Origin of the sequence: Paracoccus sp. P2, assembly GCF_046335115.1 — a bacterium.
Classification (GTDB): Bacteria; Pseudomonadota; Alphaproteobacteria; order Rhodobacterales; family Rhodobacteraceae; genus Paracoccus; species Paracoccus pantotrophus.
Window position 1 is genome coordinate 54,175 of record NZ_JBGOSN010000013.1, and the last position, 56,144, is coordinate 110,318.

The window sequence follows — 56,144 nt, forward strand, 5'->3', positions numbered from 1 at the left end:
TGCGCCGCGAGGCCCGCGGCCCGCAGATCTTCCTGTCGCGCACCGATCCGCAATTCATGGCGGAACTGTTCAAGATGGAAGTGCCGGAGATCTATGACGGCGTCATCGAGATCAAGGCCGTGGCCCGCGACCCGGGCTCGCGCGCCAAGATCGCCGTGATCAGCTATGACAACTCGATCGACCCGGTCGGCGCCTGCGTCGGCATGCGCGGCAGCCGCGTGCAGGCCGTCGTCGGTGAATTGCAGGGCGAAAAGATCGACATCATCCCGTGGTCCGAGGATCAGGCGACCTTCCTCGTGAACGCGCTGCAACCCGCCGAGGTGGCGAAGGTCGTCTTCGACGAGGACGCCACCCGCATCGAGGTGGTGGTGCCGGACGAGCAGCTTTCGCTGGCCATCGGCCGCCGCGGCCAGAACGTGCGGCTGGCCAGCCAGCTGACGGGCCTCGACATCGACATCCTCACCGAAGAAGAGGAATCGAAGCGCCGCCAGGCCGAGTTCAACGCCCGCACCAAGCTGTTCATGGACACGCTGGACCTGGACGAGTTCTTCGCCCAGCTTCTGGTCGCCGAGGGCTTCACCAACCTGGAAGAGGTGGCCTATGTCGACCTGGACGAGCTGCTGTCGATCGAGGGCGTGGACGAAGGCACCGCCGAGGAATTGCAGACCCGCGCCCGCGAGCATCTGGAGGCCGCCAACAAGGCCGCGCTGGAGAACGCCCGCGCCCTTGGCGTCGAGGACAGCCTGATCGAGTTCGAGGGCCTGACCCCGCAGATGGTCGAGGCCCTGGCCAAGGACGGCGTCAAGACGCTGGAGGATTTCGCCACCTGCGCCGACTGGGAACTGGCCGGCGGCTGGACCACGCAGAACGGCCAGCGCGTCAAGGACGACGGCATTCTGGAACCCTTCGGCATCAGCCTGGAAGATGCGCAGACCATGGTGATGACCGCCCGCGTCATGCTGGGCTGGGTCGACCCGACCGAGTTCGAATCGGCCGACGAGGCCGGGGCCGAGGGCGACGAACAGGAGGCCGGGGTGTAACGCCCCGGAAACCGGATGACACGCGGGGGCCGTATCAAGGACCGCGAGACGCCCGAACGGCGCTGCATCGTCACGGGCGAGGTTCAGCCCAAGGCTGGGCTGATCCGCTTTGTCGCGGGCCCCGATGGCGAGGTGGTGCCGGATCTGGCCGAAAAGCTGCCCGGACGCGGCTTCTGGGTCGTGGCCGACCGGCAAGCCTTGGACAAGGCTGCCGCCAAGGGCTTGTTTTCGCGTGGCGCCAAGGCGCGGGTGACCGCCCCGCCCGAACTGCTGGCGATCATCGAATCCGGGCTGGCGCGGCGGGTGACGGACACGCTGTCGCTGGCGCGCAAGGCCGGGCTGGCGGTGGCCGGCTTCGAGAAGGTCAAGGATTGGCTGGCGGCCGGCAAGGCCAAGGTGCTCTTGCAGGCCAGCGACGGGTCCGAACGCGGCAAGGGCAAGCTCTGGACCCCTCCGGGGGGCCGGTGGTTCGGCTGCATGACCGCATCAGAATTGGGTTTGTCCTTTGGGCGCGATCATGTCATACACAGCGCGCTTGCGCCGGGGGGCCTGACCGAAAAATTGATCAGGGACGCGAGCAGACTGACGGGTCTGCGCGGGCATGACGGCGGTGCACCCGCCGGGAAGGAATGAAGATCGGATGAGCGATACTGACGGAAAGAAACCCCTGGGTCTTGGTGGCGGCCGTTCGGGCCATGTGAAGCAAAGCTTCAGCCACGGCCGGACCCATAACGTGGTCGTCGAGACCAAGCGCAAGCGCGTGGTCGTGCCCGGCAAGGCCGGCGGCGCGGCCGGTGGCGGGCGCTCGGGCTCGCCCTCGGCCGTGTCGGGCGACCCGTCGAAGCGTCCCGCCGGCATCTCGGATGCCGAGATGGAACGGCGCCTGGCCGCGCTGAAGGCCGCCAAGGCCCGCGAGGTCGAGGAAGCCGCGCAGCGCGTCGCCGAGGAAAAGGCCCGCGAGGAAGAGCGCGAACGCCGCCGGCTTGAAGCCGAGGCCAAGGAGCGCGAGGAACGCGAACGCGAGGAAGCCCTGCGGCTGAAGGCCGAGGAAGATGCGCGCCGCGCCCGCGAAGCCGAGCTGCGCGAAAAGAAGAAGGCCGAGATCGCCAAGCCCAAGGCCGATGCGCGTCCGGCGACCCCTGCCGACCGCGCCGCCGCCGAGGCGGCCGCCGTGCGCGCCGAGACCAAGGGCGTCAGCGCCGCCGGCCCGCGCAAGACCGACCGCGACCGCGACACCCGCGGCCCCGCCGACGACCGCGACAGCCGCAACAAGGGCCGCGAGGACAGCCGCCGCACCGGCAAGCTGTCGCTGTCGCAGGCGCTGGACGGCGAAGGCGGGCGCCAGCGCAGCCTGGCCGCGATGAAGCGCAAGCAGGAAAAAGCCCGGCAAAAGGCCATGGGCGGCCACCAGCGCGCCGAAAAGCAGGTGCGCGACGTGCAGCTGCCCGAGACCATCGTGGTCTCGGAACTGGCCAACCGCATGGCCGAGCGCACGCCGGACGTCATCAAGTCGCTGATGCGCATGGGCATGATGGTCACGGCGAACCAGTCCATCGACGCCGATACCGCCGAACTGGTGATCGACGAATTCGGCCATCGCGCCGTGCGCGTCTCGGATGCGGATGTCGAGCAGGTGATCGACCAGGTCGAGGACCGGCCCGAAGATCTGAAGCCGCGCCCGCCGGTGATCACCATCATGGGCCATGTGGACCACGGCAAGACCTCGCTTCTGGACGCGATTCGTCATGCCAATGTCGTCTCGGGCGAGGCCGGCGGCATCACCCAGCATATCGGCGCCTATCAGGTGAAGGCGTCGAACGGGGCGCTGCTGACCTTCCTCGACACGCCCGGCCACGCGGCCTTCACCTCGATGCGGGCCCGCGGCGCGCAGGTGACGGATATCGTCGTGCTGGTGGTCGCCGCCGATGACGCGGTCATGCCGCAGACGGTCGAGGCGATCAACCACGCCAAGGCCGCCAATGTGCCGATGATCGTGGCGATCAACAAGGTCGACAAGCCGGATGCGAACCCGCAGAAGGTGCGCACCGACCTGTTGCAGCACGAGGTGGTGGTCGAGGCCATGTCGGGCGAGGTGCAGGACGTCGAGGTCTCTGCCAAGACCGGCCAGGGCCTGGACGAGCTGCTGGAGGCCATCGCGCTGCAGGCCGAGATCCTGGAACTGAAGGCCAATCCCGACCGCCCGGCCCAGGGCGCGGTGATCGAGGCCAAGCTGGACGTGGGCCGCGGTCCGGTCGCGACCGTGCTGGTGCAGAACGGCACGCTGAAGCGCGGCGACATCTTCGTCGTCGGCGAGCAATGGGGCAAGGTCCGCGCGCTGATCAACGACAAGGGCGACCGCATCGACACTGCCGGCCCCTCGGTCCCGGTCGAGGTGCTGGGGCTGAACGGCACGCCCGAGGCCGGCGACGTGCTGAACGTGGTCGAGACCGAGGCGCAGGCGCGCGAGATCGCGGATTACCGCATCCAGGCCGCCAAGGACAAGCGCGCCGCCGCCGGTGCCGCGATCACGCTGGACCAGATGCTCGCCAAGGCCAAGGCGGACGAGAGCGTCGCCGAACTGCCGGTGGTCATCAAGGCCGACGTGCAGGGCTCGGCCGAGGCCATCGTCCAGGCGCTGGAAAAGATCGGCAACGACGAGGTGCGCGTCCGCGTGCTGCATTACGGCGTCGGCGCGATCACCGAATCGGATGTCGGCCTGGCCGAGGCCAGCCAGGCGCCGGTCATCGGCTTCAACGTCCGGGCCAATGCCCCGGCGCGGAACGCCGCCAACCAGAAAGGGGTCGAGATCCGCTATTACTCGATCATCTACGACCTGGTGGATGACATCAAGGCGGCGGCCTCGGGCCTGCTTTCCGCAGAGGTGCGCGAGAACTTCATCGGCTATGCCGAAATCAAGGAAGTCTTCCGCGTCTCGGGCGTCGGCAATGTCGCCGGCTGCCTCGTGACCGAGGGCGTGGCGCGTCGCTCGGCCGGCGTGCGCCTGCTGCGCGACAACGTGGTGATCCACGAAGGCACGCTGAAGACGCTCAAGCGCTTCAAGGACGAGGTCAAGGAAGTGCAATCCGGCCAGGAATGCGGCATGGCCTTCGAGAATTACGACGACATCCGCAAGGGCGATGTCATCGAGATCTTCGAGCGCGAGGAAGTGCAGCGCCAGCTGTGATCCCCGCGGACAGCGGCAAAGGGGGCGGGCCTGCGGGTCCGCCCTTTTTCATGCCCGGACCCCGGCAGGAACGCCCACCTGCCGACATGGCAACGCCGACGCCTTGCGTGCGCCGCCTTCTCCGTTTCCCCAATACCCCCGCCGGAGGCCGGCGACAGGGCAAGCGAAAAACAGAACGGGGCCCGCAAAGGGGCCCCGTTCCGCGATCATGGACACGTTGCTGTCGCCTCAGGTCAGGACGGGCTTGCCCTCATAGGTCTTGCTGCCTACTCGGACCACGATGTTCCCGTTCGCCTGCTGCCGTTCAAAGATCCCCTGGACCGAAATGCAACTGCCGATCGTGATCGTGCGAATCATGTCCGATCTCCTCCTCTACAGGATTTCAGAATTGTCGCAAAATCGTCAAATGTTAACCGGGAATGTCGCAGACTCAGGCAGATGGACGATAAAGCCGGAACCAGCGTGACCGATATGTCTCATATCCAGTCGCGCAGGATCGGAATCAGCGGCAGATCCGCCGGCGGCATGGGATATTTGCTCAATTCTGCGGCACGGGCCCAGGCCAGGTTCTGCCCTTCCTGCGGCACCGGCACGCCTTGCCAGCGCCGGCAGGCGAACAGCGGCATCAGCAGGTGAAACTCCTCATAGGCATGGCTGGCGAAGGTCAGCGGCGCCAGGCACGAGCGCCAGGTCTCGATCCCCAGCTCCTCGTGCAATTCGCGGATCAGCGCGGCCTCGGGCGTCTCGCCCGGCTCGACCTTCCCGCCCGGAAACTCCCACAGGCCCGCGAGGGACTTGCCCTCGGGGCGCTGCGCCAGCAACACGCGGCCGTCTGCGTCGATCAGCGCGACGGCCGCGACAAGCACCGTCTTCATGAGCGGTAATCGGCGTTGATGTCGATGTAGCGATGCGTCAGGTCGCAGGTCCAGACCGTGCGCCGGCCCCTGCCCAGCCCCAGGTCGACGCCGATCACCAGATGGTCGCGCTTCATATAGGCGCTGGCCTGCCCCTCGTCATAGCCGGGCGCGCGCCAGCCGTTCTCGGCCAGCACCATGTCGCCGAAGCGGATGGTCAGCCGGTCGCGGTCGGCCTCGGCCCCGGACTTGCCGACCGCCATGACCACGCGGCCCCAGTTCGCGTCCTCGCCGGCGATGGCGGTCTTGACCAGCGGCGAATTGGCGATGGCCATGGCGACGCGATGCGCGTCGGCATCGCTGGTGGCCCCCGTCACCTGCACCTCGACGAATTTCGTCGCGCCCTCGCCGTCCTTGACCACCTGCTGCGCCAGATCCAGCATCACCTGCGACAACGCCTTGCCGAAGGCCCGCGCCGGGGCCGAGCGCAGGTCAGTGATCGGCGCCGCCTTGGACTTGCCGGTCGCTGCCAGGATCAGCGCATCCGAGGTCGAGGTGTCGCTGTCCACGGTAATGGCGTTGAAGGTCTGGTCCATGCGCGCCGACAGCATGCGCTGCAGCAGCGCCGGCGCGATTTGCGCATCGGTAAAGACATAGACCAACATCGTCGCCATGTCGGGCGCGATCATGCCCGAGCCCTTGGCGATGCCGGTGATGTTGATGGTGCCCCCGTCGCCCTCGAAGCTGGCCGCCGCGCCTTTCGGAAAGGTGTCGGTGGTCATGATGGCGCGTGCCGCGCCGGCCGCGCCGGCCGCATCCAGGTTGGCGGCCAGATCGCCGATCACCGCGGTGATGCGCTCGGCCGGCAGCGGCTCGCCGATCACCCCGGTCGAGGAGGAAAACACCCGCTCGCGCGGCACCCCAAGCGCCTTGGCGACGCCGCCGGTGACGGCATCCACCGCCTCCTGCCCGTTCTTGCCGGTGAAGGCATTGGCATTGCCCGAGTTCACGATGATCGCCGCGCCCTGGGCGGTGTCCTGCTTCAGCGCCAGCTTGGCCTGGCAGTCCAGCACGCTGGCCGCACGGGTCGAGGATTTGGTGAAGGCGCCGGCGATGGCCGTGCCCGGTGCCAGCCGGACCAGCATGACATCGGTACGGCCCTGGTATTTCACCCCCGCCGCGCCCGAGGCGAACTCGGCCCCCTCGATCACCGGCAGGTCGGGAAAGCGCGCCGGCGCCAGCGGCGAGACCGGGTTCTTGGGCTTCACCGCCGCCGCCACCGCCGCCTCGGCCCGTGCCTCGAGGCCGGCAGCGGTTTCCTTCAGCGCCGCCTTCAGCTTTTTCAGCTTCTTCTTCAGCGCCTTCAGCTTTTCGGCATCGGAAAGCCGGGACTTCTTGTCATCCGTCTTGGCCATCGCTCACTCTCCCAGGATGTCGGTCTTGTTCAGCAGGTCGGGGGCGAGCCCTTCGGTCTTTTCGACCTTGGCTTCGGAGACGCGCTTTTCGATCTCGGCCTGCACCTTGTCACGACGGACCTGCACGGCCAGCTGCTCCTTGATCTCGTCGAAGGCGGGGGGCGTGACCTCGCGCGTGTCGTTCAGCTTGATGACATGCCAGCCGAACTGGGTCTCGACCGGTTCCGAGACCTGGCCCTTTTCCAGCGCCTTCACGGCTTCGGCAAAGGGCGCGACCATCTGCTCGGGCTGGAACCAGCCCAGGTCGCCCTTGTTCGGGCCGGAATTGTCGGTCGATTTCTCCTCGGCCAGCACGCCGAAATCGGCGCCCTCGGCCAGTTGCTTGGCGATGGCCTCGGCCTCCTCCCTGGTCTTCACCAGGATATGGGCGGCATTGTATTCGACCCCGGGTTCGGCCTGGCCGCCGAAGGCCTGGTCATAGGCGGCTTTCAGCTCGGCCTCGTCCGGCTCGGCCGCGGCGATCTTTTCCAGCACCGAGCCGGCCAGATAGGCGCGCTTCTCGATCTCCAGCGCCACGGTATCGCGCTTGCTCAGCGGCTCGGCCGCCTGGGCCACGGCGGTCTGGCGGATCATCTGGTCCAGCATCAGATCCCACAGTGCCGTATCCGGCAGGCCCTGGGTCGCCTGCGCGTCCAGCCCCTGCCGCATGGCGACCATCTGGCCCAGCGTGATCGCCTCGCCATTGACGGTGGCGACGACCGTATCGGCATCCTGCGCCAGCACGGGCAGGGCCGAGACGGTCCCCGAAAGCAGCACGGAGACGGCAAGAAGCGGTTTCAGCATAGGTTTCCCCTTCATGGGACGGCGCGTCCACGCAGAGGTGAACGGGCGCAAGCGTTGACAGTGGGCCGGCCGGGGCATACATCCGGCGCAACCGAAAATGCGCGCCCGTCGCCGTTTTTCCGGCCCAAGTGATAGGGCAAGGCGAATGGTGCCGGCAAGTGGGCGGAACGTCCCGCGCACCCCCAGATACGCGATTTTGAAGGTTCATATGCTCGGCATCGGAAACTTGGCGAAACTGGTCTTTGGCACGCCCAACGACCGCAAGGTGAAATCGGTCCGGCCGCTGGTGGCCCAGATCAACGCGCTGGAGGAACAGTTCCGCGCCCTCTCCGATGCGGAACTGATCGGCAAGACCCGCGAATTGCAGGGCCGCGCGCAGGCAGGCGAGGATCTGGACAAGCTTCTGCCCGAGGCCTTTGCCAATTGCCGCGAGGCGGCGCGCCGCGCGCTTGGCCTGCGCGCCTTCGACACGCAGCTGATGGGCGGCGTCTTCCTGCACCAGGGCAATATCGCCGAGATGAAGACCGGCGAGGGCAAGACCCTGGTCGCGACCTTCCCGGCCTATCTGAATGCCTTAGCGGGCAAGGGCGTGCATGTCGTCACCGTCAACGACTACCTGGCGAAACGCGACGCGCATTGGATGGGCAAGGTCTTTGCGCAGCTCGGCATGACCACCGGCGTCGTCTATCCCTTCCAGCCGGACGAGGAAAAGCGCGAGGCCTATCGGGCCGACGTGACCTATGCCACCAATAACGAGCTGGGCTTCGACTACCTGCGCGACAACATGAAGGGCTCGATCGAGCAGATGACCCAGCGCGGGCATTTCTTTGCCATCGTGGACGAGGTCGACTCGATCCTGATCGACGAGGCGCGCACGCCGCTGATCATCTCGGGGCCCAGCCAGGACCGCAGCGCGCTTTACAAGACGCTCGACGCCTTCATGCCCGAACTCGCGCCCGAGCATTACAAGCTGGACGAAAAGACCCGCAACGCCACCTTTACCGAGGAAGGCAACGAATTCCTGGAAAAGCGCCTGCAGGCGGCGGGCGTGCTGCCCGAGGGCCAGACGCTTTACGACCCCGAATCGACCACCATCGTCCACCACGCCAATCAGGCGATGCGGGCGCACAAGCTGTTCATGCGCGACCAGCATTATATCGTGCGCGACGACGAGGTGGTGCTGATCGACGAATTCACCGGCCGGATGATGAAGGGCCGCCGACTGTCGGACGGGTTGCACCAGGCCATCGAGGCCAAGGAAGGCGTCGCCATCCAGCCCGAGAACGTGACGCTGGCTTCCGTCACCTTCCAGAACTATTTCCGGCTCTACGACAAGCTCTCGGGCATGACCGGCACCGCCGCCACCGAGGCCGAGGAATTCGCGGAAATCTACAAGCTCGGCGTGGTCGAGGTGCCGACCAACCGCCCGGTACAGCGCATCGACGAGCATGACCGCGTCTATCGCACCGCGACCGAGAAATACGCCGCCGTGATCGAGGCGATCAAGGAAGCCCATGCCAAGGGCCAGCCGATCCTGGTCGGCACGACGAGCATCGAGAAATCCGAGATGCTGTCGCAGATGCTGAGCAAGGAAGGCATCCAGCACAACGTGCTGAACGCCCGCCAGCACGAGCAGGAGGCCAAGATCGTCGCCGACGCCGGCAAGCTCGGCGCCGTGACCATCGCCACCAACATGGCCGGCCGCGGCACCGACATCCAGCTGGGCGGCAATGTCGAGATGAAGGTGATGGAGGCGCTGGCCGCCGATCCCGAGGCGAACCCCGATGAGGTCCGCGCCCGCATCGAGGCCGAGCACGCCGCCGAGAAGCAGGCGGTGCTGGATGCCGGCGGCCTTTTCGTGCTGGCGACCGAGCGCCACGAAAGCCGCCGCATCGACAACCAGCTGCGCGGCCGCTCGGGCCGCCAGGGCGACCCCGGCCGCTCGCTGTTCTTCCTGTCGCTGGAAGACGACCTGATGCGCATCTTCGGCTCGGAACGGCTGGACAAGGTGCTGTCGACGCTGGGCATGAAGGATGGCGAGGCCATCGTCCACCCCTGGGTCAACAAGTCGCTGGAACGCGCCCAGGCCAAGGTCGAGGGCCGCAACTTCGACATCCGCAAGCAATTGCTGAAATTCGACGACGTGATGAACGACCAGCGCAAGGCGATCTTCAGCCAGCGCCTGGAAATCATGCATACCGACGAGGTCGGGGACATCGCCGCCGACATGCGCGCGCAGGTGATCGACGACCTGGTCGACCGGCATCTGCCACCCCGCGCCTATGCCGAGCAATGGGACGTCCAGGGCCTGCATGACGCGGTGGTCGACAAGCTGAACATGGACCTGCCCGTCGCCGATTGGGCGGCCGAGGACGGCGTGGACCAGGACGGGATCCGCGAACGCATCCAGCAGGCCACCGATGCCTATATGGCGCAGAAGGCCGAGCAATTCGGCTCCGAGAACATGCGCCAGATCGAAAAGCAGGTGCTGCTGCAACAGATCGACAGCAAGTGGCGCGAGCATCTGGTGACGCTGGAGCATCTGCGCTCGGTCGTGGGCTTCCGCGGCTATGCGCAGCGCGACCCGCTATCGGAATACAAGACCGAGGCCTTCCAGCTGTTCGAGACCATGCTGGACGGGCTGCGCTTCGACGTGACCCAGCAACTGGCCCGCATCCGCCCGCTGACCGATGCCGAGCGCGAGCAGATGCTGCGCGAATACCAGCAGCAACAGGCGGCGGTCGAGGCGCAGATGCACCCCGAACACGAGGAAGCCGAGGGCGGCGAGGTCTCGGGCCGGGTCGCCGGCTTCGACGAGACCGATCCCACCACTTGGGGCAACCCGTCGCGCAACGATCCCTGCCCCTGCGGCTCGGGCAAGAAGTTCAAGCACTGCCACGGCGCGCTGGCGTGATTTGGGGGCCTTCGGGCCCCCTTCTTCATCCCGCCGCGAAGATGGCCGGCCCGGCATGGGTATTTGGAAAACGGTGAAGAGCCGGGCGCACCGCTTGGGCTTTCACCGTTTCTCAAATACTCATATCGCAACGGAGCAGCCGACCAGGCGCCGCTAATCCGGCACCAGCATGTAGCCGGTTCCGCGCACGGTCTGCAGGTAGCGCGGCTCCTTGGGATCGGGCTCGATCTTGCGGCGCAGGCGGGTGATCTGCACGTCGATGGCGCGTTCCGAATTCTCGCCCGCCTCCTCCGACGGGCTGCGGCCCAGATCCTCGATCAGCGCGCCGCGGCTGACCGGCTGGCGCGGCGTGTCGGCAAGGCGCCTGAGCAGCGCCTGCTCGGTTCCCGTCAGGCGCAGCGGCGCATCGCCCTGCCACAGTTCGCCCTTGTCGGCATCGTAGCGCAGGGGCCCCAGCGACAGGAACTTCGGCCCCTTGGGTTCGGTCGCCGGGATACGGCGCAGGATGGCGGCGATGCGCAAGAGCAGCTCGCGCGGCTCGAAGGGTTTCGGCAGGTAATCGTCGGCGCCGCTTTCCAGCCCCTCGATGCGGTCGCCCGTCTCGCCCTTGGCGGTCAGCAGCAGGATCGGCGTGGTCATGCGCCGGCGCAGGTCGCGGGTCAGCGAGAACCCGTCCTCGCCCGGCATCATCACGTCGAGCACGATCAGGTCGAAATCCAGCCCGTCAAGCAGGCGCCGGGCATGGGCGGCGTCGCGCGCCGTGGTCACCAGGAAACCGTTGCGCATCAGGAAGCGGCGCAGCAGGCTGCGGATGCGTTCGTCGTCGTCGACGACCAAGATATGGGCGGCGGGCTGCGGATCGGAAGCAGGATCGGGAGCGGTCATGGCGACTCGGGCAGTTCTTTCAGCGCACGATACTGGCGCAGCGTGTCGCGGTCCATCATCGCCTCCAGCACCTGCCGGAAGCCCGCCACCGCCTGCGGTCCGGCGGCGCGATAGGCGGCGCGCATGCGGGCGCGCTGCGCCTCGGACAGACGGCGTTCCAGCGCCGCGCCCTTGTCGGTCAGGTAGAGCTGGCGCTCGCGCCGGTCGCGGCGGCCGATGCGGCTTTCGACCAGCCCGTCCTCGATCAGCGTGCGCAAGACCCGGTTCAGCGATTGCTTGGTCACACCCAGCACGTCCAGCAGCGCCGTCACCGTCAGGCCCGGCTCGCGATGGATGAAATGGATCGCCCGGTGATGGGCGCGGCCGTAATCCAGCTCGGCCAGAATCAGGTCGGGATCGGCGGTAAAGGCGCGATAGGCGAAGAACATCGCCTCGATGCCGCGGCGAAGCTGGTCATCGGTCAGGAACAGCAGGCTTTCCCCGCCTGCCGGCGCGACATTCACCTTGTTCTGCATGGCCTTCCCTTCGCTGCGTGGCCCTTATTACGTCAGGCTTGTTGACTTTCCAACCATGAATGGATAGCCCAGACCTCAAGTTGCGCAATTTTCTTTGCCAGACATGCTCTGACGGCGCAACATTCCGCAAACAGAACCGGCCGGAGGGAAAAATGGCGGGCGCATATGACGATCGTGACGGCAAGATCTGGATGGATGGCAAGCTGGTGGAGTGGCGCGAGGCGAATGTCCACATCCTGACCCATGCGCTGCATTACGCCAGCTCGGTCTTCGAGGGCGAGCGCTGCTACAGCGGCAAGATCTTCAAGGGACACGAGCATTCGCTGCGGCTGATCGAATCGGCCCGGCTTCTGGACATGCAGTCGCCCTATACCGCCGAGGAGATCGACGCGGCGAAAACCGCCGTGCTGGAGGCCAACGGCTTCAAGGACGCCTATGTCCGCGCGGTGATGTGGCGCGGCTCGGGCGAGGACATGGGGGTTTCGGCGCGCCGCAACCCGGTGCGCATGGCCGTCGCCGCCTGGGAATGGGGCAGCTATTACGGCGATGCGAAATGGCAGGGCGCCAAGCTCGACATCGCTAAGTGGAAGCGGCCCAGCCCCGAGACCATCCCCACCGCCGCCAAGGCCGCCGGGCTTTACATGATCTGCACCATGTCCAAGCACGCCGCCGAGGAAAAGGGCTGCTCGGACGCGCTGTTCATGGACTGGGAGGGCTATGTCGCCGAGGCCACCGGCGCCAATATCTTCTTCGTCAAGGACGGCGAGGTGCATACGCCGCTGGCCGACCGCTTCCTGAACGGCATCACCCGGCAGACGGTCATCCAGATGCTCAAGGACAACGGCACCGCCGTGCATGAACGCCGGATCAAGCCCGAGGAGCTGGCGGATTTCCAGGAATGCTTCCTGACCGGCACCGCGGCCGAGGTGACGCCGGTCGGGCAGATCGGCGACTGGCATTTCCAGGTCGGCGGCACCACCCGCAAGATCGCCGAGGATTACGAAAAGCTGGTCCGCAGCTGATCGCTGGACCGAAATGGAAACCCGGCCGGGCGGCAGCGCCCGGCCGGGTTCGCATTGCCGGGGCCGGGATCAGACCCGATGGCCGCGCTCGATCCGGGCAAATTCGGCGGCGCGGCGATTCGCCTCTTCGCTGTTGCGGATACGGGGCCGCATGCGCAGGGCGGCGATGGCCGGGTGAAGGCCGGATTCGCGTTCCTGCCGCGTATAGTATTGCGTGCGGCCGGAACTGCTTTCGTGACTGCGGTCTGCGATATGTCTGGTCATGTCGGTCTTCCTCCCGCGCGGGAGTATAGCGCGGATGCGGCGGCATTTCACCCCTTGCGGACAGGGCTGCGACCCTAGGCCGCCTTGATGCCGGGGGCAGCGGCCAGCATGGCGTGCAGCGCCACCGGATCCTCGTTGGCGCGCAGCTTGGCGCGCAGATCCTGGTCGCGCAGCGTGCGCGAGACCAGCGCCAGAGCCTTGAGGTGATCGACGCCCGAATTCTTGGGCGCCAGCAGCGCAAAGATCAGGTCCACCGGCTGGCGGTCCACCGCGTCGAAATCCAGCGGCTTTTCCAGCCGCAGGAACAGGCCGACCACATGCTCAAGCCCGTGCAGCCGGGCATGGGGCAGCGCGACGCCATGGCCGACCCCGGTGGGGCCCAGGGTCTCGCGCTCTTGCAGCGCGTCCAGCGTCTGCGCGGCGTCCACGCCATAGACGGCCCGCGCCTGTTCGGCAATTTCCTGGAACAACCGTTTCTTGCTGGTGGTCTGGCTCATCGTCCGCACGGCGGCGGGGGAGAGAATGTCGCTGATCTGCATGTCGCCCGAAAATTGTCAAGGCCCGGCCGCGGGCTGCGCGGCCGGGACGTTTGGTTCAACAAGACTGCCCTTCTGTGTCAGTCTAGCCCAGGTTGCGGGGGTCGATCCAGCCCACGTTGCCGTCGTCGCGGCGGTGAACCACGTTCACGCCCCCATGTTTCTCGTTGCGGAAGACCAGCAGCGGGCTGCCGGACAGTTCCATCTGCATCACCGCGTCGCCGACCGACAGGGTGGGCACGCGGGTCTCCATCTCGGCAATGATCATGGGTTGCAGGCCGTCGGCCTGCGTTTCCCATTCGTCCTCATCGGCGGCCAGCACATACATTCCCGCCTGCTCGAATTCAACCGGCTGGGTCCGGTCCTTGTAGTGGTCCTTGAGCCGGCGCTTGTAGCGGCGCAGTTGCTTGTCCATCCGTTCGCGGCATTGCTCGAAGGCCGCATAGATGTCGGTGGCCCCGCCCTTGGCCTGGGCGGTCAGCCCGGTCGAGAGATGCACCACGGCATCGCAGATGAATTCATGCGCGTTGCGGGAAAAGATCACCGTCGCATCCGTCGGGCGTTGCGAATATTTCTCAACGGTGGCACCGAGTTCGGTCTTGACATGAGTCGAAAGCGCATCGCCCACGTCGATCTGTTTTCCGCTGATCTGATAGCGCATGGTGGTCCGTCCTTTCGGTTGCCCGGCCTGGTCGTCACAGCCCTCGCGGCGGCACCGTCCGGGTTTCTTCGGCCCGGCGTCCTGCCCGGCCATATCCTCATTTGGTGATAGCCACGTCCCGGTGTCAACGGCTGCGCGCAAGGGATCGTCACGTCCTCGCGTTCAGTTCATGCGGAAGGTTTCGCCCAGGTAGACGCGGCGGACCTGCGGGTCGGCCACGATCTCGGCCGTGGTGCCGGCTTTCAGCACATGGCCGTCGTGCAGGATATAGGCGCGGTCGACGATTTCCAGCGTCTCGCGGACGTTGTGATCGGTGATCAGCACGCCGATGCCGCGGCTTTTCAGGTCGTGGACCAGGGCGCGGATCTCGCCCACGGCGATGGGATCGACGCCGGCGAATGGTTCGTCCAGAAGCAGATAGGCCGGATCGGCTGCAAGGCAGCGGGCGATCTCGACCCGGCGCCGCTCGCCCCCCGACAATGCCATGGCCGAGGCATTGCGCAGATGGCCGATCGAGAAATCGCCCAGCAGCTCCTCCAGCCGCTCGCGGCGCTGGTGGACATGCGGCTCGACCAGTTCCAGGACGGCCATGATGTTCTGCTCGACCGTGAGGCCGCGAAAGATCGACATCTCCTGCGGCAGGTAGCCGATGCCCATCTGGGCGCGGCGATACATCGGCAGGCGCGTCGCGTCCTGCCCGTCGATCAGCACCTGGCCCGAATCAGGCGCGACCAGCCCGGCCACGCAATAGAAGCAGGTGGTCTTGCCCGAGCCATTGGGCCCCAGCAGCGCCACCACCTCGCCGCGCTCCAGGTCCAGCGCCACGTCGCGGATCACCGGGCGGTTGCGATAGGATTTGCGCAGGCCGCGAACGCGCAGCCCCTGCTTTTCGGCCATGGCGTCAGTTCTCCGGCTGCAGGACGCTGCGCACCCGGCCCGAGGCTTCGGCGGTGCCGCTTTCCAGGTTCACCGTCACCTTGTCACCCGCCAGCAGGTTGCCGCCCTGGCTCAGCAGCACGTCGCCGGTCAGGACGATGGTGCCGGTCTCGACATCGTAATCGGCCGCCTGCGCCTCGGCCGCGTCCTCGCCGCTGGCCAGGGTGACGTTGCCCTGCGCGTGCAAGGCGCTGATGCGGCGCTGGTCGCCCTGGGCATAGGTCACGGTCACGCTGTCCGCCGCAAGCCGCATGGCACCCTGGCCGATCAGCACATTGCCCGAAAACGTGGCCTGGCCGGATTTCTGGTCGACCGTCAGCGAATCGGCCGTGACCTCGACCGGTTCCTTGATATCCTGGGCGCTGCCAAAGCCCCTGGCCTGCCCCAGCGCCGGGCCCGCCGCCAGCATCAGCGACAGGATCACGGGCAAAAGCGGTCCGGGCCGGATCATCGGATTTCCTTTCTGGCGCCCGAAGGCCCCCTATGCGGCCGGCGGCGCCGGGTCATGGCCGGTATATCAAGCGGACTCCGCCGCTCAAATCAAGAACGTGATCGCCGCTGCCCTCCCCCGAGGGGCGAAACTCCATCCGCCCCGCCGTCAGCCGGCCGAAAGGGGCCAGCACATTGACCTCCTCCTCGGAAAGCAGCGTGCCTTCGGTGGTCGAGGCCAACAGTTCCGGTGCGGTCAGCACCCAGCCGTCGGCGGTGGTCATGCGCACCCCCTCGGCCAGCCGGACCTGCTGGTCGCGCATCGAGGCGGCCCCGGCGCTGACATCCGCCGCCCGCCCGTCGCTGGCCCGCAGCGTCAGGCGCACCGCCTGCGCCTGGGTGCCGCTGCTGCGGTCGCCGGGCCGGGCCTCGGCGGCCGCGATGCTCAGCTGCGCGCCATCGCGGGTCACGCCGGCATAGGTCGGGCTGGTCACCGCCTGCCGCTCGGCCAGTTCGCGCGGGTCCACATCGGCATAGGGAATGCTCGCCTCGGGGTCGGGCTTGCGGCCCAGCAGGAACAGCACCGACAGGATCGCCAGCGCCGTCAGCGGCAGGATCACCTGCAGCCAGGCCACGATGCGCGAGCGGGTGCCCACCGTCAGACAAGCCCCGTGCGCAGGAAGTCGTGGATATGGATCAGCCCGGCCGGCATCCCTTCGGGCGTGACTACGAACAGGCAGGTGATGCGGCGGGCCTGCATCTCGGCCAGCGCCGCTTCGGCCAGTTGGTCGGGGCCGATGGTGCGCGGGTTGCGGGTCATCACCTCGGCGGCGCTATGGTCCAGCAGCCCCTGCATGTGCCGCCGCAGGTCGCCGTCGGTGATGATGCCGGTCAGCCGCCCCGCGGCATCCGTCACCCCGGTCACGCCGAAGCTTTTCTGGCTGATGGTCAGCAGCGCCTCGGCCATGGGCGCGGTCTCGGCCACCAGCGGCATGTCGCGGTGCATCAGGTCGGCCACTTTCGACAGTTTCGCGCCCAGCTTGCCGCCGGGATGGAAGGTGCGGAAATGCTCGGGCGTGAACTGGCGATGCTCCATCAGCGCCACGGCCAGCGCATCGCCCAGCGCGATGGTCATGGTGGTCGAGGTGGTGGGCACGATGCCGGTGCCGCAGGCCTCGGGCGCCTGGGGCAGGACCAGCGCCACGTCGGCCTGGCGCAGCAGCGTCGATTGCGCCCGCCCGGCGACGCCGATCAGCGGGATCTGGAAGCGCCGGGTATGGGCGATCAGGTCGGCCAGTTCCGGCGTCTCGCCGGAATTGGACAGCACCAGCGCCACGTCGCCCTGCGTCACCATGCCCAGGTCGCCATGGCTCGCCTCGGCCGGGTGGACGAATTGCGCCGGCGTCCCGGTCGAGGCCAGCGTGGCCGCGATCTTGCGCCCGACATGGCCGGACTTGCCCATGCCGGACACGACCACGCGGCCGCGCGCGGCCAGGATGGTCTCGACCGCGCGGTCGAAGCTGTCGCCAAGGCCGTCGGCCAGCAGGGCCAGCCCCTCGGCCTCGGTGCGGATCACCCGGCGGGCGGTATCGAGATATGCGCTCATGGCCCGCTACCTAGTGATGGAAGATGTCGTTTTCATCCCCCCAGCCCAGCAGGTCCAGATGGGCGCGGGTGGGAAGAAAGTCGAAACAGGCCTGCGCCAGGTCCAGCCGCCCCTCGCGCGCCAGCCGCTTTTCCAGCTCGGCCTTCAGCGCATGCAGATGCAGCACGTCCGAGGCGGCATATTCCAGCTGCGCCTCGGACAGATCCGCCGCGCCCCAGTCGCTGGTCTGCTGCTGCTTGGAGATGTCGACGCCGACCAGTTCCGAAAGCAGGTATTTCAGCCCGTGCCGGTCGGTATAGGTGCGCACCATCTTGCTGGCGATCTTGGTGCACCAGACCGGCTGCGTCACCACGCCGAAGGCCGCCTCCAGCGCGGCGATGTCGAAGCGGCCGAAGTGGAACAGCTTCAGCACCTGGGGATCGGCCAGCATCCGCACCAGGTTCGGCGCCTGCCGCTGGCCCTGGGCGATCTGCACCAGATGCGCATTGCCGTCGCCCGAGGACAGCTGCACCAGGCACAGCCGGTCGCGGCGCGGATCGAGCCCCATCGTCTCGGTGTCGATGGCCACGACCGGACCCAGGTCCAGATCGTCCGGCAGGTCGTTTTGATAAAGGGTGATGGTCATCTGTGGCTTCTCGGGCTGCGGGTTTGGGTTGCTGTAACCCCAATGCCCCCGCCTGCGCCAGCCCCGGCTTCGGATCTCGGTATCCCGCGACCCGTCATTCTGCGAGGAACATCGCGCCCGGCCGGGAAAGTGACGCAGATGCGCAACAATCCCGACTGTTTTACTGAGATAAGGCCGAATTTCCGAGTAAAATACTTGTGTTCATGGCGGGCAGCCCGGTAAATCGCGCCAGTTCCAAACGACTCAAGGCAAATGACCATGAAATTGCGCCGAATTCTTCCGCTGGCCGGGGTGTCCTCTCTGGCGCTGGCGACGGCCCTTTACGCCCAGGACAACCAGAACGCCGAGACCGTGGTCCTCAATCCGATCACCCTGGTCGCCGATGGCCAGGAGAATGTCGAGGCGACCGGCGGCGTTTCCGTCACCCCCGAGGACATCGAGGCGCTGCAGCCCGCCGATGTCTCGGAACTGTTCGCGCGCGAATCCTCCATCACCGTCTCGGGTGGTGGCGGACCGGCGAAGAAGGTCAGTGTCTTCGGCATCGAGCAATCGCTGCTTGCCGTTACCGTGGACGGCGTGCCGCAAGCGCAGACCAGCTGGCACCATACCGGCTCGAACGTGATCGACCCGGCCTTCCTGAAATCGGTCGAAGTCGAAGCCGGCGCAGCAGCAGCCGACTCTGGTTTTGCCGCCGCAGCGGGTGCGCTGCGCTACGAGACGGTGGGCGCGCTCGATCTGCTGGAAGCGGGACAGAACGTCGGCGGCCGTGCAGCACTTTCCTATGGCTCGAATGGTCGCGGCTTCTCGGGCAGCCTGGCCGGCTATGGCCGGAGCGGCGGGTTCGACTGGTTCATCATGGCCCACGGCTCGAACGGCGACAATTACGACAACGGTGACGGCAAGGAAGTACTGGGCACCGAACCTGCGGCGCGCAATGTCTTGGCCAAGCTGGGCTATGAGTTCGAGGGGCACCGGATCGAGCTTGGCCTGGAGCGCAGCCGTGACGAGGCCGATCGTCTGATCAAGGCGAATATGGGCCTTGCCGGCGACGAGGTTCATCCGCTGAAGGTCAGCCGTGACACGGTCAAGCTGACCTATACCTCGACCGAGCCGACCGACATGTGGGATCCCGAGGTTTCGCTTTACTTCAGCCAATACGAATACTGGCGACCGAATTATCTGACACTGCGCAGAGACGAAAATGGTGACCCGACCTATGTTTCTGCGAATAACGGCAACGCAATTTTCGAGGAGGAACAGTTCGGCGGCAAGGTGCAGAACACCTTTACGATCAACACCGGCAAGATCACCGCAGGGGTCGATTTCAACCAACACGACTACGCCACAGACAACTATGGCGCTGGCAACAACAACCGTCGTTACCGCAACTTCTCGACGAGCCAGATCGGCGTCTTCGCCCAGGGTCGGTTCGAGTTCCAGAACGGCTTCAGCCTTTCGACCGGCGCGCGCTACGACGCGCATCGCTTTACCGATTGGAACGGCGAGCGGTTCAGCGATTCCGGCGCCAGCGTGAATGGCACCCTCGCCTATCGCGTCAACGACAGTATCGAGGTTTTCGCGGGTGCTTCGCGCACCTGGCTGGGCTACGTCATCGGCGATTACGGCTATGTCCATGCCCGCAGCAACGCCTTCGTCACCGACCCGAACTTGGACACGGGCACGGCCAAGAACCTCAAGGTCGGAGCGAACTTTAACGGCGACGCCTGGCAGGCCGGCATCACGGTCTTCGACACGAAGATCGACGGACTGCTGAGCTACGAATCCTCGACCCTGCTGACCAACCGCACCGAGGAATATCGCAGCAAGGGCGTCACCCTGCATGGCACCTATGACTTCGGCAATACCCGGATCGGCGCCTCCTTCACCAAGGCGGACGTGACCGGCGATGGTGACGATGTCCTGCCCAACAACGGCGTCTATTTCATGCCGGTGGGCGAAACCGCCACGCTCTGGGTCGATCACGAACTGCCGGCATGGAACACGGTCCTGGGCGCCTCGGTGGAGTGGGCAGGCTCGATCGACGAGCGGGTGACCTCCACGACAACCTACTACAAGCAGCCGTCCTATACCGTGGTCAACGCCTATGCCGAGTGGACGCCCCAGGCATATGAGAACGTGGCAGTCCGGCTCAGCGTCGATAACCTGTTCGACAAGAACTATTACGAGCGTTCGGGTTATGCCGCGAATGATCGCAACGGTGGAATCGAGCCGGTCTGGGCGCCCGGTCGCACGATCACACTGGGCACGACGATGAAGTTCTGATCTCCTGCCCACTCGGACACGAACCGGAAAGGCCCCCTTCGCGGGGGCCTTTTCCTTATATCTCAGAAAGCAAAGATGATATTTGAAATATCATGATAGCCATGCTAGGCATCCATCATAAAGGATTGGAAATCACCGCATGATGACCTCGGCGCAGATGCGTGCGGCACGGGCCCTTCTTGGCATCGACCAGAAGCGGCTGGCCGAACTCTCGGGCCTGTCGGTTCCCACCATCCAGCGCATGGAGGCCAGCGACGGCAATGTGCGCGGCGTGGTCGAAAGCCTGACCCGCGTGGTCGAGGCGCTGGAGGCCGCCGGGATCGAGCTGATCGGCGAAGGCGCCGCCAGCCCCTCGGGCGGGCGCGGCGTGCGGCTGAAATCCGGTCCCAGGACGTAACCGCGACGGCGACCGCCGACGAAAGCCGACGATCCCGCCGCCCCCTTTTGCAAAGGTGCGGCACCAGATGACCCAGCAGGCCAGCGCAAGTCCCGGATTTGCGCCGCTGTTCACCCCGAAACTGATCACCGTCCTGCGCGAGGGCTATGGCGCGGCCGAGCTGCGCGCCGATGCCCTGGCCGGGCTGACCGTCGCCATCGTGGCGCTGCCCCTGTCGATGGCCATTGCCATCGCCTCCGGCGCCTCGCCGGCGCAGGGGCTCTATACCGCCATCATCGGCGGCTTCCTGGTCTCGGCGCTTGGCGGCTCGCGCTACCAGATCGGCGGGCCGGCGGGGGCCTTCATCGTGCTGGTCGCCGGGATCGTGGCGCAGCACGGCATGTCGGGGCTGATCCTGGCGACCTTCATGTCGGGACTGATGCTGGTGGCTATCGGGCTGCTCAGGCTGGGCACCTTCATCAAGTTCATCCCCTTTCCGGTGACGGTCGGCTTCACCGCCGGCATCGCCGTCATCATCTTCACCAGCCAGCTGAAGGAGATCTTCGGGCTGGCGCTGGCCCATGAGCCGGGCGAGCTGGTGGAAAAGATCCCCGCCCTCTGGCAGGCCCGCGCCAGCCTCAGCCCCGCGGCCCTGGGGATCGCGCTGGGAACCGTCGCGGTGATCCTGGGGCTGAAACGCACCCGGCCGCATTGGCCCGGCATGCTGATCGCCGTGGCGCTGGCGGCGGGCTTCACCGCGGCGGCGGGGGCGGATGTCGCGACCATCGGCAGCCGCTTCGGCGGCATTCCGTCCTCCCTGCCCGCCCCCGCTCTGCCGGGGCTGTCGCTGGACAAGGTGCTGGCGCTGCTGCCCGCAGCGGTCTCGCTGACGCTGCTCGGCGCCATCGAATCGCTGCTGTCGGCGGTGGTCGCGGATGGCATGACCGGCCGCCGCCACCGCTCGAATTGCGAGCTGGTGGCGCAGGGCGTGGCCAATATGGGCTCGGCGTTGTTCGGCGGCATCTGCGTCACCGGCACCATCGCGCGGACGGCGACCAATGTGCGCGCGGGCGCGCATGGGCCGGTGGCGGGGATGCTGCATGCGCTGTTCCTGCTGGGCTTCATGCTGCTGGCGGCGCCGCTGGCGTCTTATATCCCGCTGGCGGCGCTGGCCGGCGTGCTGGCGGTGGTGGCCTGGAACATGATCGAGAAACCGGCCATCGCCATCCTGCTGCGCTCGGGCTGGGGCGAGGCGGCGGTGCTGCTGGTCACCTTCGGGCTGACCATCTTCCGCGACCTGACCGAGGCCATCGTGGTCGGGCTGGCGCTCGGCTCGGTGCTGTTCATCCAGCGCATGAGCCAGGCCGTGGGGGTCGAGGCGCTGGTCGGCGCCGATACGGCCGACAGCGCCCAGCCGCGCTCGGACCAGCCGCAGCCGCGCGATGTGGTGGTCTATCGCATCTCGGGGGCGCTGTTTTTCGGCGCCACGGCCTCGATCGGCTCGGTCCTGGATCGCATCCAGGACGGGTTCCGGGTGCTGGTGGTGGATTTCAGCGCCGTGCCCTTCCTGGATTCCACCGGCGCCAACATGATCGAGGGGCTGGCGCACAAGGCGCAGCGCCGCGGCATCGCGCTGTGGCTGACCGGCACCAGCCGCGACATCCGCCGGGTGCTGCTGACCCACGGCCTGCGCCGTCCGCTGGTGCATTACGCCCCCACGGTCGAGGAGGCGCTGCGCCGGCGTCACGGATCCTAGCCTATTCCGCGCGGGCGGCGTCTGTTTCGGCGCCATGCCTCCGGCGGGAGTATTTTTGCAACGGTGAGAGCGGGGGCCGGAAAAGGGCGGCTCGATGGCCGCCCCGCACTCTCAGCCCATGCGCTCGGAGGCGTAGCTTCCCGGCGAAGCGGGGAAGACGACGGTCTTGTTGCCGTTCAGGAACACCCGGCGGTGAATATGGGCGTGGATGGCGCGGGCCAGCACCTGGCTTTCCACGTCGCGGCCCAGGCTGACATAATCCTCGGGCGATTGCGCGTGGGTCACGCGGATGATGTCCTGCTCGATGATCGGGCCCTCGTCCAGGTCGGCGGTGACGTAATGGCTGGTCGCGCCGATCAGCTTCACCCCGCGCTCGAAGGCCTGCTTGTAGGGATTGGCGCCCTTGAAGCTCGGCAGGAAGGAATGGTGGATGTTGATGATCCGCCCCGACATCTTGCGGCAAAGCTCATCCGACAGCACCTGCATGTAGCGCGCCAGCACCACCAGCTCGGCGCCCGAATCCTCGACCACGGCCATCAGCTGCGCCTCGGCCTGCGGCTTGTTCTCCTTGGTGACCTTGATGCAATGGAAGGGGATGTCGTGGTTCACCACCACCTTCTGATAATCCATGTGGTTCGAGATCACCGCCACGATGTCGATCGGCAGCGCGCCGATGCGCCAGCGATACAAGAGGTCGTTCAGGCAATGGCCAAAGCGGCTGACCATGATCACGACCTTCATCTTCTCGGCCTCGTCATGGATGGCGTATTGCATGTCGAAGGGCCTGGCCGGTTCGGCCAGACCTTCGCGCAACTCCTCCAGCCCCGCGCCTTCCTCGGAAACGAAGCTCACCCGCATGAAGAACTTGCCGGTCTCGGTATCGTCGAACTGGCTCGAATCGGTGATGTTGCAGCCGTGCTCGGCCAGAAAGCCGGCCACGGTGGCGACGATGCCGCGGGTCGAGGGGCAGGCGACCGTCAGCGTGTATTTCTTCATCTGGCTCTCCACTGAAAGGGCACGGGCCCTGGTTTCTTCCTTGTGCAAATATCCTCGGGGGGTCCGGGGGGGCGAAGCGCCCCCGGTGCGGCGGCGCGCTCAGGCGGTCAGCCCCTCGGGCTCGGGCCAGCCATTGGCCCGGCAGCAGGCGGTCAGCGTATTGGCCAAAAGGCAGGCGATGGTCATCGGCCCGACGCCGCCCGGCACCGGGGTGATGGCGCCCGCGACCCCTGCTGCACCCTCGAAATCCACGTCGCCGACCAGGCGCGTGCGGCCCTCCTCCTCGATGCGGTTGATGCCCACGTCGATCACCGTGGCGCCCGGCTTGACCCAGTCGCCGCGAATCATCCGCGGCCGGCCCACCGCCGCGACCAGGATGTCGGCGCTGCGGCACAGCCCCGCCAGATCCCGCGTCCGACTGTGCGCGATGGTCACCGTACAGCTTTCGTTCAACAACAGTTGCGCCATCGGCTTGCCGACGATGTTCGAGCGCCCGACCACCACCGCGTTCAGCCCGGCAAGATCGCCGAGGGCGTCGCGCAAGAGCATCAGGCAGCCCAAGGGCGTGCAGGGCACCATCGCCTTCTGCCCGGTGCCGAGCAGGCCCACGTTCAGCACATGGAAGCCGTCCACGTCCTTCCTCGGGTCGATGGCGTTGATCACCGCCTCGGCGTCCATATGCCCGGGCAGCGGCAGCTGCACCAGGATGCCATGGACGGCCGGATCGGCGTTCAGCCGGGCGATCAGCGCCAGCAGTTCCGCCTGCGGGGTCTCGGCCGGCAGCTTGTGCTCAAAGCTCGCCATGCCGGCCTCGCGGGTCTGGACGCCCTTGTTGCGGACATAGACCTGGCTGGCCGGATCCTCGCCCACCAGCACCACCGCCAGGCCGGGCGTGATCCCATGCGCCGCCTTCAGCCGGGCCACAGCCTCTGCAACCCGCCCCCGAACACCAGAAGCAAAACCCTTGCCGTCGATGATCCTTGCCCCCATAGGCCCGTTCTCCTTCGCATTCCGCATCCCTCGCGCAGACCCCGGCCCCTCCGCGCGCGGATAGCGCAGGCGCCGGCATGCGCAAGCCCGATTCATCGCGGGCCTGCCCGTTCCGGTTCGCCTCTATCCCCGTTGACGCCTTTTTCCAACCGGGCGGCGCAACGCTCAGGCCCTATTGCGACAAGGCGCAGTCGGTTTGCGACGCGGCCTCGCGCGGGCTGCGTCAGCCGAACAGGCGATCTGCGACAGTTGCCAGCCCCACGCCCATCAGCGCCAGCGCAACGCAGAGCGCCAGCCAGCGCAACGCCTGCGGCAGGCTGTCGCGCCCGCGCAGCCAGCGCCCGAAGCTGTGGAGCAGGAGCCAGGTCGCGATCGCGACCGCAAGCAGCAGCCAGCCGATCCTGGCAGCCGCCGATCCCAGCCAGGGCGACAGCAGCACCACCAGCAACCCCGCCAGCATGGCCAGGAACAGCATCTTGTCCGCCAGCATCCGCCAGTAGCTGCCGGGCATGGCAAAGCGCGCAAAGCCCGAGATCAGCCCGCCACCGGCCCGCAGCGCCGCCGCCCCGCGGCTGCCCAGCATGCGCAGGATGCCGTCGTCGGGCAGATCGTCGATCATGCGCGACAGGATCGCCATGGCGCGGCTGCTCCAGCCCGCGATCTCGGGCGGGCGCGGTCCGATGGGCTTGAAATCCTTGTAATGCGTGCCGAAACGCCGCAGGTCCAGCTCGGCCGCGTCCTTGACCCCCAGCGCCTGGGCGGCAGTCTCCTCGAAGGCGTCCTCGTCGATGCGGGCATCGCGCAGCTTGGCCTTGAGCAGCGCCAGCCGCCGGGCCTGGCCCGCCACTTCGCCATATTCCTCGCGCAGGATCTGGTTCTGGAACTCCTGTATCCAGGCGTTGCGCTCGGCCTCGGGGCGGTCGGACATCAGCGCCGCGACGATACGCTCGGCCCCGTCGAGCCGGCCCCACAGGATGTCATGCTCGCGCCAGTCCCGGTTCAGGAAGCCGCCGAAGGCACCGACGGCGATGCCCGCCAGCTTGTCGGGCCGCGGGTTCAGCCCGCTGTCGGCGGGGCTGACGCGGAACACCTCGACCTGCGAATGTTCCTGAAGCTCGGACCCCTCCAGGAAGGGATAGGTCATCACGTCATGCCAATGGAAATCGTCATAGACATCCAGAAGCGGCTGCAATTCGGGCTGGGCCAGGTCGGCGCGGATGCGGGCGCTGCTGGCGTCGAAGACCGCGCGCATGTCCCGGCCCAGCCGGGCCAGTGCCTTGTCCACCAGCGCCTTGATTTCCGTGCCGCGATAGATCTCGCGCGCCCTGCGATACCGCTGATCGAGCGTCGCAAGCTTCATCACCGCGCTGTATTCGGCCGAGATCAGCCCGTCCAGCCGAAGGATCTCGGCGCCGGCCAGCAGGGCCTGCGCCCGGCTGCCGTCGGGACTGGCCAGGCGGCGCAGCTCGGCCAGTTCCTCTTCGATCCGGACGCGCAGGGGCGCCAGCAGTTCCGGGGACAGGTGCAGCGCCACGTTCTCGCCCTGGATGCGCTCGCGCCGGTCCAGCGCCTCGTCGATATGGGCGCGCAGATGGATCAGCCGGCGCAGCCGGAAATCCAGGTCATAGCGGGACAGGTAGGCGTTCTCGGTCTCGCGGCCCTCGGCGTGATAGGCGCTGAAGTTCTCGTCGCGCCAGCCACGCAGGATCTGGCGCAGATACAGCGCCACGTCCGAATCCGGCGGGTATCCGGCCAGCCCGGCCACCATCGCCGACAGCCCGTCGGTGGTGCCATAGACCCGCAGGTGGTGATAAAGCGGGTAGTTCTGCGGGTATTGATAGGCGCCGGTCATCAGGTCGGCCAGGTCCATCCGGTCCAGGTCGGCCGGCTTGCGCCTTTGCCGCATCTTGCGCCCGGCCGCCTCGACCCGCCGCTGGTCCTCGCGCCAGCGGGTCTGCAAGGCGCCCAGCCGCTCCAGCCGCCGGTTCATGCGGGCAATGGCGCGGATATCGTCGCGGATCACCTCGTAGCGCGGCAGCCCGGTCAGCGCCAGCTGGGCGTTTTGCAGGAAATCGACCGGCTCGGACGGCTGGCCGGAGGGCGCGGGCGCCTCGGGGAAAGGGTCGATGAACAGAAGCTTGCGCTCGCCCGGCAGGGTGGTCGGGCGCGACGGGATCAGCCCGGTCGCATAGCTGAAGGGCCGGTTGTCCAGATAGCCGCCATCGGCGAACGGCCGGCCGGCATAATCCGGGTCGTGGTCGAAGAAGCGGGCAAAGCCGGCATCCTGCGCCGCGGCCGGCATGTCGGCAAAGCGCATCGGCGGAAAGGCCACCGGAAAGGACGAGGTGCAGCGCGCGGCAAAGGCCAGCATGGCCTCGTTTCCGGGGCCGAAATCGTTGCGGCCCGCCCCGTCATAGGCGAAATGGAACACCTTGCGGTGGACCCTTTCGTCCAGCCGCGCGCCGGTCAGGTGGATCGGCGCCTGCCGGCCGTGCAGGTCGGTGGCGGTGACGAACAGGTCCACCGTCTCGGCCAGCGGCCGGCCGTCGCCGGTCAGCCGGGCCAGCGTGTCGTGCAGCACCCGGAACATATGGCCGCCGTCCAGCAGCGATTCGGTCGGGCGCAGGCGGCCGGCAATGCCCTGGCGGTCGTTGAGCAACTGGCCGATATCGGCTTTTTCCGTCCAGGCCTCGCGCAGGATGTCGATGTCGCGCGCGCCCACAACCAGCGCCTTGGCCAGCGCCACGCCGTTGATCCCGCCCGCCGAGGTGCCCGAGATGATGTCGATCACGAAGCGCTTGCGCCCGCCGCGCGGGCCCGCCAGCGCGCGCGACAGCCGGCGATAGATCAGTTCGCCAGGCGCCAGCGCCTCGTCCGGCAGGTCGGAACTGCCGCGCACCATGCGCAGCAGTTCCTGCGCGATGCCGTTCATGTAGATCGCCAGCGAGACGCCGCCGTACAGGACGACCGCGAAGCGCACCTCACCCGTGGCCCGTTCGACCATTCCGTCCCCCCGATACCGTCTGGCTGACAGGTGACAAGAACCGTTCTGTTTCAGCACGATAAGCGAAATCCGCCAAATTGTCTCGCGGGAAATGCAACCATCAGCCGGGCGAGCGATCACCCAGATCCGGCCCGTTGCAAGACGCGACAGGCGCCAGCGCGCCACGCATCATGCGCGGCGATCAGGCCGCGGCGCGGATCCGGGGCGACCCGCGCCGAAAACCGGCCGACGGCCCCCTCAGCCTGCCTCGCGCAAGACCTCGCACAGCTGCAGCACCGAGGGGACGAAGGGATTGCCCTTCATCGAGGAACTGCCGAGCGAGGCTTCGGCCACCGCCCGGTGCCGGGCCGGGTCCAACCCCTGCGCGCCCAGCCCTGGCAGCCCGGCGGCACGCGCCCAGCAGGAAAGCCCTTGCGGCGCCTCGCCGGCACCACCGCCGAGAACGCCGGCGATCTCGCCGCAGACCTCGTGGATGCGGGTCGGGTCGGGACTGTGGGCGCGGTTCATCGCCAGCACCGGCCCCAGCAACGCGCCGCAGATCGCGCCATGCGCGGCGGGCGTCACGCCGCCGATCACGCCGGCAAGGCCGTGGACCGCGCCCAGCCCGCCATTCGCCAGCGCCATCCCGCCGCAAAGGCTGACCCAGGCCATCACGTCGCGCGCCGCCGCATCCTCGGCCTCGATCAGCCGCTTCAGCGCCCGCAGGCCCGGCAGGATCGCGGGACGCACCAGCGCATCGGTAAAGGGCGTGGCGCGGGCCGAGACATAGGGCTCGATCACCTGCGCCAGCGCATCGAGCCCCGAGGCCAGCGTCACCGCGCGCGGGCAATGGTCGGTCAGGGCCGGATCGACGATGGCCAGGCGCGGCAGCATGCGCTCGTCCCGGATCGAGACCTTGCGGCCATGCTCGGGCAGCCCGATCACCGCGTTGCGCGTCGCCTCGGCGCCGGTGCCGGCGGTGGTCGGCAGGGCGATGAAGGGCAAGGGCGGGGCGGCCAGCGGCAGGCCACGGCCAACCACCTCCAGGTGATCCATGATTCCGCCCGGCGCCGGGATCAACGCCGCCAGCGCCTTGCCCAGGTCCAGCGCCGCGCCGCCGCCCAGCGCCGCGACCCAATCGGCGCCGAAGCCCCTGGCCTGATCCAGCGCCGCCTCCAGCATGGGCAGGGTCGGCTCGGCCCCGCAGGTCACGGCCATGACCTCGGCGCCCTCGGCGCGCAGCGCGTCGAGCAGCCAGGCGGCGCGGGCCGGGTTCGCGCCATGCACCAGCACGCCGCGCGGGCCATGGGCGCGGATCAGCGCCGGCGCCCTCTGCGCCTCGCCGCGGCCAAAGACCACCCGGCCCGGCAGGGCAAAGGAAAACGCGGTCATACCACCCCCATCGTTGCGGCGACGGCGGTTTTCCACCTTGCGTATCGGGCCTCGCGGTCGGCATCGGGCATGGCGGGTTCGAAGCGGCGCTCCAGCGACCAGGCGCGGGCGAAATCCTCGGGCGGCGGGCACAGGCCCGCCTGCAACCCCGCCAGGTAGCCCGCGCCAAGCGCCGTCGTCTCGGTCACCGCCGGGCGATCCACCGGCGCGCCCAGAATGTCGGCCAGGAACTGCATGGTCCAGCCGCTCGCCGCCATGCCGCCATCCACCCGCAGCACGCCCCGCGCCGCAGCCGGCCAATCCGCCCGCATCGCCTCCCACAGGTCGCGGGTCTGGAAACCCACGCTCTCCAGCGCCGCCCGCGCCAGCTCGGCCGGGCCCGAGGCCCGCGTCAACCCGAAGATTGCACCGCGGCAATCCGGCCGCCAATAGGGTGCCCCAAGCCCGGTGAAGGCCGGCACCAGGACCAGATCCTGGCCCGGATCCGCCGCCTCGGCCAGCGCCTGCGTCTCGGATGCCCGACCGATCAGCCCCAGCCCGTCGCGCAGCCATTGCACCACCGCACCGGCGATGAAGATCGACCCCTCCAGCGCATAGGTCGTCCGCCCCCCCAGCCGATAGGCGATGGTGGTCAGCAGGCGGTTCGTCGAGGCCACCATGTCCGCGCCGGTGTTCAGCAGCGCGAAACAGCCGGTGCCATAGGTCGATTTCATCATGCCCGGCGCGAAACAGGCCTGGCCCACCGTCGCCGCCTGCTGATCGCCCGCAACCCCCAGGATCGGGATCTCGCGCCCGAACAGGTCCGCCCGCGTGGTGCCGTAATCGGCGGCGCAATCCCTGACCTCGGGCAGAAGCTGCATGGGAATGTCGAAAAGCGCGCAGATCTCGGCGTCCCAGCGGTTCTCGGCGATGTTGTAGAGCAGCGTGCGCGCAGCGTTGGTGGCGTCGGTGGCATGCACCTTGCCACCGGTCAGGTTCCAGATCAGCCAGCTGTCGACGGTGCCGAAGGCCAGTTCGCCGCGCCGGGCGCGGGCGCGGGCGCCCTCGACATGGTCGAGCAGCCATTTCAGCTTGGAGCCCGAGAAATAGGGATCGAGCAGCAGGCCGGTGCGGGCGGCGATCATCGGCTCGTGCCCCTCGGCGCTCAGCCGGGCGCAAAGATCGGCGGTGCGGCGGTCCTGCCAGACGATGGCGCGGTGCAGCGGCCGGCCGGTCTGCCGGTCCCAGAGCAGCGTGGTCTCGCGCTGGTTGGTGATGCCGATGGCGGCGATGTCGCGGGCATGGATCCCGGCCTTCTCCACCGCCGCGCGCGCCACGCCCGCCACGCTGACCCAAAGGTCCGAAGGGTCATGCTCGACCCAGCCCGAGGAGGGGTAGTGCTGCGCAAACTCGTGCTGCGCCGAGGCGACCGGACGCAGGCCAGCGTCAAAGACGATGGCCCGGGACGAGGTCGTGCCCTGGTCGATGGCAAGGATATGGGTCATCGGCGGCCTGCTGTCATCGGGGTGATGCGCAGGCTGCACCGCGGCATCCGGTCGGTCAAGCGGCTTTCGTTTCCGGGCGGATCGCCGCGATCCGAACATCGGCGCCGGTTCCATGCCCCGCAAGGAACGCTTGCGCGCGAGGCTTGATCGCATAAAGTGATCGCGATCCAGCCGATGGAGAGCCCGGTGGCGCTCAGCATACGCCAGAACGAGATCCTGGAACTCGCCCGCGCCGAAGGCCGGGTGCTGGTCGAGGATCTGGCGCAGCGTTTCGACGTGACCTTGCAGACGATCCGCCGCGACCTGGGCGAGATGGCGGGGGCGGGCCTTCTGGACCGCGTGCATGGCGGGGCGGTGCCGCGCGCCGGCGCGGTCAACCTGGGCTACGAGGCGCGACGGCGCATGAATGCCGAGGCCAAGGCCGCCATCGGCGCGGCCTGCGCGGCGGAGATCCCCGACAATTGCAGCCTGATCCTGAACCTGGGCACCACGACCGAGGCGGTGGCCCGCGCGCTGATCCATCATTCCAACATCACCGTCATCACCAACAACATGAATGTCGCCAATATCCTGCTGGCCAATCCGGGCTGCGAGATCATGGTGACGGGCGGCACGCTGCGCCGCTCGGACGGGGGGTTGGTGGGGGAACTCACCACCCAGTTCTTCGAGCAGTTCAAGGTGGATTACGCGGTCATCGGCACTTCGGCGCTGGACCATGACGGCGACCTGCTGGACTTCGACCTGGCCGAGGTGCGGGTCAGCCGCGCCATCCTGCGCCAGTCGCGCCGCGCCTTCCTGGTCACGGATCATTCCAAGATCGGCCGCCCGGCGCCGGCCCGCATCGCCAGCCTGGCCGAGTTGGACGCCGTCTTCACCGACCAGCCCCTGCCCCAGGATCTGCACCGGCGCTGCACGGAATGGCGCACCGAAGTGCGGCTTTGTCCCCCGGCAAGCCAGAGCGCGGATTGACGAACAACCGGAACCAGCCCGGCACGAACGATCGGCGGATGACCGGGTCGCCGCGCCGGGACGGCCAAAGGCGATCCGGCACCGACAGCCGGCTGACGAAGGGCGCGACCGCCCATCCGACGCGCGGGCTGAAACGGCTCTGCATCGCGCTGAACCGATCCCGCAGCCCTCGGGAAAGCCCCCCAGGCCTGGCTTGCGGCGCGAAGCCGATCGGCAAATGAAACACGACGGGCATCCCTCGCAACCGGCCGGATCGAGACGCATGCTCAGGGCAAGACGAAGCGGAACCCCGTCCCGGACCGGCGCGCGGCGGCCGAAACCCGCTGCCGCGACGCCGGTTCAGTCCTGTTCGCACATCTGCCGCAACGCCAGTTCGATCTCGTGCCGGATCATCTGTTGCAGGTTACGGCTGAGCCGGTTGCCGATCTCGCCCTGAAGCTCCTGCCGGATCGCCTCGCGGATCATGCCACGCAGATGGGTGCCCTTTTGCGCATCCTTGTCCTGGGGCGCGAAAAGATGCGGCTCGCCGGTGTCGCGGGCCATGGCTTCAGCGGCCTGTGCCTGGGCAGCCGGGTTGATCGGGGTCACGGAAGCATTGGCATGCAGCATGGTTTCCAGCATGGTTTCCTCCATTTGCAGAATGGTGCTTGTCGGCGCCTCGGGCGAAGGGCCAAGGGGTTGGTGGGGGGCGGGTGTGGTCCCCGCATCGGCTTGCGCGGGTTCGGTCGCATCTGACCGCACCGGCGCGGCCTCGACCGCCGCAGATTCCTCGGCCGGCGGCATGCGCAGCCAATCGCCGAAGACCTGCGGCTCCGATGCCGAAGGGGCGCCAGCTTGCGGAGCTTTCATAGGCTGGCCCGCGACCAGGGTGCTGCTATCCAGCACCAAGGGGGTGATTCGCGCAGGGAATGCCGGACGGCCCGCCGGCAGCGGCGCGGTCTGCGCCGGCGACGCCTCGCCCTCGGCCGGCAGCGCGTTCAGCGCCGGGTCCGGGATACGGCAGCCCGCCTCATCCTGGGCGATGAGCCGGCGGATCGAGGCCAGAACGTCGCCGACATTGTCCGAGCCGGGGCCCGGCGCCAGTGGCCGCATAACCTCATGCTGCATGATGTGCCCCCGGATCGAGGGCGGCGGCGTCAGTCCCTGCCGAGCGCGCGCAAGACGCGGTCGAGGCTTTCGCCCTGCCTGCTGGTATAGGGTGCGTCCTGCACCGCATTGTAATAGGCCGATGGGTCATAGGTCGGTATCCCCAGTTTCAGGTTTTCCACCGTCAACAGACCCATAGCAGCCAGAAGTTGATAATGTGCTAATTGCAGATTGGCCTCGGCCGAGATTTTGTTGGCCCGCGCCTCGAGCAGCAATTGCTCGGCATCCAGCACGTCCAGCGTCGTGCGCGCGCCCAGCGTCGCCTCTTCGCGCACGCCTTCGTAGGCCTGCTGCGCGGCGACGATCTGCTCGTCGATGGCACTGATCTGCGCCCTTGCCACGTCGATGCCTGCCCAGGACCGGCCGACCGCCTCATCGACCTGGCGCGACACCTGAAGCAGCCCGGCCCGCGCCTGGTCGCGCTGCGCCATGGCCTTGCGATGCGCCGAGGGCAGTCGGCCGCCGGAATAGATCGTCTGCGACAGGCTGAGCGAAGCGCCCAGCGTGTTGCGGGTCGATTCCTGCCCCTGGATCGACAATTCCTTCGACCGGCCGATGCTGGCCTGGCCGGTCAGCGTCGGATTGCGCGCGGCGGCAGCGGCAGCGACGCCCAGTTCGGCAGCGGCGGCCAGGCGCTGCGCCTGCAGGATCGCCGGATGGCTGCGCTGGCCGATCTGCCGCGCCGCCTCGAGCGAGGCGGGCAGCGCCGGCGTGGGCGGCGGCGGCGCCAACTGGCCCGGCGCCCGGCCGGTCGCGGCGCGATAGGCCTCGCGCGCGACCTCCAGATTGCCGCGTGCGGCCGCCAGGCTGGCACGCGCCGCGGCCAGGGCGGCATCGGCCTGCGACACGTCGGTCTGGGTGATCTCGCCCACCTCGAAACGATCCGAGGCGGCCTGCTGCTCCTGACCGATCACCCGCACGGAATTGGCTTGCAGATCAACCTGTTCGGTCGCGCTGCGCACGTCCAGATAGGCCTGGACCGCGCCCAGCAGCACGTCCTGTTCCACGCCGACCAGCGCGGCGCGGGTGGCCAGCACGGTCTCCTTGGCCGCGTCGATGGCGATAGCGTTGCGGCCCCAGTCGTAAAGCGTGATCTGGGCCTGCAGCCCGATGCCGGTCGAGCGGCCGATGGCCAGGCCGTTGATCTTCTGGAAACTGTGTTCGGCGATCCATTGCACGACCGGGCGCAGCTGGGCCAGGGCGGTGGCCGCGTCCTCGTCCGCGGCGCGCAGCACGGCGCGGTTCTGCTCCAGCAGCGCCGAGTGGCGATAGGCTGCGACCATGGCATCGGCCAGCGATTCGGCCCCGGCCGGGGCGGTCGTCGCGCCCGCAAGCAGGGCTGCGATCAGCGGAGGCCGCAGAGTTCTCAGCGTTTTGCGAAACATGCCATGGCCTTTCCTGTCGGAATCACAAGACAAAACCCCGCGGACGCGCAAAGCCCGGCAGCAGCGGGGCGACGGCATTGAAGGCAAAGCGCCAGTTCAACCGCCCGTCCAGCTTGTGGCCGATGCGGACGGTGCCCAGATTGCCCTCGCGGAACATGGCGACGATGCGGCCGCCCTCGCGCAGCTGTTCGGCCAGCGCCTGGGGCACCTGCTCGACCGCACCCTCGATCAGGATGGCGTCATAGGGGGCCTGGCCGGCGCAGCCCTCGGAAAGCGCGCCCTGGACCACGGCGACGTTGAACACGTCCTGCGCCGCCAGCCGGCTTTCCGCCTCGGCAGCCATCGCGGCGTCCTCTTCCAGCGCGACGACGGCCTCGGCGATGCGGGCCATGACGGCGGCGGAATAGCCGTAGCCGCAACCGACATCCAGCACCAGGTCGCCGTTTTGCAGGTTCAGCACATCCATCATCTTGCCCAGCGTCCGCGGCTCCAGCAGGACGCGGCCGGGGGCAAGGTCGATATTGTTGCCGGCATAGGCCACGTCCCGGCGCGATTCGGGGACGAACTGCTCGCGCGGGACGTTCAGCATCGCCTCGATGACGGGATAGCTGGTCACTTCGTTCGGACGCACCTGAGTGTCGACCATCATGGTGCGGCGCTGCGCGAAATCGGTCATGTATGCGAACCCTGCATTCGGTTGGCTTTACGCTCTCTTGCCATGAAAATCCGGTGCGGGCAACGGCGCCCGCATTCTTGCCGCGACTGCATTACCGTGGCAGGGTCGCGGGCATGAGCGAATATCTGTTCCCCCCGCCCCCGCCCGCCGCGCTGCCGGTTTCCGGCCAAGACGCGCGATTCCCGGCAAACCGCATTTTCTGCGTCGGGCGCAACTATGCCGCCCATGCCGCCGAGATGGGGGCCGAGGTCGACCGCGAGGCGCCGTTCTATTTCCTGAAATCCGCCCATGCGGTGCGGCAAAGTGGCGCGACCCTGCCCTATCCGCCCGGCACGCGCGACCTGCATCACGAAATCGAGCTGGTGGTGGCGATCGGCGCCCCCGCCTTCCGCATCGCGCCGGCGCGGGCGATGGCCGCGGTCTGGGGCTATGGCACGGGCCTCGACATGACGCGGCGGGACTTGCAAGCGCGGGCCAAGGACAAGCGCCATCCCTGGGATCTGGGCAAGAATTTCGAGGGGGCGGCCGTGTTCTCGGCGCTCACCCCGGCGCGGGACTTCACCCCGGCGAGGCAACGCATCCGGCTGGAGGTGAACGGCGCCCTGCGGCAGGATGCGCCGATTTCGGACATGGTCTGGTCCATCCCGGAACTGATCGCGGACCTGTCGCATTATTACCACCTCGCGCCGGGCGACCTGATCATGACCGGCACGCCCGCCGGGGTCGGCGCGGTTGCGGAAGGCGACCGGCTGGCCGGCGAGGTCGAGGGGCTGGAACCGGTCGAACTGACCATCGGTCCGGCGCAATAGCTCAGCCGGGCTCCTTCCATTCCAGCACCAGCTGGGTCTGGATCACCACGGCAGCAAGCTTGCCGTCGCCACGCAGGATATCGGTCTGCCAGATCATCGTGGTCCGGCCCAGGTGCAGCGGCCGGGGCCGGGCCTCGGCCACGTCGCCCAGGCGAATCGGGCGCAGGAAGTTCGTCTTGCTTTCCAGCGTCGTGGTGGCCGCGCCCTGGGGCAGGCGCAGATGAGTGGCGGTGCCGGCGGCATGATCGGCCAGGCTCATGATCGCGCCGCCATGCAGCACGCCGTTGCGATTGGTCAGGCTGCGCGTCACCGGCATGCGCAGCACCACCTCGTCGAGCGTGGCGGCGACCACCTGCATCTCCAGCGATTCGGAATAGGGCGAATGCGCCTCGATGGCGGCAGGATTCTGGTCGTCGGTCATCGCGGTCCCCGTTTTGCCCGCATCTTCCGCGGCCGGGGCGCCAGCGTCAATCGTCCGCCGGATCAGCAGGCCGGCGCCGGTTCGGGATGGCCGGCAAGATCAAGGCCCCGGGCGGTGGGCGGCTGCCAGGTCCGGCTGGCGTGATCCGCACCCGAAGGGTTGGTGCCGATCATCGACCCGCCGGTGCCGCCCGTCCAGCCGGTCGAGCCCGAGTTCTCGGGCGCCGTGCCGTCGGCCAAGGCGGTCTCGGGCGTCGCGGGTTCGGCCTGGGCTGCTGCGGGTGGGCATTCGCCCGCCGCGGCCTGGGCGGACTGCTGCGGCTGCTCCTCGGCGGCCGGTGCGGTCTGTGCCGAAAGCGGCGCGGCCAGGCAGGCCAGCGCCAGGCTCAGGGCCAGGGAACGGAACGGGGAAATCTGGGGCATGGGCTGCATCCTCCTGCGTCCCAACGTCCGCTGCAGCGCCGGGTTCCGCGCCGCCCGCCGCTTCTTCGTTCCCCAAATACCCAGGAATCCCGGCGCTATTCGACCAGGATGCCCGCGCCCCCCCGCTCGGCATGGCCGACGACGGCCGCCAGCGGGAAACCCGCGCCGCGGATGAAATCCAGCACCTCGCCGGCGGCCTCGGGCGCGCAGGCGACCAGGAGCCCGCCCGAGGTCTGCGGATCGGTCAGCAGCGCCCGCTGCCAGGGCGCCAGCCCCTCGGGCAGTTCGACCTCGGCGCCATAGGCGGCCCAGTTCCGGGTCGAGGCACCGGTGACGAATCCCGCCTCGGCCAGTTCCGCCGCCCGCGACAGCAGCGGCAGGTCGGCCAGCCGCAGCCGCAGCCGCAGCCCGGCGCCCCGCGCGATCTCCAGCCCGTGGCCCAGGATGCCGAAGCCGGTCACGTCGGTAATCGCATGCACATCGGCCCGCTTGGCCAGCTCGGCGCCGACCTTGTTCAGCGTGGTGGCCGAGCCGATCATCTCGGCGATCCCGGCCGCGTCCAGCGCGCCCTTCTTGATGGCGGCGGAATAGATGCCGACGCCCAGCCCCTTGGTCAGGATCAGCGCATCGCCCGGCCGCGCATCGGCATTGCGGCGCAGTTCGGACGGATGGCAGAGACCGATCACCGCCAGCCCGTAGATCGGCTCGGGCGCGTCGATGGAATGGCCGCCCGCCACCGGAATGCCGGCCTCATGGCAGATCTCGCGCCCGCCCTCCAGGATCTCGCGGATCTGTTCGGGGGCCAGCTTGTCGATCGGCATGCCCAGGATGGCCAGCGCCATGATCGGCCGGCCGCCCATGGCATAGATGTCGGAAATCGCATTGGTCGCGGCGATGCGGCCGAAGGCGCGCGGATCGTCCACCATCGGCATGAAGAAATCCGTGGTGGCGATGACGCAGGTGTTGTCGTCGACCTGCCAGACCGCGGCATCGTCCGAGGTCTCGGTCCCGACCAGCAATTGCGGGAACGCCTGCGCCAGGGGCTGGTCGGCCAGCAATTCGCGCAGGACCGAGGGCGCCAGCTTGCAGCCGCAGCCGCCGCCATGCGCCAGCGAGGTCAGTCGGGGAAGGTCGTTCATGTCCGGGCTCTCCTGTCGGTCAGCCGGCGCACGGTAACGTAGAAGGCCGGGACCATGAAGATGCCAAGGAAGGTCGCCGCCATCATCCCGCCCATCACCCCGATGCCGATCGAGTTCTGCGCCGCCGCCCCCGCCCCGGTGGCGATGGCCAGCGGCAGCACCCCCAGGATAAAGGCCAGCGAGGTCATCAGGATCGGCCGCAGCCGCAGCCGCGCCGCCTCGACCGCCGCCGCGACGGTGGCGCGGCCGGATTGCTCCAGGTCGCGGGCGAATTCGACGATCAGGATGGCGTTCTTGGCCGCCAGGCCGATGGTGGTCAGGATGCCGACCTTGAAATAGACGTCATTGGCCTGGCCGAAGGTCAGCGCCGCCACCACTGCGCCCAGGACGCCGACCGGCACCGCCAGCATGACCGAGAACGGAACCGACCAGCTTTCGTAAAGCGCCGCCAGCGACAGGAACACCACCAGCGCCGACAGCGCGAAAAGCCAGGGCGCCTGGTTGCCCGATTGCCGCTCCTGATAGGAAAGCCCGGTCCAGGCCGTGCCATAGCCGCCGGGAAGCTGCGCCACCAGTTCCTCCATGGCCGCCATCGCCTCGCCCGAGCTGGCGCTGTCGCTCTGCTGGCCGGTGATCTCGATGGCGTCGATACTGTCCATGCGCGACAGGCTCGGCTCGACCGGCTCCCAGCGGGTGGTCATGAAGGCGGTAAAGGGCACCATCTCGCCATTGGCGTTGCGGGCATACCAGCTGTCCACGTCCTCGGGCTGCATGCGGTTGGCCGCCGCCCCCTGGACGATCACCGGCCGCAATTGCGCGCCCAGCGAGAAATCGTTCACCTCGGTCCCGGCGAAGATGGTCGAGAGCATGGCATTCACCCCTGACAGGCTGACGCCCAGGCTTTCCGCCTTTTGCTGGTCGATGTCGATCTTCAGCGCCGCCTCGGATTCGGTGCCGCTGCTTTCGACGCTTTGCAGGCGCGGATCCTCGGCCGCCGCCCGCTCCAGCGCCTCGGCGGCCTGGGTCAGCGCCTCGGTCCCACCGCCGGACTGGTCCAGCAGGAACATGCTGAAGCCGGCCGCATTGCCCAGCCGCGGAATCGCCGGCGGCTGCAGGAAGGTGATGCGTCCCGCCCGATGGTTCTGGAAGCGTGCATTGGCACGCGAGGCGACGGCGCTGGCCGAAAGCGCCGGATCCTTGCGCTGGTCGAAGTCGCGCAGCTTGACAAAGACCATGGCCCGGCTTTGCGAGGTGCCCGAAAAGCCGAAGCCCATGGCGACAAAGACCGAATCCACCGCCTCCCTTTCCTCGGTCAGCATGTATTGCTCGATCTCCTGCACCACGGCGGCGGTCTGCTGCGCGGTCGAGCCCTCGGTCAGGGTGATGCGCGATTGCAGCACGCCCTGGTCCTCGCCGGGGATGAAGGTGGTTTGCATGCGGCCGAACAGGTCGGTGGCGCCATAGCTGATCGCGGCCAGCAGCAGCATGACCAGGAACGGCCGGCGCAGGCTGCGGCGCACGGTGGCGGAATAGCCGCGCGTCACCCGCTCGAAGCCCGCATTGAACCAGCGGGCGGGGGCAAAGCGCGCCGGGCCGTGGCTTTGGCGCAGCAGGCTCGCGCACATCGCCGGGGTCAGGATCAGCGCCACCAGCAGGGACAGCACCATGGCGGTGATGATCGTGACCGAGAACTGGCGATAGATCACCCCGGTCGAGCCGGGCATGAAGCCCATGGGCAGGAACACCGCCGACAGGACCAGCGCGATGCCGACCAGCGCGCCGCTGATCTGGCCCATGCTCTTTTCCGTGGCCTCGACCGGGCCCAGCCCGTCCTCCTCCATCACCCGCTCGACGTTCTCGACCACGACGATGGCGTCGTCCACCAAAAGGCCGATGGCCAGCACCATGGCGAACATGGTCAGCGTATTGACCGAATATCCCAGCGCCGCCAGCATGCCGAAGGTGCCCAGCAGCACGACCGGAATGGCGATGATCGGGATCAGCGTCGCGCGCCAGTTCTGCAAGAACAGCAGGATCACCAGGAAGACCAGCCCGATGGCCTCGATCAGCGTGTGATAGACCTTCTCGATCGACAGTTCGACGAAGGGCGCGGTGTCATAGGCGATATGCACCTCGACCCCCTCGGGCAGGGCGTTCTTCAGCCCCTCCAGCGTGGCGCGCACCGCGCTGGCCGTCTCGACCGCGTTGGCGCCGGTGGCCAGGTTCACCGCGAAGCCCGAGGCGTTCATGCCGTTATAGCGCGAATCGCGGCCATAGCGGGTCTGGCCGATCTCGACCTCGGCCACGTCGCCCAGCCGCACGGTGGCGCCGTCCTCGCCGGTCTTCAGCAGGATGTTGCGGAAATCCTCGACCGAGGTCAGCTGGCTTTGCGCGGTGATGTTGGCGGTGAACTGCTGGCCCGCCACCACCGGCTGCTCGCCCAGCGCGCCGACCGAGACGGTGCTGTTCTGCTGCGCCACGGCGGTGGTCAGGTCGGTGGGGGTCAGCTGGAACTGCGCCAGCCGCAGCGGGTCCATCCAGATCCGCATGGCATAGCCCGAGCCAAAGACATTGACCCCGCCCACGCCCTCGGTGCGCTTGACCGGGCCCTCGACCACCTGCTCCAGCAGGTTGCCCAGCTCGATGGTGGAATGCTGCCCGGTGGTCGAGACCAGCGAGCCGACCATCAGGATCGACGAGGACGAGCGCGTGACCGACACGCCGTCGTTCTGCACCGGCGTCGGCAGCCGGCTTTCGACCGAGCGGACCTTGGACTGCACCTCGTTCAGCGCATCGACCGGGTCCACGCTGTCGTCGAAGACCATCTCGATCACGCTGCGCCCGGTCGAGGCCGTCGAGATGGTATAGAGCAGCCCGTCCAGCCCGGTCAGCGCATCCTCGATCGGCGTGGTGACCGAGTTCTGCACCGCCCGCGCCGTCGCCCCGGAATAGCTGGCGGTGATGCGGATCGTGGTCGGCGCGATGTCGGGATATTGCGAGACCGGCAGGCCGATCAGCGACCAGGTGCCGATCAGCATGGTCACGATGGCCAGCACCCAGGCAAAGACCGGGCGGTGAATGAAGAATTGCGCCATGTCCTAGCCTTCCCCGCGCTCATCGACCTCGCGCACGACGCCCTGGGCGTCGATGGTGACGGGGACGGTGGCGATTTCGGCGCCGGCGCGCAGGTTTTCCAGCCCGTCCACGATCAGCTGCTCGCCCGGATTGATGCCCTGGGTGACGATCCAGCTGTTGCGATAGCTGCCCTGTTCGCTCAGCGTGACCTGCTGCGCCTTGCCGTCGCGGGCGACAAAGGCGGTCAGCGTGCCGTCCGAGGCGCGACTGGTCGCGCGCTGCGGCACCAGCACGGCGCGGGTGGTGCCCAGCGTCAGCTGCACGCGCAGGAACTGGCCGGGCAGGATCATCCGGTCGGGATTGTCGAATTGCAGCCGGATCGGCACCGTGCCGGTGGTGGGCGAGACCGCGATGCCGGGGCTGACGATCCGCCCCTCGCCCTGGTATTCCTCGCCGGTCTCCAGGATCAGCTGCGTCGTTACCCCGCCGTTGACGACCAGCTGGCCGGCACTGATGCGCGCCCGGTTGCGCAGCATGCGGGCGCTGGATTCCGAGACATCGACATAGATCGGGTCGAGCTGGGTGATGGTGGTCAGCGATTCGGACTGGCTTGCCGTCACCAGATCCCCGACCGAGACCGCCGCCACATCCGCCACCCCGTCCAGCGGGCTCCTGATCTCGGTGCGCTGCAAGGCCAGCCGCGCCGCGTCCCGCGCGGCTTCGGCCGATTTCAGGTCGGCCTCGGCCTGTTTCAGCGCCACCTCGGCATTGGCCCGCTCCACGGCCGAGACGCCCGACCCCTCCAGCCGGCGATAGCGGGTGACGGTATTCTGCGCCTGGGTCAGGCTGGCCTCGGCCCCGGCCACCGCGGCCTCGGCAGCGGCCAGCGCCGCGGCCAGGGTCTCGGGGTCCAGCCGGAACAGCACGTCGCCGGCCTTGACCGGCCTGCCGGGATCATAGGCGATCTCCAGGACTTCCCCGCCGACCTGCGGCCGGATGCCGGTCTGCTGATAGGCGATGGCGCGGCCGGGCAGGGTGACAGTATAGGGCACGTCCTCCTCGGCAGTGGCCATCACCCCGACCTGGGTCGGACCTTGCGGTCCGCGCGCCCCCGGTCCCTGCTGCGCGAAAGCCGGGCCCGCCAGCAGGATCGCCAGCGCCGCCCATCTCATCATCCCCTGCCCAGAGGCCATCTGCCGTTCCTTGCGGTTTGGTGGTTGGCGCATTGTTTAGACGCCGAACCCCAATGGCAAGTAAACGGCCGGCTCATTCCCGATCACGGATTCGCCAGCAGGGTGGATTTCTCCGTTCTCCAAATACCCATGCGACCGGGCGGCCGGGCGCAGCGGATCAGAAATCGACGCAGATGCCCTTCTTTTCGTAATCGCCATAGCGCACCGGCTCGGGCCCGTCGCGCCCGCCCAGTTCGACCGGCAGCTCCAGCGGCTTTTGCTTGCGGCGGCGCTCCTCGGCCTCGGCCAGCGCGCGCTGGGCGGCGGGCGGCAGATCCTTGCGGTCGGTCATGGCGGTTTCCCCTGCTTCACGCTAGACCGGACCAATCTAGGCAAGGGGCAGGCTTTGGACAAGGCACAGGGCAAGACGGTCAGGGACGGGACCAGGGACGGGGCGCGCAAGGGCGCGCTGCGCCTGCTCGGCGCGGTGGACGAGGGCGCGACGCTGGACGAGGCGGCGGCGCTGACCGAGCGCCTGTCGCCGCCCGACCGCGCCCGCGCCCGCCGCCTGGCGCTGGAGGTGCTGCGCCGGGCGGACCGCGCCGACCTGCTGCTGGCGCCGCTGCTGGCCCGCCGGCCGCGGCCCGAGATCATGCGCATCCTGCGGCTGGCCACCGTCGAGATGCTGGCCCTGGGCGAGGCGCCGCATGGCGCGGTCAACGCCGCCGTGGCTCTGGCCCGCGCCTCGGGGCCAAAGGGACAGGCGGCGGCCGGCATGGTGAACGCGGTGCTGCGCAAGATCGCCGGCGCCGCCGAGGCCTGGGCGCGGCTCTCGCCGCAAAAGATGCCGCCCTGGCTGCGCGCCCCCATCGTCGCCGCCTGGGGCGAGGATATCGCCCGCGCCATCGAGGCCGCGCATGAGGCCGGCGCAGCCCTGGACCTGACGCCCAGGGACGCGGATTGTCCCGGAGAGGCGCTGCCGACCGGCTCGCACCGGCTGCCCGCCGCCGCGCAGGTCTCGGCCCTGCCCGGCTATGCCGAGGGGAACTGGTGGGTGCAGGACGCGGCCGCCGCGCTGGCGGTGCGGGTGCTCGATCCGCAGCCGGCCGAGGCGATCGCCGATCTTTGCGCCGCGCCCGGCGGCAAGACGCTGCAACTCGCCGCCGCCGGGGCCGAGGTCACGGCGCTGGACATCTCCGAGCCGCGCCTGGCCCGCGTGGCCGAGAACCTGGCCCGCTGCCGGCTTTCCGCCCGGCTGGTCGCGGCGGATGCGCTGGACTGGCACCCCGACCAGCCGCTGGACGCGGTGCTGCTGGATGCGCCCTGCTCGGCTACCGGCACCATCCGCCGCCATCCCGAGCTGCCGCGCATCCGCGACGGTGCCGGCCTTGCCGAACTGACCGGATTGCAGGCGCGGCTGATCGACCATGCACTCACGCTGCTCAAGCCCGGCGGGCGGCTGGTCTATGCCACCTGCTCGCTCCTGCCGGCCGAGGGCGAGGACCAGCTGGCCGCCGCCCTGGCCCGCCATCCCGGCCTGGCGGTCGAGCCGCCCCGCGCCACCGGCATCGAGCCGGGCTGGATCACGCCCGGAGGCGGCTTGCGGCTGCGCCCGGACCTGTGGCCGGAACGCGGCGGCATGGACGGGTTCTTCATCGCGCGCTTGCGGAAATCCGCCGAGCGGACCTAAGGTTGCGCCGTCCTAGTGAATGTTGCCCATGACCGATAGCACCGTCGCGCCCCGGGGATTCCTGCGCCGCCCCGAACCCAAGGCCATCGGCCATCCCGGCCGCGGCGAACAGATCGCCGCGGGTACCTTGCACCTGGGCGGCATCACGCTCTCGGGCGATTTCTTCGCCGCCGACCTGCCCGCCAGCGTCGCGGCCGAACTGGCCGGCTTCGGCTGGCTCGACGATCTTGCCGCCGTGGGCACGCCCCGTGCCCGCGCCATCGCCCAGGACCATGTGCTGCGCTGGCTGCGCCGGCATCGTCAGCCGCAGCCCGAGACGCCGGAATGGGCGCCCCAGGTCGCCGGGCGGCGGGTGCTGCGCTGGATCTTCCATGCCGGGATGATCCTGCCGGGCCTGGACCGCGACGGGGCCGAGCCCTATTTCCGCGCCCTCGACCAGCACCTGCTTCACCTGCGCGACAGATGGTTCGACAGCACCGACGGGCTGTGCCGGATCGAGGCGCTGGCGGGGCTCGCCATCGGCGCCATGTCGCTGCGCGACCGCCAGGCCCTGGCGCAGCCGGCGCTGATCGCCCTGGCCGAAGAGGCCGACGCCATGGGCGTCGCCACCCTGTCCGAGGCGCGCGCGCCCGAATCGCTGCTGGAGGCGATGGCGCTGCTGGTCTGGGCGCAGGAGGTCGCCGAAGAGGTGGGGCTGGACTGCCCGCCCGAGCTGCGCGCCATCATCGCCGAGATCGCGCCGATCCTGCGGGCGCTGCGCCATGCCGACGGCGCGCTGCCCAGCTTCCATGGCGGCGGGCGCGGCGCGGCCGGGCGGCTCGACCGCTGCCTGCGCGCGGCCGAAGGCCCCGCCCTGCCGGCCAGCGGGCTGGCCATGGGCTTTGCCCGCATGGCGCGGGCCCGCACCACGCTGATCCTGGATGCGGCGCCGCCGCCCGGCGGTCCGGCGGCGGTGCGCGCCCATGCCTCGACCCTGGCCTTCGAACTGACCGTGGCGCGCCAGCCCTTGATCGTGAATTGCGGCCCCGGCGACGGCTTCGGCCCGCTCTGGGCCAGGGCCAGCCGCGCCACGCCCTGCCATTCGGCGCTGTGCCTGGCCGGCCTGTCCTCGTCGCGGCTGAACCCGAACCGGCAGGAGGGCGAGCCCGACATCCTGACCGAGCGTCCCGACCTGGTCTGGGCCGGCGATTGCGACGCGCTGGGCAACCTGACCGCCCCGGATTGCGGCCCGGCGCATTCGCCGGAACCGGCGCATCTGCTGGCCGGCCATGACGGCTGGCTGGCCAGCCACGGGCTGACGCATCTGCGCGAGCTATGGCTCGACCCCGACGGCATGGGCCTCAAGGGCGAGGATTCGCTGGCGGCGCTGGATGCCAGCGCCCAGGCCCGGCTGGACCAGGTCCGTCCGGAGGAGGGGCTGGCCTTCGACATCCGCTTCCACCTGCACCCCGAGGTCCAGGCCCGCCAGCAGGGGCAGGACATCCACCTGACCCTGCCGGGTGGCGAGGAATGGCTGTTCACCCATGACGGCGTGGGGCAGCTGCGGCTGGAGGCGTCCTGCCTGCTCGACCGCGCCCTGGCCGAGCCGCGCCCCTCGCGGCAGATGGTGATTTCCGCGCATCTGCTGGGCCGGGCGATCCAGATCGGCTGGACCTTGGCGCGTTCCGGGGGTAGGTGACGGGCCAAATCCGCCATCCACCGCACGGGGCTACCGACCGATGACCGACCGCATTCCGCTGAAGCGCGCGCTGATTTCCGTTTCCGACAAGACCGGGCTGATCGATTTCGCGCGGGCGCTTTCGGCGCGGGGCGTCGAGATCCTGTCCACCGGCGGCACCGCCAAGGCGCTGCGCGAGGCGGGGCTGAGCGTGGTGGACGTGGCCGACGTGACCGGCTTTCCCGAGATGATGGACGGCCGGGTCAAGACGCTGCACCCGGTGGTCCATGGCGGTCTCTTGGCGCTGCGCGACAACGAGGAGCACATGGCCGCCGCCCGGTCGCACAGGATCGGCATGATCGACCTGCTGGTCGTCAACCTGTATCCGTTCGAGGCGACGGTGGCCAAGGGCGCCGCCCATGACGATTGCATCGAGAACATCGACATCGGCGGTCCGGCGATGATCCGCGCCGCCGCCAAGAACCACGCCTTCGTGACGGTGGTGGTCGATGTCGAGGATTACGCCGCCGTGCTGGCCGAGCTTGACGCCAATGACGACCGCACCAGCCTGGCCTTCCGCCAGCGGCAGGCGCAGATCGCCTATGCCCGGACGGCCGCCTATGACGCCGCGGTCTCGACCTGGATGGCCGGCGCCATCGGCGAGGAAACGCCGCGCCGGCGCAGCTTTTCGGGCCAGCTTGCGCAAAGCCTGCGCTATGGCGAGAACCCGCACCAGTCCGCCGCCTTCTACAAGGACGGCTCGGACCGGCCGGGCGTCGCCACCGCGCGGCAATGGCAGGGCAAGGAGCTTTCCTACAACAACATCAACGACACCGACGCCGCCTTTGAACTGGTGGCCGAGTTCGACCCGGCCCAGGGCCCGGCGGTGGCGATCATCAAGCACGCCAACCCCTGCGGCGTGGCCCGCGGCGACAGCGCCGTCGATGCCTATCGGCGCGCTTTCGACTGCGACCGCACCTCGGCCTTCGGCGGCATCATCGCGCTGAACACCACGCTGGACGCCGAGACCGCGCAAGCGATCACCGAGATCTTTACCGAGGTGGTCATCGCCCCCGACGCCAGTGACGAGGCGAAGGAAATCTTCGCCGCCAAGAAGAACCTGCGCCTGCTGACCACCGGCGGGCTGCCCGATCCGGCCGCGCCGGGGCTGGCCTTCCGCCAGGTCGCCGGCGGCTTCCTGGTGCAAGGCCGCGACAACGGCCGCATTCTGCCCGCCGACCTGAAGGTGGTGACCAAGCGCCAGCCGACCGATCAGGAACTGGCCGACCTGCTTTTCGCCTGGACCGTGGCCAAGCATGTGAAGTCGAACGCCATCGTCTATGCCCGCGACCTGGCGACCGTCGGCATCGGCGCCGGCCAGATGAGCCGCGTCGATTCGACCCGCATCGGCAAGCGCAAGTCCGAGGATATGGCCGAGGCGCTGGGCCTCGCGCAGGCGCTGACCATCGGTTCCTCGGTGGCCTCTGACGCCTTCTTCCCCTTCGCGGACGGGGTCGAGGCGCTGGCGGCGGCGGGCGCGCGGGCGGTGATCCAGCCCGGCGGCTCGATGCGCGACGCCGAGGTGATCGAGGCCGCGGACCGGCTGGGCCTGGCCATGGTCTTTACCGGCCAGCGGCATTTCCGCCACTGATGGCCGAGACCGCGACCCCCAAGCCGCGGAAAAGCCCGGCGGCCCGGAAGCGGCGCTCGAAAAAGCCGCCGCCGCCGCGCGTCGGGCGCAATGTGGCGCTGGTGGCGGGGCTGGTCTTCCTGCTGGATCAGGCACTGAAATACCTGGTCGTGCATGTGCTGCGGCTGGACCAGCTGCGCGAGATCGACGTGATCGACCCCTGGCTGAACCTGCGCATGGCCTGGAACCAAGGCATGAATTTCGGCCTGTTCGCCAGCGATGTCGAGGTGATGCGCTGGGTGCTGATCGCCATCGCCCTGGCCGTCTGCCTCTGGGTCGGGATCTGGGTCGGACGCGCCAAGCCCTCGCGCTTTGCCCAACTTTCGGCCGGGCTGCTGATCGGCGGCGCGCTGGGCAATGTCGTGGACCGGCTGACCTATGGCGCGGTCGCGGATTTCCTGAACATGTCGCTGCCGGGCTGGCGCAACCCCTATAGCTTCAACGTGGCCGATATCGCGATCTTCCTGGGTGCGCTGGGACTGGTGCTGCTGCCGCCGGAAAAGAAGCCCGAGCCCAGGAAACGCCGCGCCCCGGCCAAGCCGCGGGCGCCGAAACCCCGCCCCGCGAACGGCGAACCGACGCTGCCCGGCGAGGATGCGCAGGCGGAACTGGCGCTGGACGACAAGACCCGTGACGAGCCCGGCAATACGCGCTAAGAACGGGCCGGAAGAACAAGAGGGACGGAAGATGCGGGCGATCGCGCTGACCATGACCACGCTGCTGCTGGCCGCTTGCAGCAGCGATCCGCGTCTGATGAACACCAGCGCCGGCCGCTCCAGCCCTGACGAGTTCTCGATCCTGCCGACCAGGCCCTTGCAGATGCCGGCCGACCTGAACGTGCTGCCGACACCGACGCCGGGGGGCGGCAACATCACCGATCCGACGCCCCATGCCGATGCCGTAGCGGCGCTGGGCGGCAATCCCGGCCAGCTTTCCGCCCAGGGCGTCGGCGCCGCGGACGCGGCGCTGATCGCCCATGCCTCGCGGCTGGGCCGCGACCCGGCGATCCGCCAGACCACCGCGCAAGAGGATCTGGCCTGGCGCAGCCGCCATTCCCGCCGCGCGCTCGAGGTGCTGGCGCGGACCAATGTCTATTACCGCGCCTATGACTCGATGACGCTGGACAGCTGGACGGAGCTGGAGCGGTGGCGGCCGACCGGCGTGCAACTGCCCGCCGCGCCCCCGCGCGGCATGAGCCGGGGCGGCGAGATGGTCCGGCCCAGCGTCCGCGACCGCGTGCCGATCCTGCGCGAGGACTGATCGCCCCCGATCACGCCGAGATGAGGGGCGGCAGGCTTGCGCGCACCCGCGCACAAGGGCAGGTTCATGGCGCGACCCGGAACCGGAGCCTGCCCATGACCATCCTGACCCGACTTGCACCGCTTGCGCTCATGCTGGCCGCATCGCCCGCGCTGGCGGAAATGCCCGAGGGAATCAGCCATTTCACCCTGGATAACGGCCTTGAAGCCGTGGTGATCGAGGATCATCGCGCCCCGGTCGTCGTGCAGATGCTGTGGTATCGCATCGGCTCGGCCGACGAGCAGCCGGGCAAGTCCGGCATCGCGCATTACCTGGAGCACCTGATGTTCAAGGGCACCGACAAGCTGGGACCGGGCGAGCTTTCCAGGACCGTGACCGCCAATGGCGGCATGGACAACGCCTTTACCAGCTATGACTTCACCACCTATTTCCAGCGCATCGCCAGCGACCGGCTGCCGCTGATCATGGAGATGGAAGCCGACCGCATGGCCAATCTGAAGATCGGCGAGGACGACTGGCAGGCCGAGCGGCAGGTGGTGCTGGAGGAACGCTCGCAGCGCACCGACAGCGACCCCGGCGCGCAATTCGCCGAGGAACGCAGCGCCGTGCAGTTCTACAATCACCCTTACGGCCGCCCGGTAATCGGCTGGCGGCAGGAGATGGAGGGGCTGACGCGCGAGGACGCCATCGCCTGGTATGACGCGCATTACGCCCCGAACGCCGCCGTTCTGGTCATCGCCGGCGACGTGACGGCCGAGCAGGTCCGGGAGCTGGCGGAAGAATATTACGGCCTTATCCCGCCCAAGCCCGATGCCGCTCGCAAGCCGCGCCCGCAGGAACCGATCCAGCGCTCGCCCCGGCGGATCGAGCGGGTGGATGCCCGCGTCGCCCAGCCGGTGATGATCCGCAGCGTGATCGCACCCGAACGCAACCGGGGCGAACAGCAGCAGGCCGCGGCGCTGACCGTGCTGGCCAACCTGCTGGCGGGTTCCAGCCAGACCTCGGTCCTGGCCCGCGACCTGGTTCTGACCGGCAAGGCGCTTTACGTGAATGCCTCCTATGACGGGTTCGCGGTCGATCCGACCACCTTCGCGATCTCGATGGTGCCGGCGCCGGGCGTGTCGAATGCCGAGGCCGAGGCGGCGCTGGACGCGGCGCTGGCGAAGTTCCTGGCCGATGGCCCCGATCCCGCGCAGCTGGAGCGGGTCAAGACCCGGATCCGCGCCGGCCGCGTCTATGCCCAGGATTCGGCGCATGGCCGGGCCTATGACTATGGCCAGGGCCTGGCCACCGGCCTGACCGTCGAGGACGTGAACGACTGGCCCGACATCCTGGCCGCCGTCACCCCCGAGGACATCCGGGCCGCCGCGAAACTGGTGCTGGAAAGCCGGGCCAGCGTCACCGGCTGGCTGCTGCCGCCGCCGGAGGCGCCGGTCGAGGCCCGCGCCGATTCCGCGCCCGAACCCGTCTCTGCCGATACCGACAATCCGGGAGAAGCCGAATGATCCGCGCCCTTGCCGCCCTTGCCTTCGTCGCGCTGGCCGCGCTGCCGGCCAGCCTTCAGCAGGCCCGCGCCATCGAGATCCAGCAGATCACCTCGCCCGGCGGCATCACGGCCTGGCTGGTCGAGGATCACTCGATCCCCTTCACCGCGCTGTCCTTGATGTTCCGGGGCGGCGCCAGCCTGGACGCGCCGGGCAAGCGCGGCCAGATCAGCCTGATGACCGCGCTGCTGGAAGAAGGCTCGGGCCAGATGGACTCGGTGCAATATGCCGAGGCGGTCGAGGGGCTGGGCGCACAGAACCGTTTCGATGTCGGTGACGACGCGCTGACCGTCAATGCCCGCATGCTGACCGAGAACCGCGATGAGGCGGCCGAATTGCTGCGCCAGGCACTGGCCGAGCCGCGCTTCGACCCCGATGCCGTCGAACGGGTGCGGGCGCAGCTGCAGGCGGTGATCCGCGCCGAGGCGACCGACCCGAACGCCATCGCCAGCAAGGAGCTGGCGCGGCAGGCCTGGGGTGAGCATCCCTATGCCAGCTCGATCAACGGCACCGCCGAATCGGTGGCGGCGCTGAGCCGCGACGACCTGATCGCGGCCAAGGACCGCGTTCTGGCCCGCGACCGCGTGGTGGTGGCGGCCGCTGGCGATATCAGTGCCGAGGAACTGGGCCGGCTGATCGACAAGGTGCTGGGCGGGCTGCCCGAGCAGGGCTCGGCCCCGCTGCCGGACAAGGCCCGGCTGCAACTGACCGGCGGGGTGACGGTGATCGACTGGGACAGCCCGCAGACGGTGGTCAGCTTTGCCCAGCCCGGCCTGCCCATGTCCGACCCGGATTACTTCGCCGCCTATGTCGCCGATCACATCCTGGGCGGCGGCGGCTTTTCCTCGCGGCTGATGGACGAGATCCGCGAAAAGCGCGGGCTGACCTATGGCGTGCGCACCGGCCTTGCGAACGGCGTCTATGGCGAGACCTGGCAGGGCGGCATGGCCAGCGCCAACGACAAGGTGGCCGAGGCGGTCGGCCTGATCCGCCAGGAATGGGACCGGTTCGCCCAGGGCGGCGTGACGGAAAAGGAACTGGCCGATGCCAAGACCTATCTGACCGGCGAATATGCGCTGCGCTTCGACGGCAACGGCAAGATCGCCGGCATTCTGGCCGGGATGCAGCTGATCGGCCTGCCGGCGGATTACGTCAACACCCGCAACGGCAAGATCGAGGCGGTGACGGCCGCGGACGTGCAGCGCGTCGCCAAGCGCCTGCTGCATGCCGGCCAGATCCGCTTCGTTCTGGTCGGCCGGCCCGAGGGTATCGACGCCACCAATTGACGAATCCTTTCCCGGCGCAGCGGGAAATGCTAGATCTGGGGGCATGAACAATCACGACCCCCAGATGCGCCCCGTGATCCGGCAGCTGGACGAGGCCGCCGCCAACCGCATCGCGGCGGGCGAGGTGGTCGAGCGCCCGGCCTCGGCGGTCAAGGAACTGGTCGAGAATGCGCTGGATGCCGGGGCCGCGCGGGTGGACATCGCCATCGCCAAGGGCGGCAAGGCGCTGATCCGCGTCAGCGACGACGGCTGCGGCATGACGGCCGAGGATCTGCCGCTGGCCCTGGCCCGGCACGCGACCAGCAAGATCGACGGCAGCGACCTGCTGGACATCCGCAGCTTCGGCTTTCGCGGCGAGGCGCTGCCCAGCCTGGGCGCGGTGGGCCGGCTGTCGATCACCAGCCGCGCCGCCGGCCATGACGGCGCGCAGATCGCCGTCACGGGCGGGCGCATCGGCCCGGTCAAGCCCGCCGCCGGCAATCGCGGCACCGTGGTCGAGCTGCGCGACCTGTTCTTTGCCACCCCGGCGCGGCTGAAATTCCTGCGCTCGGACCGGGCCGAGACCCAGGCCGTGGCCGAGGTCGTCCGCCGCCTGGCCATGGCCGAACCCTATGTCGGCTTCACCCTGACCGACGAGGACGAGGGCCGGTTGCTGTTCCGCGCCGATGCCGAGCAGGGCGAGCTGTTCGGCGCCCTGCAGACCCGGCTCGCGCGCGTCATGGGTCGCGAGTTCATCGACAACACCCTGCCCATCGACGCGACGCGCGACGGCATCACCCTGACCGGCTTTGCCGCGCTGCCGACCTATTCGCGCGGCGCGGCGGTGGCGCAGCATCTTTACGTCAACGGCCGGCCGGTGCGCGACAAGCTGCTGACCGGGGCGCTGCGGGCGGGCTATATGGACGTGCTGGCCTCGGGGCGGCATCCGGCAGCGGTGCTGTTTCTGGCCTGCGACCCGCACCAGGTCGACGTGAACGTGCATCCTGCCAAGGCCGAGGTCCGGTTCCGCGAACCCGGCATTGCCCGCGGGCTGGTGGTTTCTGCCTTGCGTCACGCGCTGGCGGGGGCGGGGCATCGCAGCTCGTCCACCGTGGCCGCGGCGGCGCTGGGAGTGGCGCGGGCGGAACCCGTTTCCGAGCCGCCGCGCCGCTATCAGGCGCATTACGGCCCCGCCCGCCCCTCGGCCCCGGCCATCGCCGCCAGCCTGGCCTTTCAGGCGCCGGGTTTCGCCGAGGCGCCGACCGCAAGGGTCGAGCCGGAGCCCGAAGCGTCGGTCGAGGCGCCGCTCGGCGCCGCCCGCGCGCAATTGCACGAGAACTGGATCATCGCCCAGACCGCCGATGGCATCGTCATCGTCGACCAGCATGCCGCGCATGAGCGGCTGGTCTATGAGCGGCTGAAGGCGCAGCTTGATGCCAGCGGCATCGCCAGCCAGGCCCTGCTGATCCCCGAGATCGTCGAGCTGTCCGAATCCGACGCCCAAAGCATCCTGGCCATCGCCGAGGATCTTGCCGCGCTGGGGCTGGTGATCGAGCCCTTCGGCGGCGGCGCCGTGGCGGTGCGCGAGGTGCCGGCGCTGATCCAGCGCCTGGACGCCCGGCGGCTGATCCGCGACATCCTGGACGACCTGGCCGATCAGGGCGCATCGGACCGGCTGCGGGCGCGGGTCGATGCGGTGCTGTCCTCGATGGCCTGCCACGGCTCGGTGCGCTCGGGCCGGCGCATGTCGGCGGAGGAGATGAACGCACTTCTGCGCGAGATGGAGCGGGTGCCGAAATCCGGCCAATGCAACCACGGCCGCCCGACCTGGATCGAGTTGAAGCTGGCGGATATCGAGCGGCTTTTCGGGCGATGATCGCCTCGCACCGGCATCGCTATGTCCTTGTCCATATTTCGAAAACCGGCGGCACCGCGCTGGGGTTGGAGATGCGTGTCGGGCAAGGATGACATCATCCCATCCGACACGCCCAAGGGCCGCAACCGCCGCCGCGTCAAGAACCTGGCCACGCGCGTGCGGTTGTCAGAGCCTTCGACGATGGCCGATATTCAAGGCCCGGTCGATCCAGCCGCCCTGGCGGATTGCCTGGTCTTTACCCTGGTGCGGCCCCCCCCTGGGTGCAGGCGCCGAGCGATCATTCCTGGCTGGGCGGGCGGGGCTTTGCGCCCCTCTCGGTGCGGCCGGCCGAGGCGGCGGGCTTTGCCGATTTCCTGCGCGACCCGATGACGCAGGCGCGGCTGTCGATCCCGACGCGGCCTTACCTGACCGGACCGCAGGGCGAATCCCCGGCGCCCTGCCCGAAGCTCGAACATCTCAGTGCCGACCTGCCCCGGCTTGAGGCCCGCTTGGGCTTTTCCCCGCACCGGCTGCCGCATGAGAACCGCCCGGACCATGGCGATTGGCGCGCGGCCAAGGACGCCGAGACGGCCGGCATCGTCGCATGCGCCGCGGCCGAGGGCATCGCCCGCTTCAGCCATCGCTTCGATCCCGATTGACCCCGGCGCCGCTCGGGGCGACAAATGGATAGTCCCGGAGGTGCCGCCATGCTGGAAATCAGCCCCGAAAAGATCGCCCATGTCATCATCCGCGCCCGCGAATACGACAGCGGCATCAACCCCTGGGCGCATAGCGGGCATCGCAAGGGCCATGGCACGCAGACCGAGCTGGCCGAGTTCATCGCCAGCCTGAACGAGGACGAGCAGGCCAGCCTGGTCGCGGTGATGTGGATCGGCCGCGACACCTTCGGCCCCGAGGATCTGGACGAGGCGATCGAGACCGCCAAGGCCGAGCGCAGTACCCCCACCGAGGACTACCTGATGGGCGAGCCGCAGCTGGCCGACTATCTGGAAGCCGGGATGGAGGCGCTTGGTATCTCGCCCGAAGATGCCGAGGACGCGTTGCAGCGCCCGGTCTAGCCATCCGGTCCCTGGCAAGGAACAGCGGCGATTCCGCACCACACCAGCGACGGCCAAGGACTGCGAAAGCGGTCGCAGGTTCCCCGGCCCCGGTCCGGCCGCATGACCGGGACCGGCGGTCGCCGCCCCGCCCGGCAATCGGGCGCCTGGGCCCTGGCCAGGTTGCGAAGGCGCGCCCGCCGTCAGTCCCGCGCCAGCCGGATCAGTTCGCCCGCATCGGTCAGGACCAGCAGCGCCCCGTCCGGCGCCAGTTCGATGTCGCGCACCCGGCCGATGCCTTCCAGCAGGCGCTGCTCTCCGGTCACGCGATCGCCCTCGATGCGCAGCCGCACCACCGCGCCGGCCTGCAAGCCGCCGATCAGCGCGTCGCCTTGCAGTTCCGGGAACATGGCACCCTGATAGAACAGCATGCCGCTGGGCGCGATCACCGGATCCCAGTAATAGACCGGCTGCTCCATCCCCTCGCGCTGGGTGATGCCCCGGCCGATTGGGGCGCCGCTGTAATCCTGACCATAGGTGATCACCGGCCAGCCATAGTTGCGCCCGGCCTGCGGCAGGTTGAGCTCGTCGCCGCCCTGCGGCCCGTGTTCGACGGTCCATAGCCGGCCCTGCCCGTCCAAGGCCGCCGCCTGGATGTTGCGATGGCCCCAGGACCAGATTTCGGGCCGGGCCTGCCCGTCTCTGAACGGGTTGCCGGGCGCGGGGCTACCGGTGACGGGGTCGATGCGCAGCACCTTGCCCAGATGCGTGCCCAGATCCTGCGCCAGTTGCCGCGGCTCGGGGCGCGAGCGTTCGCCGGTGGTGACAAACAGCTGGCCCTGCCGGTCGAAGACCAGGCGCGAGCCGAAATGCAGGGTCGAATCCCAGGCCGGCTCCTGCCGGAAGATCACCCGCATCTCTTCCAGCGCGGTGCCATCGGCCGACAGCCGACCGGTGCCGACCGCGGTGGCGTTGCGGCCATTGCCGCGCGGCTCGGAAAAGCTGAACCAGACCTGCCGCGTCCGGTCAAAATCCGGGGCCACCGCCACGTCCAGAAGCCCGCCCTGGCCGCGGGCATCGGCCTCGGGCATGCCCTGGATCGGCTGGGACAGCTGGCCATCACGGTACAGCCGCAGCGTGCCGGTGCGTTCGGTGATCAGCAGGCCGCCATCGGGCAAAAGCGCCATGCCCCAGGGATTGCTGAGCCCACGGATCAAGGGGGTCCGGGCCATGGGGATCTGCTGGCGGATCTCGGGGGCGCGGGTCTGGCCCGGAAAGGCCGGGCTCTGCCCGCTGGCATTCGGCGGGCGGTCGTTCAGCTCGGCCAGCGCCGGCGGGGCGGCAAGGCACAGGGCAAGGCTGGCGGCAATGGCGGCGGGTCGCGTCATCATGGTCGCATCCGTCTGACTGGGGTTTGCGGCCCAACGTCCCGGCCGCCGCTTGCGTTCCCGGCCGGGGGTCAAGGCGCGGTCAGATGGTCCCGGAACAGCGCCGCTGCCCTGCCCCAAGCCCCCTCGTCGATGCGGTCGAGGCGCTTCAGAACCGGCAACAGCTGCCCAGCATAATCCAGCGCGCTTTCGCGCGGCAAGAGCGAGGGCAGGTTGTCGATCGCCATCACGTCCAGCGGCGGGTGCGCGGCGACACGGACCACCGGCCGGTGCCAGTCGGTCGCGCGATCATAGACCTTGACCGGGTTGAAATCGCTGGAGGGATCGCAGGCGACGTCACCGATCACCGTCAGCGCCCGGCCGGGCCCGACCGCCTCGGGCGGCACCAGAACCGGGGTCTGCGGCCCGGCCAGGATGCAATTGACGAACAGCTCATGCGCCAGGATCTCGGGGAAGGGGCCGCCGCCGGCCGTCTCGGCCATGTCCCATTTCGTGACCCGCACCCCCATGCGGCCCAGCAGGTCCGAAGCGCCGCTGCCCACCCTCCCCAGCGCGCCCACCACGATGGCATGCGGCCGCGGCGCGCCGGTCGCGTCCAGCTCGGCCCGCAGCTCGTCCAGCATCGCCTCTTGCGAGGGCCAGGCGGCGACCGGCCCGCAGAGGCTGCCGCGCCGCTGCGCCGCCCAAGCCTTCAGCGAGACCGCTGCCCCGGCGAAACCGGCCCAATAGCCGAAGGCCGCCAGCCGCCGGCCGCTTTCGTCGGTCAGGTATTCCAGGTCATAGAGCGCGCCGCCGCCGTCGCGAAACCGGCGCAGCAGCGCCAGCCCGGCCGGCTGGCCCTTGTAGGCATGGCCGAACATGATGTGGCGATGCGCCAGGGGCGTGCCGTCCTCGGGCAGTTCCTTGAGGCCAAAGACGATGGCCTCGGCCGGGGCGCCGGGCCATGAAGCCGCGGGCGCGATCTCGGCCCCGGCCGCGGCATAATCGGCGACGGGCAGGACACGATGCGGGCTTTCCTCGACCGTGACGCGAAAGCCCTGCGCGATCAACTCGCCCACGCCTGCCGGGGTGATGCCGACCCGCTGTTCATTGGCGCGGCTTTCCGCGCGGACCCAGAGATGAACCATACGCACCCTCCTTTCCGGTCGAGGCTAGGGAAATGGCGCCTGCACGGCAAGCGAGGGCCGCCTGGCGCCGCGGAACGGTCCCTGTCCGGCCGCGTCGATGCGGGTGACGGCCTGGGCTATGGGCTCGACGATCACCGCCATGGCGAAGGCGGTGGCATGGATCATGCGCTCGCCGTCCAGCGCCAGGGCGACGTGGCCGGGCCAGAACAGCAGGTCGTTGCGGCGGATCGCGCCGTCGGCCGGGGGAAAAGCGGCTTCCTGCATGTCGCTGTCGCCCGGACAGGGCACGGCGCAGGCCGCCAGCGCAGCCTGCGCCAGGCCCGAGCAGTCGATGCCGCAGCGGCTGTTGCCCCCCCACAGATAGGGCGTGCCCAGGAAACGCTCGGCCACCGCGGCGGGGTCGCGCT

51 protein-coding genes (2 of these 51 only partly in view) are annotated in these 56,144 nt (G+C 68.8%); 20 read left to right on the forward strand and 31 right to left on the reverse strand.

All coding sequences use genetic code 11. From position 1 onward, the window contains the following. The 3 genes in view from nusA to infB are tightly spaced (at most 15 nt apart) and all read left to right on the forward strand, a layout consistent with a single transcriptional unit that may run on beyond the window. Nucleotides 1–1,040 carry the 3' portion of a transcription termination factor NusA gene (nusA, locus tag ACDP63_RS10480; protein ID WP_024843996.1) on the forward strand. Its footprint begins 640 nt before the window's first position, so the window shows 1,040 of its 1,680 coding nt (coding positions 641–1,680); its start codon lies off the left edge, out of view; its stop codon occupies nt 1,038–1,040. Nucleotides 1,041–1,055: 15 nt separating this feature from the next. After that, a complete protein-coding gene (locus tag ACDP63_RS10485; protein WP_024843997.1) occupies nt 1,056–1,673 on the forward strand; it encodes an RNA-binding protein in 618 nt (205 codons plus the stop codon). A 7-nt stretch (nt 1,674–1,680) separates the two neighbouring features. Continuing rightward, nucleotides 1,681–4,224 carry a translation initiation factor IF-2 gene (gene infB / locus ACDP63_RS10490; RefSeq protein WP_024843998.1) on the forward strand — a complete coding sequence of 848 codons (2,544 nt, stop codon included), beginning with the start codon at nt 1,681–1,683 and terminating at the stop codon, nt 4,222–4,224. Between the two features lie 228 nt (nt 4,225–4,452). Here the strand turns inward: infB and ACDP63_RS10495 are convergent, their stop codons facing one another. From ACDP63_RS10495 to ACDP63_RS10510, 4 genes are all read right to left on the reverse strand, one after another. Further along, entirely contained in the window at nt 4,453–4,581 is a 129-nt protein-coding gene (locus ACDP63_RS10495) for a hypothetical protein (protein ID WP_024843999.1), read from the reverse strand. Between the two features lie 119 nt (nt 4,582–4,700). Further along, entirely contained in the window at nt 4,701–5,099 is a 399-nt protein-coding gene (locus ACDP63_RS10500) for a (deoxy)nucleoside triphosphate pyrophosphohydrolase (RefSeq protein WP_024844000.1), read from the reverse strand. Then, nucleotides 5,096–6,493 (reverse strand): bifunctional glutamate N-acetyltransferase/amino-acid acetyltransferase ArgJ, encoded by a 1,398-nt coding sequence (gene argJ / locus ACDP63_RS10505; RefSeq protein ID WP_024844001.1) that lies wholly within the window; start codon nt 6,491–6,493, stop codon nt 5,096–5,098. Before argJ ends, ACDP63_RS10500 begins: the two co-directional genes overlap by 4 nt. A 3-nt stretch (nt 6,494–6,496) precedes the next feature. Beyond that, nucleotides 6,497–7,336: a peptidylprolyl isomerase gene (locus tag ACDP63_RS10510; protein ID WP_024844002.1), complete on the reverse strand. Its 840-nt coding sequence runs from the start codon at nt 7,334–7,336 to the stop codon at nt 6,497–6,499. 208 nt (nt 7,337–7,544) lie between these two features. Between ACDP63_RS10510 and secA the strand changes: the two genes are divergently transcribed. Beyond that, entirely contained in the window at nt 7,545–10,250 is a 2,706-nt protein-coding gene (secA, locus tag ACDP63_RS10515) for a preprotein translocase subunit SecA (RefSeq protein WP_024844003.1), read from the forward strand. Nucleotides 10,251–10,403: 153 nt separating this feature from the next. Here the strand turns inward: secA and ACDP63_RS10520 are convergent, their stop codons facing one another. Both ACDP63_RS10520 and ACDP63_RS10525 read right to left on the reverse strand, forming a co-directional pair. Continuing rightward, on the reverse strand, nt 10,404–11,135 hold the full coding sequence (locus tag ACDP63_RS10520; RefSeq protein ID WP_024844004.1) for a response regulator: 732 nt from the start codon (nt 11,133–11,135) through the stop codon (nt 10,404–10,406). Then, nucleotides 11,132–11,650, reverse strand: coding sequence for a MarR family winged helix-turn-helix transcriptional regulator (locus ACDP63_RS10525; protein WP_024844005.1), 519 nt, complete (start codon nt 11,648–11,650; stop codon nt 11,132–11,134). Before ACDP63_RS10525 ends, ACDP63_RS10520 begins: the two co-directional genes overlap by 4 nt. Nucleotides 11,651–11,802: 152 nt before the next feature. On the opposite strand from ACDP63_RS10525, the gene ACDP63_RS10530 reads away from it, so the two are divergent. Next, nucleotides 11,803–12,672: a branched-chain amino acid aminotransferase gene (locus tag ACDP63_RS10530; protein WP_024844006.1), complete on the forward strand. Its 870-nt coding sequence runs from the start codon at nt 11,803–11,805 to the stop codon at nt 12,670–12,672. A gap of 69 nt (nt 12,673–12,741) precedes the next feature. Here the strand turns inward: ACDP63_RS10530 and ACDP63_RS10535 are convergent, their stop codons facing one another. The 8 genes from ACDP63_RS10535 to ACDP63_RS10570 all read right to left on the reverse strand — a co-directional run bounded on the left by ACDP63_RS10535 (nt 12,742) and on the right by ACDP63_RS10570 (nt 17,729). Then, nucleotides 12,742–12,936: a hypothetical protein gene (locus ACDP63_RS10535; RefSeq protein WP_024844007.1), complete on the reverse strand. Its 195-nt coding sequence runs from the start codon at nt 12,934–12,936 to the stop codon at nt 12,742–12,744. A gap of 74 nt (nt 12,937–13,010) precedes the next feature. Next, on the reverse strand, nt 13,011–13,475 hold the full coding sequence (locus tag ACDP63_RS10540; RefSeq protein WP_024844008.1) for a PTS sugar transporter subunit IIA: 465 nt from the start codon (nt 13,473–13,475) through the stop codon (nt 13,011–13,013). Between the two features lie 82 nt (nt 13,476–13,557). Beyond that, complete coding sequence (gene hpf / locus ACDP63_RS10545) at nt 13,558–14,133, reverse strand: ribosome hibernation-promoting factor, HPF/YfiA family (protein ID WP_024844009.1); 576 nt, start codon at nt 14,131–14,133, stop codon at nt 13,558–13,560. Nucleotides 14,134–14,295: 162 nt separating this feature from the next. Continuing rightward, a complete protein-coding gene (gene lptB, locus ACDP63_RS10550; protein WP_024844010.1) occupies nt 14,296–15,030 on the reverse strand; it encodes an LPS export ABC transporter ATP-binding protein in 735 nt (244 codons plus the stop codon). Nucleotides 15,031–15,034: 4 nt separating this feature from the next. Beyond that, nucleotides 15,035–15,520, reverse strand: a complete 486-nt coding sequence (gene lptA, locus ACDP63_RS10555) for a lipopolysaccharide transport periplasmic protein LptA (RefSeq protein ID WP_024844011.1) — start codon at nt 15,518–15,520, stop codon at nt 15,035–15,037. Nucleotides 15,521–15,572: 52 nt separating this feature from the next. After that, a complete protein-coding gene (locus ACDP63_RS10560; RefSeq protein WP_024844012.1) occupies nt 15,573–16,154 on the reverse strand; it encodes a hypothetical protein in 582 nt (193 codons plus the stop codon). A 2-nt stretch (nt 16,155–16,156) separates the two neighbouring features. Further along, nucleotides 16,157–17,104: an SIS domain-containing protein gene (locus ACDP63_RS10565; RefSeq protein WP_024844013.1), complete on the reverse strand. Its 948-nt coding sequence runs from the start codon at nt 17,102–17,104 to the stop codon at nt 16,157–16,159. Between the two features lie 10 nt (nt 17,105–17,114). After that, nucleotides 17,115–17,729, reverse strand: coding sequence for a ribonuclease D (locus ACDP63_RS10570; protein WP_024844014.1), 615 nt, complete (start codon nt 17,727–17,729; stop codon nt 17,115–17,117). Nucleotides 17,730–17,987: 258 nt separating this feature from the next. On the opposite strand from ACDP63_RS10570, the gene ACDP63_RS10575 reads away from it, so the two are divergent. From ACDP63_RS10575 to ACDP63_RS10585, 3 genes are all read left to right on the forward strand, one after another. Beyond that, on the forward strand, nt 17,988–20,012 hold the full coding sequence (locus tag ACDP63_RS10575; protein ID WP_028709768.1) for a TonB-dependent receptor domain-containing protein: 2,025 nt from the start codon (nt 17,988–17,990) through the stop codon (nt 20,010–20,012). Between the two features lie 139 nt (nt 20,013–20,151). After that, nucleotides 20,152–20,409, forward strand: a complete 258-nt coding sequence (locus ACDP63_RS10580) for a helix-turn-helix domain-containing protein (protein WP_024844016.1) — start codon at nt 20,152–20,154, stop codon at nt 20,407–20,409. 67 nt (nt 20,410–20,476) lie between these two features. After that, nucleotides 20,477–22,144 (forward strand): SulP family inorganic anion transporter, encoded by a 1,668-nt coding sequence (locus ACDP63_RS10585; protein ID WP_024844017.1) that lies wholly within the window; start codon nt 20,477–20,479, stop codon nt 22,142–22,144. Nucleotides 22,145–22,255: 111 nt separating this feature from the next. On the opposite strand, the gene purU is transcribed toward ACDP63_RS10585, so the two are convergent. The 5 genes from purU to glpK all read right to left on the reverse strand — a co-directional run bounded on the left by purU (nt 22,256) and on the right by glpK (nt 29,989). Beyond that, nucleotides 22,256–23,140 carry a formyltetrahydrofolate deformylase gene (gene purU, locus ACDP63_RS10590; protein ID WP_024844018.1) on the reverse strand — a complete coding sequence of 295 codons (885 nt, stop codon included), beginning with the start codon at nt 23,138–23,140 and terminating at the stop codon, nt 22,256–22,258. Between the two features lie 99 nt (nt 23,141–23,239). Then, nucleotides 23,240–24,130, reverse strand: a complete 891-nt coding sequence (folD, locus tag ACDP63_RS10595) for a bifunctional methylenetetrahydrofolate dehydrogenase/methenyltetrahydrofolate cyclohydrolase FolD (RefSeq protein ID WP_024844019.1) — start codon at nt 24,128–24,130, stop codon at nt 23,240–23,242. Nucleotides 24,131–24,353: 223 nt separating this feature from the next. Beyond that, nucleotides 24,354–27,134: a patatin-like protein gene (locus ACDP63_RS10600; RefSeq protein ID WP_024844020.1), complete on the reverse strand. Its 2,781-nt coding sequence runs from the start codon at nt 27,132–27,134 to the stop codon at nt 24,354–24,356. Between the two features lie 237 nt (nt 27,135–27,371). Continuing rightward, entirely contained in the window at nt 27,372–28,505 is a 1,134-nt protein-coding gene (locus ACDP63_RS10605) for an iron-containing alcohol dehydrogenase (RefSeq protein ID WP_024844021.1), read from the reverse strand. Next, nucleotides 28,502–29,989, reverse strand: coding sequence for a glycerol kinase GlpK (gene glpK, locus ACDP63_RS10610; protein WP_024844022.1), 1,488 nt, complete (start codon nt 29,987–29,989; stop codon nt 28,502–28,504). Before glpK ends, ACDP63_RS10605 begins: the two co-directional genes overlap by 4 nt. A gap of 186 nt (nt 29,990–30,175) precedes the next feature. Here glpK and ACDP63_RS10615 point away from each other — a divergent pair, with 186 nt between their 5' ends. After that, complete coding sequence (locus tag ACDP63_RS10615; protein WP_024844023.1) at nt 30,176–30,958, forward strand: DeoR/GlpR family DNA-binding transcription regulator; 783 nt, start codon at nt 30,176–30,178, stop codon at nt 30,956–30,958. A 339-nt stretch (nt 30,959–31,297) separates the two neighbouring features. Here the strand turns inward: ACDP63_RS10615 and ACDP63_RS10620 are convergent, their stop codons facing one another. The 3 genes from ACDP63_RS10620 to ACDP63_RS10630 are packed head-to-tail and all read right to left on the reverse strand — an operon-like array spanning nt 31,298 to nt 34,165. Continuing rightward, the gene (locus ACDP63_RS10620) at nt 31,298–32,065 is read right to left on the reverse strand and encodes a hypothetical protein (RefSeq protein WP_143091225.1); all 768 of its coding nucleotides are present in this window, start codon (nt 32,063–32,065) and stop codon (nt 31,298–31,300) included. 29 nt (nt 32,066–32,094) lie between these two features. Further along, complete coding sequence (locus tag ACDP63_RS10625) at nt 32,095–33,489, reverse strand: TolC family outer membrane protein (protein ID WP_024844025.1); 1,395 nt, start codon at nt 33,487–33,489, stop codon at nt 32,095–32,097. 22 nt (nt 33,490–33,511) lie between these two features. Continuing rightward, nucleotides 33,512–34,165, reverse strand: a complete 654-nt coding sequence (locus ACDP63_RS10630) for a protein-L-isoaspartate O-methyltransferase family protein (protein ID WP_024844026.1) — start codon at nt 34,163–34,165, stop codon at nt 33,512–33,514. A 113-nt stretch (nt 34,166–34,278) separates the two neighbouring features. On the opposite strand from ACDP63_RS10630, the gene ACDP63_RS10635 reads away from it, so the two are divergent. Further along, nucleotides 34,279–34,974 carry a fumarylacetoacetate hydrolase family protein gene (locus tag ACDP63_RS10635; protein WP_028709771.1) on the forward strand — a complete coding sequence of 232 codons (696 nt, stop codon included), beginning with the start codon at nt 34,279–34,281 and terminating at the stop codon, nt 34,972–34,974. Between the two features lies 1 nt (nt 34,975). On the opposite strand, the gene ACDP63_RS10640 is transcribed toward ACDP63_RS10635, so the two are convergent. From ACDP63_RS10640 to ACDP63_RS10665, 6 genes are all read right to left on the reverse strand, one after another. Beyond that, on the reverse strand, nt 34,976–35,395 hold the full coding sequence (locus tag ACDP63_RS10640; protein WP_024844028.1) for a PaaI family thioesterase: 420 nt from the start codon (nt 35,393–35,395) through the stop codon (nt 34,976–34,978). A gap of 62 nt (nt 35,396–35,457) precedes the next feature. After that, nucleotides 35,458–35,817 carry a hypothetical protein gene (locus tag ACDP63_RS10645; RefSeq protein ID WP_024844029.1) on the reverse strand — a complete coding sequence of 120 codons (360 nt, stop codon included), beginning with the start codon at nt 35,815–35,817 and terminating at the stop codon, nt 35,458–35,460. A gap of 95 nt (nt 35,818–35,912) precedes the next feature. Beyond that, nucleotides 35,913–36,956, reverse strand: coding sequence for a selenide, water dikinase SelD (gene selD, locus ACDP63_RS10650; protein ID WP_024844030.1), 1,044 nt, complete (start codon nt 36,954–36,956; stop codon nt 35,913–35,915). Then, the gene (locus tag ACDP63_RS10655; protein WP_024844031.1) at nt 36,953–40,051 is read right to left on the reverse strand and encodes an efflux RND transporter permease subunit; all 3,099 of its coding nucleotides are present in this window, start codon (nt 40,049–40,051) and stop codon (nt 36,953–36,955) included. The genes selD and ACDP63_RS10655 overlap by 4 nt, the downstream gene beginning before the upstream one ends. A gap of 3 nt (nt 40,052–40,054) precedes the next feature. Further along, entirely contained in the window at nt 40,055–41,224 is a 1,170-nt protein-coding gene (locus ACDP63_RS10660; RefSeq protein WP_024844032.1) for an efflux RND transporter periplasmic adaptor subunit, read from the reverse strand. Nucleotides 41,225–41,381: 157 nt separating this feature from the next. Then, nucleotides 41,382–41,555 carry a DUF1674 domain-containing protein gene (locus ACDP63_RS10665; RefSeq protein ID WP_036747342.1) on the reverse strand — a complete coding sequence of 58 codons (174 nt, stop codon included), beginning with the start codon at nt 41,553–41,555 and terminating at the stop codon, nt 41,382–41,384. 54 nt (nt 41,556–41,609) lie between these two features. Here ACDP63_RS10665 and ACDP63_RS10670 point away from each other — a divergent pair, with 54 nt between their 5' ends. From ACDP63_RS10670 to ACDP63_RS10715, 10 genes are all read left to right on the forward strand, one after another. Beyond that, entirely contained in the window at nt 41,610–42,893 is a 1,284-nt protein-coding gene (locus ACDP63_RS10670; protein ID WP_024844033.1) for an RsmB/NOP family class I SAM-dependent RNA methyltransferase, read from the forward strand. A gap of 28 nt (nt 42,894–42,921) precedes the next feature. After that, entirely contained in the window at nt 42,922–44,571 is a 1,650-nt protein-coding gene (locus ACDP63_RS10675; RefSeq protein ID WP_036764540.1) for a heparinase II/III family protein, read from the forward strand. 40 nt (nt 44,572–44,611) lie between these two features. Next, nucleotides 44,612–46,201, forward strand: coding sequence for a bifunctional phosphoribosylaminoimidazolecarboxamide formyltransferase/IMP cyclohydrolase (gene purH, locus ACDP63_RS10680; RefSeq protein WP_024844035.1), 1,590 nt, complete (start codon nt 44,612–44,614; stop codon nt 46,199–46,201). After that, entirely contained in the window at nt 46,201–46,896 is a 696-nt protein-coding gene (gene lspA / locus ACDP63_RS10685; protein ID WP_024844036.1) for a signal peptidase II, read from the forward strand. The genes purH and lspA overlap by 1 nt, the downstream gene beginning before the upstream one ends. Before the next feature lie 31 nt (nt 46,897–46,927). Then, a complete protein-coding gene (locus ACDP63_RS10690; RefSeq protein WP_024844037.1) occupies nt 46,928–47,500 on the forward strand; it encodes a DUF3035 domain-containing protein in 573 nt (190 codons plus the stop codon). Nucleotides 47,501–47,595: 95 nt separating this feature from the next. Further along, nucleotides 47,596–49,005, forward strand: coding sequence for a M16 family metallopeptidase (locus tag ACDP63_RS10695; protein WP_024844038.1), 1,410 nt, complete (start codon nt 47,596–47,598; stop codon nt 49,003–49,005). After that, nucleotides 49,002–50,330: a M16 family metallopeptidase gene (locus ACDP63_RS10700; protein WP_024844039.1), complete on the forward strand. Its 1,329-nt coding sequence runs from the start codon at nt 49,002–49,004 to the stop codon at nt 50,328–50,330. Before ACDP63_RS10695 ends, ACDP63_RS10700 begins: the two co-directional genes overlap by 4 nt. Before the next feature lie 43 nt (nt 50,331–50,373). Beyond that, on the forward strand, nt 50,374–52,185 hold the full coding sequence (gene mutL, locus ACDP63_RS10705; protein WP_024844040.1) for a DNA mismatch repair endonuclease MutL: 1,812 nt from the start codon (nt 50,374–50,376) through the stop codon (nt 52,183–52,185). A 260-nt stretch (nt 52,186–52,445) separates the two neighbouring features. After that, on the forward strand, nt 52,446–52,823 hold the full coding sequence (locus tag ACDP63_RS10710) for a hypothetical protein (protein WP_231493188.1): 378 nt from the start codon (nt 52,446–52,448) through the stop codon (nt 52,821–52,823). 48 nt (nt 52,824–52,871) lie between these two features. Further along, nucleotides 52,872–53,243, forward strand: a complete 372-nt coding sequence (locus ACDP63_RS10715) for a DUF3775 domain-containing protein (RefSeq protein ID WP_024844050.1) — start codon at nt 52,872–52,874, stop codon at nt 53,241–53,243. Between the two features lie 182 nt (nt 53,244–53,425). On the opposite strand, the gene ACDP63_RS10720 is transcribed toward ACDP63_RS10715, so the two are convergent. The 3 genes from ACDP63_RS10720 to ACDP63_RS10730 all read right to left on the reverse strand — a co-directional run. Next, complete coding sequence (locus tag ACDP63_RS10720; RefSeq protein ID WP_024844041.1) at nt 53,426–54,613, reverse strand: PQQ-dependent sugar dehydrogenase; 1,188 nt, start codon at nt 54,611–54,613, stop codon at nt 53,426–53,428. Between the two features lie 68 nt (nt 54,614–54,681). After that, entirely contained in the window at nt 54,682–55,737 is a 1,056-nt protein-coding gene (locus tag ACDP63_RS10725; protein ID WP_024844042.1) for a saccharopine dehydrogenase, read from the reverse strand. Nucleotides 55,738–55,761: 24 nt separating this feature from the next. After that, nucleotides 55,762–56,144 carry the 3' end of a C40 family peptidase gene (locus ACDP63_RS10730; RefSeq protein ID WP_024844043.1) on the reverse strand. Its footprint extends 469 nt past the window's final position, so the window shows 383 of its 852 coding nt (coding positions 470–852); its start codon lies off the right edge, out of view; it ends in the stop codon at nt 55,762–55,764.

Coding starts and splice junctions, on each gene's coding strand:
- ACDP63_RS10485 (WP_024843997.1), top strand. CDS start 1,056: ATGACACGCGGGGGCCGTATCAAGGACCGCGAGACGCCCGAACGGCGC.
- infB (WP_024843998.1), top strand. CDS start 1,681: ATGAGCGATACTGACGGAAAGAAACCCCTGGGTCTTGGTGGCGGCCGT.
- ACDP63_RS10495 (WP_024843999.1), bottom strand. CDS start 4,581: ATGATTCGCACGATCACGATCGGCAGTTGCATTTCGGTCCAGGGGATC.
- ACDP63_RS10500 (WP_024844000.1), bottom strand. CDS start 5,099: ATGAAGACGGTGCTTGTCGCGGCCGTCGCGCTGATCGACGCAGACGGC.
- argJ (WP_024844001.1), bottom strand. CDS start 6,493: ATGGCCAAGACGGATGACAAGAAGTCCCGGCTTTCCGATGCCGAAAAG.
- ACDP63_RS10510 (WP_024844002.1), bottom strand. CDS start 7,336: ATGCTGAAACCGCTTCTTGCCGTCTCCGTGCTGCTTTCGGGGACCGTC.
- secA (WP_024844003.1), top strand. CDS start 7,545: ATGCTCGGCATCGGAAACTTGGCGAAACTGGTCTTTGGCACGCCCAAC.
- ACDP63_RS10520 (WP_024844004.1), bottom strand. CDS start 11,135: ATGACCGCTCCCGATCCTGCTTCCGATCCGCAGCCCGCCGCCCATATC.
- ACDP63_RS10525 (WP_024844005.1), bottom strand. CDS start 11,650: ATGCAGAACAAGGTGAATGTCGCGCCGGCAGGCGGGGAAAGCCTGCTG.
- ACDP63_RS10530 (WP_024844006.1), top strand. CDS start 11,803: ATGGCGGGCGCATATGACGATCGTGACGGCAAGATCTGGATGGATGGC.
- ACDP63_RS10535 (WP_024844007.1), bottom strand. CDS start 12,936: ATGACCAGACATATCGCAGACCGCAGTCACGAAAGCAGTTCCGGCCGC.
- ACDP63_RS10540 (WP_024844008.1), bottom strand. CDS start 13,475: ATGCAGATCAGCGACATTCTCTCCCCCGCCGCCGTGCGGACGATGAGC.
- hpf (WP_024844009.1), bottom strand. CDS start 14,133: ATGCGCTATCAGATCAGCGGAAAACAGATCGACGTGGGCGATGCGCTT.
- lptB (WP_024844010.1), bottom strand. CDS start 15,030: ATGGCCGAAAAGCAGGGGCTGCGCGTTCGCGGCCTGCGCAAATCCTAT.
- lptA (WP_024844011.1), bottom strand. CDS start 15,520: ATGATCCGGCCCGGACCGCTTTTGCCCGTGATCCTGTCGCTGATGCTG.
- ACDP63_RS10565 (WP_024844013.1), bottom strand. CDS start 17,104: ATGAGCGCATATCTCGATACCGCCCGCCGGGTGATCCGCACCGAGGCC.
- ACDP63_RS10570 (WP_024844014.1), bottom strand. CDS start 17,729: ATGACCATCACCCTTTATCAAAACGACCTGCCGGACGATCTGGACCTG.
- ACDP63_RS10575 (WP_028709768.1), top strand. CDS start 17,988: ATGAAATTGCGCCGAATTCTTCCGCTGGCCGGGGTGTCCTCTCTGGCG.
- ACDP63_RS10580 (WP_024844016.1), top strand. CDS start 20,152: ATGATGACCTCGGCGCAGATGCGTGCGGCACGGGCCCTTCTTGGCATC.
- ACDP63_RS10585 (WP_024844017.1), top strand. CDS start 20,477: ATGACCCAGCAGGCCAGCGCAAGTCCCGGATTTGCGCCGCTGTTCACC.
- purU (WP_024844018.1), bottom strand. CDS start 23,140: ATGAAGAAATACACGCTGACGGTCGCCTGCCCCTCGACCCGCGGCATC.
- folD (WP_024844019.1), bottom strand. CDS start 24,130: ATGGGGGCAAGGATCATCGACGGCAAGGGTTTTGCTTCTGGTGTTCGG.
- ACDP63_RS10600 (WP_024844020.1), bottom strand. CDS start 27,134: ATGGTCGAACGGGCCACGGGTGAGGTGCGCTTCGCGGTCGTCCTGTAC.
- ACDP63_RS10605 (WP_024844021.1), bottom strand. CDS start 28,505: ATGACCGCGTTTTCCTTTGCCCTGCCGGGCCGGGTGGTCTTTGGCCGC.
- glpK (WP_024844022.1), bottom strand. CDS start 29,989: ATGACCCATATCCTTGCCATCGACCAGGGCACGACCTCGTCCCGGGCC.
- ACDP63_RS10620 (WP_143091225.1), bottom strand. CDS start 32,065: ATGCAGCATGAGGTTATGCGGCCACTGGCGCCGGGCCCCGGCTCGGAC.
- ACDP63_RS10625 (WP_024844025.1), bottom strand. CDS start 33,489: ATGTTTCGCAAAACGCTGAGAACTCTGCGGCCTCCGCTGATCGCAGCC.
- ACDP63_RS10630 (WP_024844026.1), bottom strand. CDS start 34,165: ATGACCGATTTCGCGCAGCGCCGCACCATGATGGTCGACACTCAGGTG.
- ACDP63_RS10635 (WP_028709771.1), top strand. CDS start 34,279: ATGAGCGAATATCTGTTCCCCCCGCCCCCGCCCGCCGCGCTGCCGGTT.
- ACDP63_RS10640 (WP_024844028.1), bottom strand. CDS start 35,395: ATGACCGACGACCAGAATCCTGCCGCCATCGAGGCGCATTCGCCCTAT.
- ACDP63_RS10645 (WP_024844029.1), bottom strand. CDS start 35,817: ATGCCCCAGATTTCCCCGTTCCGTTCCCTGGCCCTGAGCCTGGCGCTG.
- selD (WP_024844030.1), bottom strand. CDS start 36,956: ATGAACGACCTTCCCCGACTGACCTCGCTGGCGCATGGCGGCGGCTGC.
- ACDP63_RS10655 (WP_024844031.1), bottom strand. CDS start 40,051: ATGGCGCAATTCTTCATTCACCGCCCGGTCTTTGCCTGGGTGCTGGCC.
- ACDP63_RS10660 (WP_024844032.1), bottom strand. CDS start 41,224: ATGGCCTCTGGGCAGGGGATGATGAGATGGGCGGCGCTGGCGATCCTG.
- ACDP63_RS10665 (WP_036747342.1), bottom strand. CDS start 41,555: ATGACCGACCGCAAGGATCTGCCGCCCGCCGCCCAGCGCGCGCTGGCC.
- ACDP63_RS10675 (WP_036764540.1), top strand. CDS start 42,922: ATGACCGATAGCACCGTCGCGCCCCGGGGATTCCTGCGCCGCCCCGAA.
- purH (WP_024844035.1), top strand. CDS start 44,612: ATGACCGACCGCATTCCGCTGAAGCGCGCGCTGATTTCCGTTTCCGAC.
- lspA (WP_024844036.1), top strand. CDS start 46,201: ATGGCCGAGACCGCGACCCCCAAGCCGCGGAAAAGCCCGGCGGCCCGG.
- ACDP63_RS10690 (WP_024844037.1), top strand. CDS start 46,928: ATGCGGGCGATCGCGCTGACCATGACCACGCTGCTGCTGGCCGCTTGC.
- ACDP63_RS10695 (WP_024844038.1), top strand. CDS start 47,596: ATGACCATCCTGACCCGACTTGCACCGCTTGCGCTCATGCTGGCCGCA.
- ACDP63_RS10700 (WP_024844039.1), top strand. CDS start 49,002: ATGATCCGCGCCCTTGCCGCCCTTGCCTTCGTCGCGCTGGCCGCGCTG.
- mutL (WP_024844040.1), top strand. CDS start 50,374: ATGAACAATCACGACCCCCAGATGCGCCCCGTGATCCGGCAGCTGGAC.
- ACDP63_RS10715 (WP_024844050.1), top strand. CDS start 52,872: ATGCTGGAAATCAGCCCCGAAAAGATCGCCCATGTCATCATCCGCGCC.
- ACDP63_RS10720 (WP_024844041.1), bottom strand. CDS start 54,613: ATGATGACGCGACCCGCCGCCATTGCCGCCAGCCTTGCCCTGTGCCTT.
- ACDP63_RS10725 (WP_024844042.1), bottom strand. CDS start 55,737: ATGGTTCATCTCTGGGTCCGCGCGGAAAGCCGCGCCAATGAACAGCGG.